Here is a 57,671-nt window from a genome sequence, read left to right as displayed (position 1 = left end):
GTACGAGCACTTGCTCCGGTCCTCCGCCAATCAGGTATCGAGAGCGTCGCGGTCGCCTTTCTCCATTCTTACGCCAATTCCGACCACGAACGGCGCACTGCCGCCGTGCTCAGGGAAGAGTTGCCGGATTTATGGATAACGCTTTCTTCCGAAGTCTGTCCCGAGGTGCGAGAATACGAGCGCACCTCTACGACAGTCGCCAATGCCTACGTTCAGCCGCTGATGGATGGCTATCTCGGGCGGATGGCGCAAGGTCTTGAAGCCGAGCAGTTCTGCGGCGCTATCTATCTCGTGACGTCTGGCGGCGGACTTACTTCCATCGATACCGCGCGGCGCTTCCCGGTTCGCCTTGTCGAGTCCGGGCCCGCCGGTGGCGCCATCTTCGCTGCGCAGACGGCGGCCAGACTGGGAGAGCAGAAGGTGCTCTCATTTGATATGGGTGGCACCACTGCCAAGATTTGTCTGATTGAGAAATTTGAACCGCACTCGTCCCGTGTGTTCGAGGTAGACCGCGCGGCCCGCTTCCTGAAAGGTTCCGGGCTGCCGCTGCGCATTCCCGTCATAGAGATGGTAGAGATCGGGGCAGGTGGCGGTTCGATCGCGCATGTCGACGCCCTGAAACGCGTTACCGTGGGACCGGAGAGCGCATCGTCTGAGCCCGGTCCCGCCTGCTATGGCCGTGGTGGATGCCGCCCTGCCGTCACGGATGCCGATGTGGTCCTCGGCATGATTGATCCGGACACCTTCGCTGGCGGCAGTATTGCGTTGGCACCGGACCGCGCCCGTGAAGCGCTGGCGCGAGACGTTGGCGAACCCCTTGGGCTTTCGCCGGAACTCTCCGCGTATGCGGTACATGAAATGGTCTGCGAGAACATGGCTAGCGCAGCCAGGGTCCATGCTGTCGAGCGAGGCGCTGCCGTTGCCGAACACACCTTGATCGCATTCGGCGGTGCGGCACCACTCCATGCGGCGCGCGTAGCTGAGAAGATCGGCGTATCACGGGTTATCGTGCCACCCAACGCGGGTGTCGGTTCCGCGGTCGGCTTCCTCGCAACGCCGATTTCCTATGAACTTGTGCGCAGCCGACGCGTCTTGCTCGACGAATTCGATAGCCAGGCCGTCTCCGACTTGCTTTCCGAAATGGCGACGGAGGCGCGTGCCCTCGTCGAACACGGCGCGCAAGGTGCGCGTGTGGTTGAAAAGCGCTTGGCCTACATGCGCTATGTCGGCCAAGGGCACGAGATCACAATCGAACTGCCCGAAAGAGCTCTTACTGAGAACGATGTCCCCATGCTGCGGGCCGCATTCGAAGCCGGATATTCGACTTTGTTCGCGCGACCCATTCCGGGAGCCGCCATCGAAATCCTGACTTGGTCTGTCCTCGCGACGACGCCAATTGACCCGCCGCAACGCGCCGCTCCCGCGCAACGCAACGGGGCAGCGAAACCTACGGGTATACGCTCTTTCTTCGATGGTCGGTTGGGTCGGACAATCGAAGTGCCGCTTTATCGTCGAGACCGCATCGCGGCAGGTGCCGTCGTTGCCGGTCCGGCCGTGATCGCAGAGGACGAGACGTCAACTTTTGTTTCCGCCACCTTCGATGCGCACATTGACGGTGCGGGCTGTATCGTCATGGACCGCAAGGCTGCCTAGGAGAGTATGACATGAGCAAATCCAAGGAGGGCGCTGCCCTGATCGATCTGCAAATTATGTGGAACCGTCTGCTCGCAGTCGTCGAGGAGCAAGGCCAAGTTCTGATGCGTACCGCGTTTTCGCCTATCGTACGTGAATGCGGTGATCTGTCGGCCGGCGTGTTTGACCTCAAGGGTCGCATGCTCGCCCAGGCCTTGACGGGCACGCCAGGCCACGTGAACTCAATGGCCGAATCCGTGAAACACTTCATCGCTCACTTCCCGATCGAAAACATGAGGCCGGGAGACGCCTACATTACGAACGATCCCTGGCTCGGCACGGGCCACCTTAACGACTTTGTGGTGACGACCCCGTGTTTCAAGAACGGCAAGCTGGTCGCCTTGTTCTCCTGTACCAGCCATCTGATCGATATCGGCGGGATCGGCTACGGACCGGACGGCACCGATGTGTTCATGGAAGGCCTGTATATCCCGATGCTCAAGCTTATTGACCAGGGCGTTATTAACGAGACGCTGATGGCGATGATCCGAGCCAATACACGCCTGCCTGTCGACACGGAGGGCGACACCTATTCACTTGCTGCGTGCAATGACGTCGGAGCAAAGCGGCTCGTCGAAATGATGGACGAGTTCGGTATCGACACTCTCGATACCTTGGCCGACCACATATGTGATCGTTCGCGCGAGGCAGTGCTTGCCGAAATCGCCAAGTTACCAAAGGGTACCTGGCGCAATACGATGGTGGTCGATGGCTACGAAGCGCCGGTGACCTTCGAAGCCGCCGTCACGGTTTCGGACACAGGAATTCATGTGGACTTCAGTGGCTCCTCATCCGCGTCGAGGTTCGGTATTAACGTCCCGTTGGCCTATGCCACTGCTTATTCCGTGTTTGCGCTCGCCTGCGCCATCGCTCCTAACATTCCCAATAATGCGGGATCACTTGGTCCGCTTACAGTGTGGGCTCCCCCAGGCTCGATTCTTAACGCGCAGAAGCCGATGCCGGTCGCCACCCGCCACGTGCTCGGCATGATGTTGCCGGATGTGGTTTTCGGTTGTCTGCGGCAAGTGATTCCGGAGCGCGTGCCGGCGGAAGGGGCCTCATGCGTCTGGCTCCTCACCCTGCGGGGTAGAACCCATGGCACTTCCGGGAACTACGGCTTCTCTATTTCCGCGACCAATAACGGCGGCACCGGGGCCCGCGCCGACAAGGATGGACTTTCGGCAACTGCTTATCCAAGTGGTGTGCAAGGCACGCCGGTCGAGATTACCGAAGCAGCTACGCCGCTGATCTTCTGGCGAAAGGAATTGCTGCCGGATTCAGGTGGCGCCAGGCGTACGCGGGGTGGTCTCGGACAGGTAATTGAGGTGGAGAGTGGCATCGGCGAGCCGTTCCAGATCCTCGCCGCGTTCGACAGGATCGAGCATCCCGCGAGGGGCCGCGATGGCGGGCTCGACGGCCGCGCAGGATATATCGGCCTGAAATCCGGTGTTCGGCTCAACGGCAAGGGATTCCAAGTCATTCCGCCAGGCGAACGTCTTGTCGTCAACACGCCCGGTGGTGGTGGTATCGGCCCGGCGTCTGCGCGCGACCGGACCAGGGTCCAACAGGACATTGCGGACGAATTGGTGTCGGTTGAAGCAGCCTTTGTGCATTATGCCTACGAGGCCCACGCAAGCTAACGACCCCGGCACCCAGACGATTCGCGCGGTGACTACTCTCGGCCCTTCAGGGTCGAGAGTAGTCACCGGCATCAGCGTCTCCTGCTCCCTTTGCACCGGGGCAAACCAATCTCCGGCGACGGCCGAGATGGTGACGTTCTTGACCTTGCCGGCGGTCGGCCGGTGCGTGACGCAAGAGCCATTGCGGGATCCGGTGACGACGCGCTTTGTTGGCGGCGTTGTGGCGCGACGGCTTGGACGAAAGTTGCCCGACCTGACGGCGAGACAATCGCGATAGTTCGGTAAAACGTCAGTTGGCTGCAAATTCAACACCGTAACCGGATAGCCGAAAACGGGGCCCCGACGGGGGTGGGTCGAAGAGGTGATGGGCCCAAGCCGAGGTCCGGCGTCCACCGGATACACCGCTGCAAGCAGGGACGGTTGACAAGCAGCTCCGGCCACCCTAATCACTCAGCTAACCAATTAATTAATCGCTTAATTAAGGTTCCATTGTGAGCCCTATGGGAAGAGTGCACGCCTGATGTTGGCCAACCAGCGATCGCTGTGTCCCCGCTTGAGTTCATGGTTCCTTGAACCCCAGCCTCAAAGAGGCCGAGAACGGCTTTGTCCAGTAAGGCCGCATTCTTTGCCGCGCACACCGCACGGCGTCGGCATGATCATCACGAGCTGCATTCCGCCGAATGTCGAGGCAAGCGGCCACGGCGTCGAACCGCAGATCCCGCAAAAGGCTGTACGGCACCGTGTGATCACGGATGCGGTGCACGCGTCCCTGTCAGATCCTGCATTTGGGTCCGCTCGCACGTACGCCAGAGTGTATCGCACCCTCAGCAATCGACTCCAAGCGTGCGATCACTCAGGTGATGAGTCTGGCCGCAGTGATCTGATGCTTTACGGCGAGCGACCGCAGCGAGGAGTGCGTTGCTCAAAGCGGATGGATTCGTCGCCCCACGAAAATACGATTGGGTTGGGAGCGTAAGCGATGGGACGTCGACCTGAGATACTGCAAGAGGGGCCCCCGGCCGACGTGGAAAACAGAGGCGTGATACAAGTCGTATCGCGCGCATTCAACATCTTGCGCTGCTTCGAGGATCAAAACATGCGCCTCGGCAATCGGGAAATTGCCGACCGCTGTGGCCTTCCTCGATCGACGGTGTCTCGTCTCACGTTAACCCTGATCCAGATCGGCCAATTGGTCTATCTGCCGCAAGAGCAAAAATATGCTCTGGGCCCCCGTGCCATCGCGCTCAGCGCCTCTTTGATAGCTGCGACAGGGCGGCCTGTGCCAGAGCAACAGCTTCATTAAGAGCGCGCGCGTCCATGTGGCGGGAGATCAGCTCGCGGGTTTTGAATACTTCGAAGATCAGTGCAACGAAGTTGTCGCGCCTGACATGACCAAAATGGAATGGCTTAGTCAGAACCATCATCACTGCTCGGTGTGACAAGAACGTTCGAAACGAAGGGAAAAATATGTCTGAAGCATACATCATCGACGCTGTTCGCACGCCACGGGGCATCGGCAAGCCGGGCAAGGGGGCGCTGTCGCACCTGCATCCGCAGCATTTGGCCGCAACCGTGCTCAAAGCGCTCAAGGAGCGCAACAAGCTCGATACGTCGACCGTAGATGACATCGTCTGGTCGACTTCGACCCAGGAAGGCAAGCAGGGCGGCGATCTCGGACGCATGTCGGCGCTCGCGGCCGGCTACGACATCAATGCCAGCGGCACAACGTTGGATCGCTTCTGCGGCGGCGGCATCACGTCGGTGAACCTCGCGGCGGCCTCGGTGATGTCGGGGATGGAGGACTGCGTCATCGCCGGTGGTACCGAGATGATGAGCTATCAACAGACGCTCGCGGCAGAGCGCTCCAAAGCGGGGCAGCCGGCGCGGATGATGGGTTCGGACAATCCGGCGCTCGACGCCATTCACCCGCAGTCTCACCAGGGCGTGTGTGGCGACGCCATTGCCACGCGCGAGGGGATCAGCCGGGAGGCCTGCGACGCCTTGGCACTGGTCAGCCAGCAGCGCGCCAAGCTGGCCATCGATGAAGGCCGGTTCGCCAAGTCGGTGATCCCCGTCCTCAACGATGACGGCAGCACCGCCCTCGATCGCGAGGAATTTCCGCGCCCCGAGACCACCGCCGATGGACTTGCCTCGCTGAAGCCCAGCTTCGAGCAGCTTGCCGATTTCGATCTCGGCAACGGCGTGACCTTCAAGAAGCAGATTCAGCGCCGCTACCCGGGCCTCGACTGGAAGGGCGTGCATCATGCCGGCAACAGCTCGGGCGTGGTGGACGGCGCTGCCGCGGTTCTGATCACCTCAAAGGAATATGCCGAGAAGCACGGGCTCAAGCCGCGCGGCCGGATCGTGGCCTATGCCAATCAGGGTGACGACCCGACGCTGATGCTGAACGCTCCCGTTCCAGCGGCCAAGAAGGTTCTCGCCAAGGCCGGCCTGACCAAGGACGACATTGACGTCTGGGAGATCAACGAGGCCTTCGCGGTCGTCGCCGAGAAATTCATCCGCGACCTCGAGCTGGACCGTGAGAAGGTCAACATCAATGGCGGCTCCATCGCGCTCGGCCATCCCATCGGCGCGACCGGATCAATCCTGATCGGCACGGCGCTCGACGAGCTTGAGCGCAGCGGTGGACGGTACGGTCTCGTCACTATGTGCGCCGCCGGCGGAATGGCGCCGGCCATCATCATCGAACGCATCTAACCGGAAAAAGGATACTGAAATGAAACTCGATTCATCAGTCGTCGCGGTCGTCACCGGCGGCGCATCCGGCCTCGGCGCAGCCACCTCGCGGGCACTCGCTGCGCAAGGCGTGAAAGTCGCCATCTTCGACTTCAACGAAGAGAGAGGTGAAGCTGTCGCCAAGGAAATCGGCGGCGTGTTCTGCAAGGTCGATGTCACTTCCGACGAGCAGGTCGATGCGGCCTTCGCAAAGGCCCGCACGGCGCACGGCCAGGAGCGCATCCTGGTGAACTGCGCCGGCACCGGCAACGCCGTGAAGACCGCCGGGCGGGATAAGAACACCGGCCAACCCACCCATTTCCCGCTGGACGCCTTCAACCGCATCATTCAGATCAACCTCGTCGGCACCTTCCGCTGCATCGCCAAGTCAGCCCAGGGCATGCTGTCGCTGACACCGCTGGCGGACGGTGAGCGCGGTGCGATCGTCAACACCGCCTCGGTCGCGGCCGAGGACGGCCAGATGGGGCAGGCGGCCTATTCGGCCTCGAAGGCCGGCGTCGTAGGCATGACCCTACCAATCGCGCGTGACCTGATGGCCGAGGGCATCCGCGTCAACACCATCCTGCCGGGTATCTTCAACACGCCGCTGCTGCAGGGCGCTCCGGAGAACGTCAAGGCCGCCCTCAGCGCTTCGGTGCCGTTCCCGAAGCGTCTTGGCCTGCCGGAGGAATATGCGCAGCTGGCGCTGACCATGATCACCAATGGCTACTTCAACGGTGAAGACGTCCGCCTCGATGGTGCGATCCGCATGGCTCCGCGCTAGGCAATTGCGCACGGCAACAGGAGACGAAAACGATGTCCGAAGACACTCCCGTCCTCACTGAAGTCCGCGGCCCCATACTGATCATCACCCTGAACAGGCCGGAAGCCAAGAACGCGGCCAACCTCGCCCTCTCCAAGGGCGTGGCCGCCGCGATCGATCGGCTCGACACCGACGATGCCCTGAGCGTCGGTATCATCACCGGCGCCGGTGGCACGTTTTGCTCGGGCATGGACCTCAAGGGGTTCCTGAAAGGCGAACGGCCGTCGATCCCCGGTCGCGGCTTCGCTGGCCTTACCGAGGCGCCACCGAGGAAGCCGCTGATTGCGGCCGTGGACGGCTTCGCGCTCGCCGGCGGGATGGAAATCGCGTTGTCGTGCGACATGATTGTCGCGAACCGCAATGCCAAGTTCGGGATCCCTGAGGTGAAGCGCGGGCTAGCCGCCGCGGCCGGCGGACTGATCCGTATGCCGCGCCAGATGCCATTCCGTGTGGCCATGGAATTTGCGTTGACGGGCGAGTTCTTTGGCGCGGACCGCGCCTACGAACTCGGCATCATCAACCGCGTGACGGATGGCTCCTCCCTCGACGCCGCGCTTGAGCTTGCGGCGGCGATCGGCGCCAACGGCCCGCTCGCCGTGAGGGCATCCAAGCAGGTGATCGTCGAATCCCGGTTCTGGCCGGAAGACCAGATGTGGAGGAAGCAGCAGGAGATCGTTGCCCACGTCTTCGCATCCGATGATGCCCGCGAGGGTGCGGCCGCCTTTGCAGAGAAGCGCGCGCCGAACTGGAAGGGCAAGTAAGGTATCGATTGCTTCGATCGCTGAGGACACTTCGCCTATACTTGGTCACGAACACGAGATGGACGTGCAAGGCCGTCATCTGGAGTCCAAGTTACTTTGCCGCCTCCTGCGGAGGGGCGCTGATTGCCATCGTACGACAGTATATCGAGAACCAGCCGCGCGCCTCGACCCGGCCCTGAAGGGTCGGGTCGAGGCGCGCAAGAGGGTCAAGCCGGTTTTGTGGAAGGTCTTGGCTAATCAGATTACTGTGTGAATGAGCTCCAGCTCTTCGCATTATCCGCGGTTGGAGCGCTCCGGGCGCGGCCATTCGCCATCAAAGCGTCGAAGCTTGGCGTTATTCGCCCGCATCCGAGGCTTACACTTTCGGAATCCGGAGACCGCCATCTCGGCGGCATTGCGGTGCGACGGCTCGGCCGACGCCAGCAAGACGGGCTCATTGCCGGCCGGTCAGCGTCGGCGAGACGAAGCGAGATAGTTCGGAAAACGTCGGTTGGCTTCGAATCCAACACCGAAATCCGGATAGCCGAATAAACATCAGGTCAGCACTGGCTGGGAAGCAATCCGGTGGTCTTGAATAGGGAACGGCATTGGCGCCCGGTGTGGCGAACAGATATTGGAAAGCTCCAAACTCGGAGGCAAAGGTGGATTCTGAATTTTCGACAAATCAGCAAGGGCTGCAGCAGGCAATCGCGCTGATGGGCGCGCCAGGCGACTATTGCGACCCCGGCCTGGGGACTGATCTGCCGGAGGACGGGATCGGAGCTAGGCAGGCCCTCGATGCTCTTGCCCCTCTCGTCCTCGCCGGCGCCAGCCGGCTTGGCGCGGACACCACCTTTGCCCACATGGATCCCCCAACGCCTTGGGTGACATGGGCCGCCGCGCTCTGGAATGTGTCGCTCAACCAGAATCTCCTCCATCCCGCAACCGCCCCCGTTGCTCGCGATATCGAGCAGCGTGTGATCGCGTGGCTCGCGCCCTATTTCGGTATGTCGGGCGGGCATATGACGTCAGGTTCTACGCTCGCCAACATCACGGCCTTATGGGCGGCGCGAGAGCGCACCCGGATCACCGAAGTCGTCGCGGGAGAAGGCGCGCATCTGTCCATAGCCAAAGCCGCTCATCTCTTGGGCTTGCGCTACCGAACCCTCCCATCAACGGCGTCGGGCGCGATAAATGCAGATGTACCGATCGGTGATCTGCGAGATGCTGCTTTGGTTCTCACGGCAGGGACAACCAGCACCGGCGCGATCGACCCGCTGGACCTGGCAGGTCGAGCGGCGTGGACCCATGTTGACGCAGCCTGGGCCGGTCCTTTGCGCCTGACCACAGCCTTCGCCGATCGGCTCCAAGGTCTGGAGCGCGCCGATTCTGTCGCGGTTTCCGCGCACAAATGGTTGTTCCAACCGAAGGAAGCCGGTCTGATTTTCTTTCGGGACGTCGAGGCATCTCACGCAGCGATCAGCTTCGGCGGCGCTTATCTCGCAGCCCCGAATATCGGCATTCAAGGATCGCATGGCGCCGCGGCGGTCCCGCTGCTTGCGACGCTGATGGCCTGGGGTCGGTCAGGGCTGGCGAGCCGCATCGAATATTGCGTGGCCTTGGCCGCCCGTCTGGCCGAATTCATCGCAGGGAACGAGAAACTCGAACTCCGCGGGCAACCAGAGACGGGGGTCGTCGTATGGCGACCCCGCTCGCCGGTCGACACATTGGAGTTTCACGCGCGACTGCCCAACGGGTTCGCGTCCGTGACCTTCCTGGACAATACGCCATGGCTGCGTAACGTCGCGGCAAACCCCAACGCCGACATCGATAGGCTGGCGGACGCGATAAATGGTGCGCTTGGGTCGACCGGATGAGCGCGCCGGCCGACGATATCGGTCACAGCGATTTGCTTGGGCGATAAAAATTCTCGAATAGGCATCCGATTTCGAGCGCACTTATCTTGGCCGTCGCAATATATTCTAACGTTGGCGCTGTGGCACACCCTTGGACAATGCGCGTAGGCCCGAGCCTTGGGGGCACCGGAATCGAGACTGGTCTCGCCAGCTCCGGCATTCTTCAAACACAATCCGGCGGGTCCAGCGATGAGCAAGGCGTATCTTCAATCCATCTACCGATACCCGGTGAAAGGGTTCGCCGGACGGCGCCTTTCCGGCGCATCCTTATTGCCCGGTGAAGGACTTCCGTTCGATCGTTTCATGGGTGTCACGAATGGATCGGCCGCGATTTCGACGACTGGCTGGTCCCCCTGCCAGGGCTTCGTCCGAATGACGAAGAACGAGGGGCTGCCGCTATTCGGGATCGACTTCCAGGACGATACGCAATCGCTCGTCGTTACTTCTCCACATGGCCGAACGATCGCCGTCGACCTGGCGAGTGCGCTTTCTGTCGAGCACGCAAACACCGAGATCGCCTCGTGGTTTCCCGCAACTGGAGCGCACCCGCCTCAATTGTCACGTCGGCACCGCGATCTCGGCTGGTGGGACTATGACGACGCTGCAATCTCGATCATCAACGTCGAAACGATTGCTGACCTCTCCCGCAAGGCCGGGCGCGAGGTCGACCCTTTGCGGTTTCGGGCCAATTTCTACGTTGCGGGGCTTGCCGCATGGTCTGAGTGGAAGCTGATCGGGCGGCGCGTTCGCATAGGCGACGCGGAATTGGAGGTGATCCGCCCGATCGATCGCTGCAAGGCGACGTCAGTCAATCCGACGACGGGCGAAGTTGATATCAACATGCCGGCGCTCCTTGCCCTGCAGGAGGGGCACATTTTCTGCGGCATGTACGCGCGTGTTGTGAAGTCGGGCCGAGTCCGCGCCGGCGATGCCATCCTCGATCTGGGGTCGGCCGTCGACGCGATTGTCACGGGCGCTGCCAATCCAAATCCGCCGGCGCCTCATGACTGGCCACGCTATGCCGAGGTCGTCAAGCGTGTGGACGAGAGTGCTTCCACCGTTTCCCTTTGGATGAAGGATCCGATCGCAGCGGTGCGGGCGCATCCGAAGCCGGGGCAGCACATTCGCGTGCATTTCGCGGCGGAGGGCAGAGAGCCTGCCTGGCGCTCCTATACGATCTCCGGGGTCGAGAACGACCTTCTGCGCATCAGCGTCAAGAACGAGGGCAGGCCGCAGGGTGTCTCTAGCTATATCCACGACACGGCCACTGTGGGCGGCCATGTGCTGATCTCCGGCCCCTTCGGGCGCTTCCATCTCGCTGAGGACGCGTCGCCGCTGGTGCTGGTCAGCGCCGGCATTGGCATCACGCCCATGACGGCAATTCTTCGCGCCCTTGCCGAAAGCGGCGATGTGGAGCGCAAGGTGGACGTCCTGCACAGCGCTCGCGGGCCCGATGATCTTGCGCTCTGGGATGAGCTTCGCCGTCTCGCCGATGGTCTGCCCAATGTGCGCTGTCGGCTCTACCTGAGCCGCGCGGAGAGCCCGGCTCCTCCGGACGCGCACGCCGGGCGAATCGGGGCCGAGGCGTTCGACGGAATGGCCTTGGAGGACACGGAGATTTTCATTTGCGGTCCTCAGCCGTTCATGAACGACATACAGGTATTTGCGCAAGGCGCCGGCGCGCGGGTGGCAGCGATCCACAGCGAGCGCTTCGCCTCGCCCGCGGGGACTAAACTCGAGCGCAGGCCCGCACCCTTTCCGGGACCGCTTACCGTCCGATTCGAAGGCGCCGAGGCCGAGGCGAGTTGGTCGATCGAAAAAGGCACGCTGCTCGAACTGGCCGAGGATGCGGGGCTTGCGCTGCCGGCCAACTGCCGCGCCGGCGTCTGCGGAGCATGCCGGCAGACGGTCAGGCAGGGCACGGTGTTTCATCTGACCGAACCGCCATTTCCCTTGGCGCCGCAAGAAGTGCTGACGTGCTGCGCGGTACCGACGAGCGATCTCGTCATCGGCGGCTAAAGGCGCCGCGCTGGCGGGATTCCGCATCCAGCGCTAGCGGAAGGGTCTTATCGGCGCCAGCGAGCGTTGCGTCCGCGTAAAAGCCGAGTGAGAAAAAATCTCATTTTATGGCTGAGAATAGCGCAAACTTCTCGCTCTAGATGCAATAGATTCTCTCTTGCCGGAGAAAAGACGGTCGCTGTCGTCGGATGTATCCACAAGGAATGACGTGGCTCTTGGCATACCCATTGTTGATACCCAGGAGCCAACCGTCATGCATTGGCGCTCGAAACTCGTTCATCCCACCGCTCAAGCCCCCTCGGGATTTCGTTCGCTGGTGACGCCGACCTATCGTGGCTCGACAGTTGTGTTCGAGCGGCAGGCCGATGCGGCCGACGATTGGCGGCAGAGCGAGGTCGGCTATACCTACGGCCTCTATGGCAGTCCCACAGTGCTGGAGCTTGGAGCGCGCGTCGCGGAGATCGAGGGTGCGCGCCACAGTTTCGTCGTGCCTGGTGGTCAGGCCGCAATCGCGCTGATCTATTTTGCATTCTGCAAGGCTGGCAGCCATGCGCTTGTACCGGTCACGGCCTACGGCCCGAACCGCGAACTCGCGGACGGTCTTCTCAGTGGTCTCAACATCGAGGTCGAGGCCTATGACCCGTTGATTGGTGCAGAGATATCCAGCCTCATCCGCGAGAACACCGCACTGATTTGGACCGAAAGCCCGGGATCCGTGACGATGGAGGTGCAGGACGTGCCGGCCATTGTGAAAGCGGCCCATGCGCGTGGCGCGCCGGTGGCGCTCGATAACACCTATGCGGCAGGTGTGCTCTTCGATGCCTTTGCGCATGGCGTCGACGTCAGCATGCAGGCGCTGACCAAATATGTCGGAGGTCATAGCGACCTCCTGCTCGGCACGGTGTCGGTCGGAACGCAGAAGGCTTACGAAGCGGTTGGTCCCGCGTCGAAGCAGCTCGGCATGGCCGTCTCTCCCGACGATGCGAGCCTTGCCTTGCGCGGCCTGCAAACGCTCGGCGTGCGGCTGGAGCGGCTCGAAGCATCGACGCTCCAGGTCGCCCGTTGGCTGGCGGAGCAGCCGGACATCGAGGCGGTATTCCATCCGGCGCTGCCTTCGTGCCCGGGCCACAAGTTGTGGCAGCGTGATTTCACGGGATCGGCCAGTGTGTTCTCGATCCTGTTCGGCCGGGAGATTGACCCCAGCCAGGTCGAAGCCTTCGTCGATAATTTGAAGCTCTTCAAAATCGGCTTTAGTTGGGGCGGCGTTACCGCCTTGGCGATCCTCTATCCCAAACTCGACCGGCCCGGGAAGGACTACGGCGGGCGCCTCGTGCGGCTTAACGTCGGCCTGGAAGAGCCGTGCGATCTCATCGCGGATCTTGAGCAAGCCCTCGGCCGAATCCAGCAGCGCGACGAAGTCGCCGCCTAACTCTCATCCAGGACCGTCGCGCCGACCCGTGACGTCACATTTTCCCGAGGCAACAGCAACGGGCGCTGCCCGCTGTCGCCTAACGCTCGTTTTTTTGCCGCGCTGGCTAAGGCCAGCGCGTATCGATGGAAAGATACAATGACAAACACGCAGTATTGGCGCGGGATCGTCGAAATGATTGCCGCGCAATTGATCTTCGGAACCGCCGGTTGGCTCGTCGTCGCGTCCGGTGTGCCTGTGCTCGACGTTATTTTCTGGCGTTGCCTGCTCGGGGCGATCACGCTTCTCGTCGCCTGCTGGGCGTTGGGATTGTTGCGCCGAGGTGCGATCTCGCTGCGCCAGGCCGGTATCGCCGCGCTCGCTGGCGTCGTCCTAACAACGGGCTGGCTGTTGTTGTTCGGATCCTTATCGCGAGCGTCGATTTCGATTGCAACCGCTGTCTACCACACCCAGCCCTTTATTCTGGTTGGCCTCGGGGCCCTACTATTCAAAGAAAAAGTCACGTTCGGCCACATGGCGTGGCTGGTCATCGCATTCGTCGGCATGATTTTGATCGTTCAAGGCAAGCCCGGCGGCGACAAGGGCGGCTCCGACTATCTGACCGGTGTTTTAATGTCCTTCGGTGCGGCCTTCTGCTACGCCCTGGTCGCGATCCTGACGATGAAATTGAAAGGGGTTCGTCCCCACCTGATCGCGCTCATTCAGATCACGATCGGGGCGGTGGTGCTCCTGCCGTTCGCCAATTTCGCCAATCCACCGGCAAGCGCGCATGCCTGGACGCTGATCGCGATCTTCGGCGTTGTGGGCACCGGGGTGGTCTACGTGCTCCTCTATAGCGCTTATCAGAAGCTCCAGACGCATGTCATCGGCGCGCTTTCGTTCATCTACCCGGTCGCGGCAATTGTGGTCGACTACATCGCCCTTAATCACCGCCTTCAGCCGCTGCAACTAGTTGGGACTGCAGCGATCCTTCTCGCTGCCTCCGGCATGACGGTTGTCCCGCATATCCTAAAGGGGCTCGGGAAGGAGCCGGCAGAGGAGCCCGCCTCATCGTGAGCGGCGCTCCATCGGCTTAATCCCGGGCGAAGCAATCTAGAAAGTGATAATGGTGACCACATCGACCGTATCCGCATCATCATCGTCCAGCGGCCACCGTAGGGCTCTGCCGGCCCTCGTCCTCGGCGGGGCAGCCATTGGTTGCTCGCCCATCTTCGTCCGTGTCTCCGAAGTGAGCGCCGTCTCGACGGCCTTCTGGCGGCTGGCCCTGGCGCTCATTCCGCTGCTGGTATTGTTCAGCCGTGCCAAGGCGAGCGACACGTCCACGAAGATACCACGTCGGCTGGGCGAATATGTCACCGTGACGCTGCCGGGCGTGTTCCTCGCGGCCGAACTTGCGACCTGGCACATTTCGCTTCACATGACTTCTGTCGCGAACTCGACCTTGCTCGTAAATATGACGCCGATATTCGTGACGTTGTTCAGTTGGCTGGTGCTACGTCAGAAAATAGGCACCACTTTTCTGACCGGGCTCGCCCTGTCAATCGTCGGCATCGTTGTTTTGAAAGGCGGGCCGGCCGCAATCGGGGGCGGAGATTTTAGAGGGGACGCGGTGGCTTTGTCGGCGGCAGCTCTTTATGCCGGCTACATCCTGTTGCTTGGTCGCGCGCGGGAAATCTACGCGACGACCACGATCATGCTTTGGAGCACGACCTCCGCGGCGCTGTGCACGCTGGCGCTCGCCTTGGTCGTCGATCCCACGATCGTGCCGTGGACACTCGCCGGCTGGGTCATCGTGCTTGGTCTTGCCTGGATTAGTCACGCAGGTGGCCAGAGCCTGATTACCTATGCGCTCGCTTGGCTGCCGGCGACGTTCTCATCGCTTACACTTCTGATCCAGCCGGTGGTGGCCGCCATTCTGGCGTGGGCCCTCCTAGCGGAGCCCTTATCGACTGGTCAAATCATTGGAGGAATAGTCGTCATTGCCGGCATCTTTTTGGCGCGGTTGGGTTAGAAAAACGCGGAGCAGACTAGCTCCCCCAAACTGCAAAAAACTGCATGGCGACAAACTCGCACAAATGTGCAAATTTATAATTGTACACATGTGCAACTTGCGCTATTGACGTAGATGGCATGGTAGTGCGCGATGTTTGTCGCGCCCGGCCCGCCTCAATGCCTATTCGCAGCTTGTCCTATAGTTCACGTATGGGAGGCTTGTGTTGGCTGATCGCGTATCGGGGCGCTCCCTTCTGCTTGCCTCCCTAGGTGTCGCGTTCTGTGCTCAGGCTCAATCGGCTGACACTCAGCGGAAGCACGATGTCGGTGTCGGCGATGCCGAAATTAAGCTCGGCAATATCGTGCCCTATAGCGGTCCCGCTTCCGCCTTCGCCAGCGTTGGAAAAGTGCAGGCCGCCTTCTTCCGTATGTTTAACGAATAGGGAGGAATAAACGGGCGCAGGATCAAGTACATTTCGTATGACGACGGATACAATCCAGCCAAGACGGTGGAGCAGGCGCGTAAGCTCGTCGAGAATGACGAAATGTTGGCTATGTTCGCGGTCCTGGGAACAGCTCCGAACGGCGCAACCCAGAAATATCTAAACGCGAGGAAGGTGCCCCATCTCTTCCTCGTCAGCGGCGCAACGCGATGGAATGATCCGAAGCATTTTCCCTGGACCATCGGATATCTGCCCAGTTACCGGGCCGAAGCGAGCATCTACGCAAAATACATTCTAAGTCTGCGGCCGAATGGCGAGATCGCAGTGCTCTACCGAAACAACGACCTCGGGAAAGACTATCTAAGGGGGCTGCACGACGGTCTTGACGGACGAGTCTCCATGGTCGTCGCCGAAGAACCTTACGAGGTAACCCAGCCGACGATTGAGCATCGCCAAGATGAAGTCGTTAGGTGCAGATATCTTCGTCAATTGTTCAACACCGAAGTTTGCGGCGCAGGCGATCAAGAAGGCCTCTGAGCTAAACTGGAGCCCCTCCAATTCGTGTCCAACGTTAGCATCTCAATGGCGCCAATGTGATCCGGCCCGCGGGACTCGAAAATGCGCAAGGTGTCATTTCTGCTGCCTACGTGAAGGACCCAACCGAGCCAAGGTGGGACAGCGATCCGGGAATGATGGCTTATCATCAATTCCTCGCCAAATATCTGCCCGAGGTGAGCCGGGGCGACAGCTCCGCAATGACCGGTTACAACATCGGCCTGACGATGGCGGAGGTCTTGTGCCGTTGTGGTGATGAAATGACCCGCGACAATCTGATGAAGCAGGCTGCAAGCTTAAGAAATCTTGAGCAGGGCAGCCTGCTGCCGGGAATCAAGGTCAATACCGGCCCCGATGGCCATGCCCCTATCGAACAGCTGCAGCTGATGCGGTTCGAAGGTGAACACTGGAGCCTCTTCGGTGAGGTGCTCAGCGGCGAGTTTCAGCGATAACCGGCGTTGCGCTATTTCTTCGCAATCGAAGTGGAAGGCAGGCAAGTATGCTCGAGGATATCAAGGTCGACCGGCAGGATGGTTGGATCGAGGTTGCGATTAATCGACCCGGCAAATTGAACGCGATACGCGAGCAAACCGCGTCGGAAAGTCTCGATGTCATGAATCAAGTCGAGAACGCGGCTGAACTCCGTGGTCCGATCATTACGGGCAGCGAGAAGGCCTTCTGCACCGGCGTCGATACCAGCGAGCAAAAGAACGAGCCTGACCGGGCGTTCGAGCTGTGGCGGCGACGTAAGCGCTCGCGCAAAGTCAACCAGCCCTTTCGCGTGCTGCCGGAATTCACTAAGTCTGTGATCGCCGCGGTCGAAGGCTACGCGCTGGGCGGCGGCTTCGAAATAGCGTTGCTCTGCGATTCATCACCGCGGGTGAGACTGCGCAATTCGGCCTACCGGAGGCGAAACTCGGTCTGATGCCGGGAGGAGCTGGCACCCAGACATTGCCGCGCGTCGTAGGCAAGCCTCTGGCCAAGGACCTGATCTGGACCGGCCGTCGACAAAAGGCGGAGGAGGCGCGCCAGCTCCGCATCGTCAACCATGTAGTTGCCAAGGGGCAGGCGGTCGAGAAGGCGCGTGAATTGCTGCGCGCTATCGGCGAGCAGGGGCGCAGTCGATAATGCTCACCAAGGCTGCGATCGAACGCGGCTACGACACCAGCTTGTCCGAGAGAATGTCTTTGGAGGCGGATGCATTCTTCGCGCTAAGCTTCTCGTAGGACCGTAACGAAGGATTGGCCGCGTTTCGCGAGAAGCGAGCACCGCAGTTCAAAGGAAACTGAGCAGGGCAGAAATCATGGGAAAACGCGACATCGCAATTGTCGGCTACGGCGAAACCAAGGTCGAACTGCGTAGCGGGCGCAGCTCCTACGATTTGGCGGGTGAGGTCTTCGAGCAGATTCTCGATTCCACTGGCGTCGCCAAGAGCGAGATCGACGGCATCTGCGTCTCTGAGACCATGAGCGAGACGTCGAACCCGTTCTGGCCGGTGTTCATGGCTGAAATGCTCGGCCTAGTTCCGACCTGGACACAGGTGAACGGACTTGGCGGAGCTTCGACGATTGCTGGCATCGCGCGCGCAGCCTCGGCAATCCGCGACGGTCTGTGCAAGATCGTGCTGGTGCTGGCTTCCGATGCGCAATCGAGCTATCCGCCGACTGAGCAAGGAGTGCAACGGTGGGAATTTCAGTATCAAACTGGACTGCGCGGGCCGATCGGTGTGTTCGGATTGTTCAGCCAACGGTATCGCCTGCAATACGGCTTGAAGGACGAGGCGCATGCCAAACTCGCCGTGACGCAGCGCAACCACGCGCTGATGAGTCCTAACGCTTGTGCAAAGCTGAAGACGCCGATCACCGAACAGGAGTATCTGAAGTCCAAGTATGTGTCCGAGCCGTTGAGGATGCTTGACAGCGTTATGGTCTGCGACGGCGCCAGCGGCGTGCTCGTGACATCGGCTGAGAATGCGAAGCGTCTCGGCATGAAGAAGATGGTATATCCGACCGGCTACGGCGAGATTACAAACTTCAACGGTGACAAGGCGGTCTCCGACATTACCGAGACCGGCTTCTCGGTGGCAGGTCCCAAGGCGTTGCGGCAGGCAGGGTTGGCGCCGAAGGACATCAAACTCTTCACCCCATACGACGACTTCCTGATCGCGATCCTGATCCAGCTGGAGCAAATCGGGTTTTGCGGTCGCGGCGAGGGTTCGAACTTCATTCTGAACACTGATATGACCTACAAGGGCACTCTGCCCCTGGACACTAGTGGAGGTCGAATCTCCGCCGGCCAGCCTGGTCTTGCTGGCGGTGGCATCAATCTGGTGGAGGCTGTACGTCAGTTTGTTTGGCGAGGCCGGCGGACGTCAGGTCGAGAACGTGAGTAATGCGATGGTTACCGGCATCGGGGTCATTCCATATGCGCGCAACTGGGGCGTATCCAACGTCATGATCCTGGAGAAGTGACATGCGCGAGGCAAAGAAAACACCAAGGCCGCTCCCGCGCCCGGACATCTACATGAATACCAGTCCGTTCTGGGAGGCGGCCAAGCAGCGCAGGCTCATGCTGCAGTATTGCAAGGATAGTAATCGCTACCAATGGTTTCCCCGCCCAGTTAGCATCTACTCGGGTAAGCGCAACCTCGAATGGCGCGAGGCTTCGGGCAAAGGCATCCTTTACACATGGACCAATACGCTGGTGCCATGGCCGGACCATGAGGACCGAGTACCTTACGTCTGTGCCTTGGTCGACCTCCAAGAGGGCGTTCGGATGCTCGTCAATTTGATCAACTGCGATGCGTCGAAATTTCGGGAGGGCCTCCCCGTGCGGCTTGCCTGGGAAAAGCTCAGCGATGATTTCAACGTACCCGTGTTTGAGCCCACGTGACTGCGGTCTGCAAATGTCCGCTGACAAGCGCAAATTCGCATGTAAGATGCACCGTAGAGGCAGACACACGGATTCGGCTTGGCACGCACTAAAAAGAGACCTTCGCTCGGCAGCGAGGAATCCTCCCGTCCGAAGACGCTGCAACGGCGCAAGGAGTTGCTTGGGGTCGTCTACGAGGCGGTGTCGGAATCGGGCGTCGATGGCATCACCATGCGACAGATTGCGGAAGCTGCCGGCATCAGCACGGGAACGATCAACTACCATTTCAAGAACAAGCATAATCTCCTAATCCTCGCGCTCGAGGCCGCCTACGAGCTGCCGGAGGACTGGAAGGTCTATGAGGGCTCGCCGTTTTCGCAGCTGCAGCAGCTGGCGATGGGATACGTATTCCGATCGTCGCGTGACCGGTTCTGGCGCTTCTGGATCAACTATACCGCCCACAGCACGCGGGACGAAGAGATGCGTCAGCATCAGAATACCCGGTACGAGCGGCAGCTGCGGTTTTGGGGCGAACTCCTGAAAAAGGCCGTTTTGTCCGGCGAAGTTAATCCTGATATTGATCCCGAAGCCGAGGCGAACGAACTCCTGCTGATCGCCCAAGGCCTTGTGATCCGCCAGATCCAGTCACCAACTCTCACCACCCGCGCGGAGGCGAGAGCGATCCTGACGGGCCGCTTCGAACGCCTCGCCGCCAAGAGCGCACGAAAACCGGCTCGATCTCCAGCGACTGGCCATTAACGCCCGATTCTCGCAAATCGGTCCAGTCTCGCGCGGTCCTCCGCACGAGAACGCATAGCTGTCTTCTCAAACAACAAAAATCGCACACTTGTGCGATACAGGAAAATATGCGCACATCTGTGCGCAATTTTGCTTCCGAGACAATTGCGCGCCACCGATGCGCCGCCGAAGCTTGGAAAATGGGTGGACAAGTGATTGCGAGAGCTTCTCGTCGAGAGCTGGATGGTCATCGCGACGCGATGAGCGGGGGCGATGCAACGTCCTTGTTGGAGAGGCTTCCTGATCGGTTCAGTCAGGTCGTGTACGGCAGGGCTTTGAGAGATCCATACGGCTTGGCTTTGCGCTCTGGAACGCGGTCCTTGAGTTACGGCCAGTTATGGCACGCTACGCAGGATGCCGTCGCGAAACTACAAGCCTTGGACGTCCGTGCCGGAGATCGCGTTCTTCTCGTCGCAGAGAACGGGCTTCAAATTGTGCCGCTCGTGCTGGCATCAACAAACTCGACGCCTGGGCTGTGCCGGTCAACGCGCGAATGTCAGTTCGCGAAGTCGGAACCATTCGTCTCTTCAGCACTTGCCGGCGTGCATTTTACTGCATCCACGATTCTGAGGCTGCAATTTTACACGCCTCGGCCGACGATATTGACCGAGATATTTCAATATTGGGTCGCGTCGCCGTCAGCAAACTCGACAAGACGACAAAAGCTGAACCCGTATTTCCCGACAAGACCCGGCAGACCGCCGTTTTGGTCTTCATCTCAGGGACAACCGGCGGACCGAAGGGCGTCATGGTCAGCCATCAGGCATTACTGTACACGGGCGCCAACATGGCTGAGCTACGCAAAGTCACCAGTGACGATGCGTTTTACAACGCATCACCGCTCAGTCACGCAATCGGCTTGGGTACAGTCCTGATGACAGCATTCTGGGCTGGCGCCAGTGTCGAGTTGGTAACGCGATTTACACCGCAACATTTCGTCGAGGCTCTGAGGGATGAGCGCATCACTGCGGTCACGGCGGTTCCAACCCTGTTCTCCCGCATTCTAGAATATGCGGATCGGGAGCGGTTGTCCCTTCGTTCGCGTAGGCCGCCTTTCGTAGCCACTGCTTGCGCTCCCCTCAATCTGGCACTCAAAGCGCAGGTCGAAGAGGCGTTCGGTGTCGGAATGGGCAATTCCCATGGTATGACCGAATGCAATCCCATTGCCCGATCAGCAGGGCGCGTCGAGACGAACGAGGTTGGCGAGCTCCAGCCGGGCGTCGTAGTTCGGCTCCTTGGCGAGGACGGCAACGATGTCTCTGCTGAAGAAAAGGGAGAGCTTTGGGTAAGAAGTCCTTCCCTCATGCTCGGGTACTACCGTAACGAGGTCGCGGCGCAGGCAGCCTTGCGGGAAGGCGGCTGGCTCGCTACCGGCGATATCGCGCGGATTGGTCCAGACGGTCAGCTCTTTATCATCGGCCGCCTGAGGGATCTCATCATCTGTAGTGGCTTCAACGTTTATCCTGCGGAAGTCGGGTCGATAACCTCTCAGTATCCTGGAATTGCGCAGGCGGCGGTAGTTGGCCACGAGGTGTCCGGCAATGAAGAGGTGGTTGCCCTTGTGCAGCCTAAGAGGGCACGTCTCGTTTACAAGGGCAGCGGTGAGATCGGCGGGCTCGTTGCAGGAGTGGGTCAGCGTATCCTTGGTGGCGTTTCAAAACATTTGATCTGGCGTTTCTTCGTTGCGCTGCGAAAGGAATTCGAAGCACCGATCAGCGGAAAGACGGAGTAGGGGCATTGAAAGACTCTCACCGAGTTGAAGTCGAAGCGGGTGTGGCACTCGAGGTCGAAGCTGCACCACCATCCGAAAATCCCGTCCTCGTCCTGAGCAATTCTCTTGGGGCGAACCTGGGGATGTGGGATGAAGTCATTGCGGGTATGTCAGCCGACGTGCGTATCCTCCGGTATGACAGCCGAGGGCACGGGAAGTCCGATTTGGGTGGGAGGCCGCCTACGATCGAGGAGCTCGGCTGCGACGTTATCGACATTCTGGACGCATTCGAGATTCCACGCGCCGTGTTTTGTGGTGTATCTCTCGGTGGTCTCACTGGGCAATGGCTCGGCGCGATGTTCCCCGAAAGGTTCGATGGGCTAATTCTTGCAAACACGGCGCCTAATTTCCCGCCGGCCAGTATGTGGCAGGACCGGGCGCGAACAGCACGAGACCGCGGCCTACAAGAATTGGTCGGCCCCACTATCGATCGGTGGTTCACCAAAGACTTTCAGGTCCGGCGTCCGGAAAGAGTGGCTGAGATTGCGGATGCGTTTATTGAGACGTCTGCGGAAGGCTATGCTCGTTGCTGCGACATCCTGGCAACGACAGATCTCATACAAATTCTGCCTAAGATCTCAATACCCGTCCGCGTGATCTGCGGCGAGTACGATCCCTCAACACCCCCAGTGCGCGCATCGGAGATTGTCGCCGCGATTCCAAACGCCGACCTGGTAACACTCGATTCCGCGCACATTTCCGCAATCGAAACCTGCGAGGGATTTTCTATCGCCGTACGCGAATTCATAGAGCGCGTTACAAGTGTGCCTCGCCAACCGCATCGGGAAAAACTCAATGGCCAAAGGAATTAGTGCGGGTCGCCCCTTGGGGTATCCGCGTTCCTATTTGGCCAATCCGGGTGCTTAGTCGACGATGGTCGGCCCGCCGTTGCAACTTACCGCCGAGCGCGGTCGCTGATTGAGGATTCCAGCTTATGTCAATAACGATGACCGGCGAAGTGCAGCTTCCGTCATCCCGCGAAGTGGTCTGGGCAAGGCTCAACGATCCGGCCGTCTTGCGGGCCTGTATCCCGGGTTGCGAGGAATTGAATATGACAGAAGACAATACCTTTGAGGCCGTTGCCAGAATGAAGGTAGGTCCGATTTCCGCGCGCTTCAAAGGCAGGGTGGCTCTGTGCGACCTAGATCCGCCAAACAGTTACAAGATTTCTGGCGCGGGGCAGGGCGGCCTCGCGGGATTTGCCAAAGGCGATGCGACCGTTGCATTGTTCGACAGGGACGGCGGAACGCTCCTGAGCTACAACATAGAAGCCCAGATTGGCGGCAAGCTCGCGCAGCTGGGGCAACGCCTGATCAATGGCACTGCCAAGAAATTGGCCGACGAATTCTTCGCAAAACTGACAGAAGCGATGAAGTGAACTTGGTGTGTGAACGGACGAATTGAGCGGTGCGATGACCAGTCATCGCCGCTGCTCCTGGCTTAGGATGCCCCAACAGCGTCCTACGCCGTATCCTTGAGGCTTCTCAACTTCTCATTGTCTAGCCAGCAGGCATGCACGCCGAACGGCACACGCTGAGGTAGATGGAGCCTCGCGCATTCGGTCATCGATTTTGCATCAATGATAATCAGTTCGGCTTTGCTATCCGCCATCAGAAGTTCAAGGAGATAGCCGTCGTCTTCGCCCTTGCAGTTCGTTCGCGGGACGAAAAGGGCTTCACCGCCAGAGTACTCGCCATAATCGAAATAGAAGACTTCTTTTTCTTTTTCGAGGTCGTACTTGAGCACGCCTTTGCCCATGTAACCCTCTCGCTCTTCGTCCAGGAGATAAGCGTAGCGGCTCTTTTTGCTCACATATTGGAGGTTCAGACTTGGGCGTTCGTAGCCGTGCTCAAGAAGGACTCGCTCCTCGATGACCGTGCCAGTCCCAACGTCGAGCACCCACTTCGTAAGCTTTGCCGGAGGTTCTAGAGGCGTGTGAATCGGGACTTCTGAGGGGTACGTGTGAAATTTGGGCGAGAACAGCACGATCTGCTTCCTGCCATCCGGTCCGGTCTGCTCCCAACCGTTGACAACATGCCAAATAACAGCGGCCGTATTGGTGTCGAACCAGCGCACACTATCGCCAGGCTGCGGGTCGCGCGGGATCAATCCCCAGCGCATCTTGTAGTTCGGATCAAAATTGTAGGCACTCTTGGTATTTCCGGCGAGAGCTGCTCTTGAATACCGCATCGAAATGTCCGGGAATACGACATAGTTTTCCGTCAGGATGCAGTCGTGAACCCAGGCCATGCTGCCTGTTTCGTCCGTCTGCTGGTAGATGGTCTGACACTTCGTGGGCTTGCCTCCGCTCAGGCGCCCCAACACGATCCGGTTTGTAAGTCGATCGTTGCTCACGCTGTAAAAGTCCCCTGTCTCCGGATCCACGCGGGGGTGAGCCGAGAAAGGTCCATCCCAGGCGCCATCCCAAGTCTCGAGATGGCCAGAGCCGTCGAGCAACAGGCGCCCATCGCGCACGCGATGGAGCAATCGGAAAGCGTAGCCCGTTTCCTGCAGACAATAGAGATGGCCGGCATAATACTGAATGGAGGTCGACGCCGGTGACGATTCCAGCGGAGAAAAATTCGGAATGAGGCCGTTTCGCTTCTTCTCTTCGACCAGCCTTAGTTTTTCTAAACCCTGGCGGCCGGCGCCCGCCATATCGGAGAAGTTGAGATACACCTCACGTTTCATCTTTTCTTCGAATTGGAAGCGGGGCGTCCGGATATACGTATTCGAATAGATTGCGCTCCCGTTGCGGATTTGTACCTCGTGCAACATGCCGGCACCATTAAATGCGTGCATCCAGATATGCGTCTTCTCAAACTGCATATTCGTGCCATTGCGCAGATAGACACCCTCGAGATCGGCGGGAATTGTACCGGTAACTCGCACGGGGACCTGCGACAGTTCCGCATTGACAGGCTGATAACCTCGAACGTTGTAGACCGATGTCTTGTTGTGATTTCCAGCATCTAGGGCTGCGGCGATGCGATCGTCTTTTTCGCCGAGCACCTGGTCGTATTCGCTCCCGATTGGCATCCGAAAACTTCTCCCTTCCGGCCGCACAGCCATTAACCCGCGGTCTAGATAGTACCAAATGGCACCATCTTGCAAGCGGGACGTTCGTTGCGTACAAAGGGTCCCGTGATATCTAGTGCGGCAACGGCCTTGGTGCCGCAGCTGGAAGTTTGTTCCATTGAAGGATATCCGCTGATGCGTGGGAAGATCGTCTCAGAAGCTGCCGAGCGGCGGCGGGAGCCTTCGCTTTTCGACCGCCACAAGACGGAGACAGCAAAACCCGAGCTTAGTTGGATGGGCTTAAGGCTGTCGGTCGTCAGCAACCTCTTCAGCGCGGCCTATTATGCCGAACTGTTGTTTCGGTATGAGTTGCTGAGGGACGAGGCGGCTTCAATTGTCTATGTGGCCTGTCGCGAATGCCGGACGAGCCAGGATATCGTGCGCCACACCGGCCGTCCAAAAAACACGGTCGCGCGCGCCGTTCGCAATCTCGAGCAGCGCGGTTTTGTCGTGCGGAGCGAAGATCTCCACGATAGCCGCGCTTCCAGGATTAAGCTCACCGAGCGGGGGCGCGACATGTTCAGGAAGATCGAACGCGTCGCCGTCCGACATGATCTCCTGGCGTTTGACGGCCTCACCGGCCAGGAACAGGAGACCCTCGCGCGGCTACTCGACAAGCTCACCCGCACGCTTCTTGGATCTCAAAACGACGGGTGATGAGCCAGAGCCGTTACAGAACCGGATGGCGCGATTCTTCGGCGATGGAAAGCAGCCGCGCGCTAAAATTCGGGAGGTTGCCGCGGTCTGTCGGACCAGTCTAATTCCGAGTGCATGCCTCCATTTGCAGACGGGAGATCGGCTGGGGCGCCTCGCTGTCTACGTTCATCTTGAGGGTATCGCCAAAAGAGATGGCGACTATTTCGAGATACGATTATCCAAGCCCCCCGTTTTCTATTACACCGCCACTTGTTCTGAAGCACCTGCAGCAGGCCGCCGTTCATCGGCGAGCCCAAAAGCCGCTGCCAAAAATAAGTCCTGGAGGCCCGATGAGCGATCAATCTCCCAAAGCGGTTATCTCAGCCCGAATCGACAGATTTCTTGCAGACGGGATCCATTATCGCGACCTCATGAAAATTCAGGAGCAAATCGCCTCCTGGGAAGATTGGCCGTCGGTGTGGTCGAACTTCGCCGCCGAAGCCGAGGCGCGTGGTGACGATGCGCTGAGCAGAGGGAATAAGCTCACCGCCTCGTCCGAATATGCCAGGGCGTCGATTTACTATCACTACGCGCAATACCTTTTCTATGACGACATCGAAAAGAAGAAGGCCATCCATGACAAGAAGAACGCAGCGTTTCTGAAGGCCGCTCCTCTTTTCCGTTCCCCTGTTGAGCGGGTGGAAGTGCCATTCGAGGGGATAAATATAGCTGGATATTTCCGCCGTCCGCATGGGGTAAGCAATCCGCCAGTGGTCATTTGCGTCGGAGGGCTCGATACGACGAAGGAGGATTTTCTGAACTTTACGGACCTTTGTATGGACCGAGGTTTGGCTACATTCGCCTATGATGGTCCTGGACAAGGTGAAACGCTATTCCAAATGCGGTTGCGGCCGGATTATGAAAGAACGGTGAGCGCAGCTATCGATTACCTTGAAACCCGCTCCGAAATCGACGCGAGCCGGATTGGTATCATCGGGCGTAGCATGGGTGGTTACTACGCGCCGAAGGCTGCTGCGGTTGAGCCGCGGCTAAAGGCGTTGGTGTGCTGGGGTGTCCTCTACAGCCTGTACAATCTGGCGGAAAAGAAAGGAAGCAGCCGCGACGGATTGCTCTACATCAGCGGCAGCAAGACGATGGAGGAGGCTCTCAAATTCTATGAGTTCATGAACCTGAAGGGGTTTGCGGACAAGATTACCTGTCCCATGATGGTCGTGCATGGCGGGCTGGACATGCAGACGCCGATGGTCAATGCCGATCGGCTGTTGGCAGACGCTAAGGGGGAGGTCGAAACGCTGATTTGGCCGGATGCCGGCCATTGCTGTCATGACCGAGCGCATATAGCCCGGCCTGCGATGGCTGACTTCTTCGTACGAACCCTATAATACGGATCGGGTCGCGGACATGCTTGGGGAAGCAATTCACCGTAAGGAGGATCAAAGGCTCCTCACCGGTCAGGGGCGGTTCGTAGAGGATGTGTCCCTCCCGGGCATGGCGTACGTGGCCTTTGTTCGCAGCCCTCATGCCCACGCTCATGTACGAAATGTGCATACCGAGCGGGCGTTTGCGTCTGCCGGCGTCGTGGCGGTGATAAAGCATGACACATGGAAGGAGTATGCGATCAGTCTGCCCTCAATTGGAGGCATACAGAGTACGTCCAATCCTTATGGCGATAAGACGAGTGGTCCTCCACATCCAATTCTGGGTACGCATATCACGCATGTCGGGGAACCGATCGCGGCTGTTATTGCTGATACGCCTTACGCTGCGGCAGATGCGGCGGAGTTGGTGGACATCGATTATGAGGTGTTGCCGGTCGTTACATGGGAAAGCGCGGTTGATCCCGACGCGACGCAGGTGCATGGCGGGCACGACAACATCGTGGCACGCATGCAATACGCCGTGGGCGACGTTGAGCGGGCGTTCGAAATCGCGCATCGCGTTATAGAAAAGACATTTGAGACTCAAAGTCTGAAATCGATGGCGATCGAATGCCGTGGGATTGTCGCGCATTGGGATCGGACGATACCAGTCCTCAATATCTGGTCCACGACCCAGGTGCCTTACTCGATACGAGACAATCTCTGCGCAGCGCTCGCTCTTCCGGCCGATCAAGTCCGCATCATGGCGCGTGACGTCGGTGGCGGCTTCGGACTGAAGGGAGGCCTGAAGCCGGAGGATATGATCGTCGGCATCGCCGCCTTCAAACTGGGGATGCCGCTCCGATGGATCGAAACCCGGCTCGAACACATGATTTCCTCGAATCAATGCGGAAGACAGCGGCATGACGTTCGAGTGGCGGTGGGGCCCGATGGTAGGATTCTGGCGCTTGATCTGAAACTGAAGAAGGAAGTGGGAGCCTATAATCACTACCAGACCATGTTGCCATCGAACACGATCAACCATCTCACTACCCACTACAAGATTCCGGCCCTGAGATTCGAGGCGAGATCGGTGGCCACCAACACCGTTCCATGCAGCCCTTACCGAGGCGCGGGGCGCGTGGAAGCTGTGTTCACGATGGACCGCGTCCTCGATGCGATCGCACGCGAGTTCGAGGAAGATCCCGTTGTTATCCGTCAGCGAAATATCGTCCCGCCGACAGAAATGCCGTATCGGAACGGGTTAATCTATCGCGATGGCAACCCGATTACTTACAAAAATCTGGATTTTCCCCTTCTCTTGGACGCTGCAATCGAGCAAGGCGAATACTGGGAGTGGCGCCGACGTCAACGGGAACTGCGCAAAACTGGGCGCGCCATCGGTATCGGTATTTCAAGCTATGTCGAAGCCGGGGGGATGGGGCCGTCCGAGAAGGCAACCATCAGGATCGATACGCGTGGTAAAGCCACGGTGTTCATTGGGGTCAATTCGCAGGGCCAGGGGCACGAGACCACTCTCGCGCAGATATGCGCAGACACCTTGAGCATGCCCATTGCTGACGTCACAATCGTGGGCGGCGACACGAATGCCCAGGACATCGGCTTTGGGACCGGCGCAAGTCGCGTAGCGATCAACGCGGGGAACGCCATTTACCTGGCCGGCTTGGCTCTCAAGAAAAAGATGTCGAGCTTCGCGGCTCAGGTATTGGACTGCGATGAAAAGGATGTCGAGATCAAGGATGGGACCGTTGGCGTCAAGCGCCCCCGCCAGCAGTTCATGACCTTCGGTGAGTTGGCGGTACGTTCTCTTCGTGATCGCAGGATGCAAGATCTTGATGGTGCCGGCTTGTCGTCGAGCAAAGCATTTTTCCCGCCCACGGTCACATGGTCGAGCGGGGTCAACCTAGTTGTTATCGAGATTGAGCGCGACACGGGGCGCGTCAAGATACTGAAGTATGTTTTCGTGCATGACACCGGCAAGCCTCTCAACCCGGCTATCGTTGAGGGACAAATTCGTGGCGGCATGGCACAGGGCCTTGGGATCGGATTGGGTGAGCAAATGCTCTACGATTCGGAAGGGCAGCCCCTCTGCGGTTCACTTATGGACTATTACGTGCCACGTGCAGCTGACGTTCCCGACCTCGCCCTTCAACACATCAACTTTCCGACTGACGACAATCCTCTCGGGATCAAGTCAGTGGGTGAAAGCGGACCCAACTCACCACCAGCTGCTTTGGCAGCGGCGGTTGAGGACGCTCTTGACGGTAAGCTGGAAATAACAAGGTTGCCCGTTTCGTGGAGCGAGGTTCTCAAGGTGCTGCGCGCGCAGTCTTGCTCGACCTCTGCTTGCAGCTCGGAGGCGGCGGTCTAGGCATGACGACGCAGGTCGCAGGGAAGTGTGCATTATCACTGTTCGTCAACGGCCGGAATTATGAGGCCGTTGTCGAGTCGCGCCAACTTCTGGTGCATTTTCTGAGAGAGAATCTTCATCTTACCGGAACTCATATTGGATGTGATACAAGTCAGTGTGGAGCATGCACCATTCTGGTGGACGGCCAGGCCGTGAAATCCTGTACGATGTTTGCCGTCCAGGCGGACGGTCGTGCGATCGTGACGATCGAAGGGGTCAGTCAAGCCGGCCTGAACTTCATTCAACAGGCATTTGTGAACAACCACGCTCTGCAATGCGGGTACTGCACTCCCGGTTTTGTCATGGCCGCGCACCAGATCATCGACCGTTACAAAAATCCGACTGAGGAACAAATCAGGGAGCAGCTCGACGGCAACATATGCCGTTGTACGGGCTACGCCAGCATTGTGCGAGCGATCGCAGAGGCCGCAAAGCTCCAGGCCGAACACGAGTAGAGTGCCGACATGTATCCAGCTAGTTTTGAGTATCATCGGCCAAACGATCTCAGCGCAGCCCTGCGGCTGATCGAAACCCTCGGAGAAGACGCCAAGTGCCTGGCGGGAGGCCACAGCCTAATCCCAGCCATGAAGCTTCGCCTTGTCCAACCTGCGCATCTGATCGATCTAGGCAAGGTCGAGGCCCTGCGCGGGATATCGCTTGAAGGGGACGAACTTGTCATTGGCGCGATGACCACGCATTGGCAGGTGGAATCGTCCCGCATTGTTCAGCAGGAGCTGCCCTCGCTCGCGGGCGCAGCTTCGGTGATTGCCGATCCGCAAGTTCGAAATCGCGGGACGATCGGTGGTTCGCTGGCTTATGCCGATCCGGCGGCGGACTATCCAGCGAATATGCTCGCTCTGGATTGGACCATGGTATGCACGAGCCTTGCGGGGACTCGCCACATTCCGGCAGACGAGTGGTTTATCTCGCTCCTCACAACGTCTTTGCGGCCGAACGAGATTCTGACGCAGATCAGAATACCTCTTCCGAAGGGGCGCACCGCAGCACGGTATGTCAAAGTGCCACATCCGGCCTCACGTCTCGCGATGGTTGGGGTGGCGGTGCTGGTGACTGTTGGCGAAAATCGCTCGTGCACATTGATCCGCATTGGAATTACAGGTCCGTGCGAAACCGCACAACGTGGCTTCGCAGCGGAAGCCGCGCTCAAGGGGACGGCGCTAACTCACATGGAAATCGACGCCGCCGCTCGAGCGTTGTCCGACTCCTTGGATATACAAGGGGATCTTATTCTCGATGAAGAGGCCAAGCGGCATTTGTGCGCGCTGACCGTTGCGCGGGCCGTCCGTGAAGCGGCAGCCCTCGCTTGCGCATAATAGCAGGCAATAATTCCTCAATGGAGTAAGAAACAGGCGCATGAAGAATCTGGTAGGTAAAGTTGCCTTCGTAACAGGCGCCGCGAATGGCATCGGATTTGCGTTGGCGCGGCGTTTTGCCTCCGAGGGAATGAACGTGGCACTCGCCGACGTGAACACGGAGGACCTTTCCCAAGCGTGCAGCTCACTCGAGGGGCACGGTGCAGCGGTGATTGGGGTCCCATGTGACGTGACCAGCGAGGGCTCTGTTCGTAAGGCAGTTGACGAGACGATCGACAGGTTCGGGCACATCCATGTATTGTGTAACAATGCGGGGGTATCTCGGGCGGGTCTCGTCGAGGAAATCCCGTATGCCGATTGGGAATGGGTTCTTGGTGTCAATTTGATGGGCACCATCCACGGTCTTCGTTGCGCGTTGCCCCACATGAAAGCCCATCGTCAGGGCGGGCATATTGTTAATACGGCCTCCATGGCTGGACTGATCGGGAGCGCCTATTCGGGCCCGTACTGCGCGTCGAAGTTTGCCGTTGTCGGGCTATCCGAGGTGCTCAAAGAGGAACTTGAGGCCGCCGAAATTGGTGTGACGGTCGTTTGCCCGTCCTGGGTGCGTACGAAAATCCTGACCGCCGGCCGCAATCGGCCCGAGCGGTTCGGTGGGCCCCTTTCCCCAAATGCCGTCGGGAGAGGGTCGCGAGTCGTTAACGAGGTGGAGAATGGTCTTGATCCAGGACAAATCGCGGATTTGGTTTTGGACGCCATCAATAGGAACCAGCTCTACGTGCTTACTCATGCCAATCGCGTCGAAGACTTCCGGCAACGAGTGTCGTCAATACTGCAATGTACGTGATGAACGATCGGCAGAGGTGGCAGCTCCTCGAAGGGGTCTCCGATTGCCGGCAGCAACCATGTAGATCGGGCGCGCGACATTGAAAAAAAGGGTTATTCGGCGAAGCAGGGTAGAATTCTCGGAGGATCGGCGATCGCATTGGATCCTCCGGCAGAGAAGCCCTCGCCAAATGCGCGATCATCGTCCGCGGTCTCAATTCGCGCGATCCAGTTCCTCTCGTGCACGAGTTGCATCAATAACGCCTTACACAATCCATGGATCAGTTCAGCTGCCCTTGAAAGCGGACGATCTGTTGGGGTAGCAAGATATACGTCGCGCCAGATCTCCGGGTCGGTCACGTTCCGGGCGGTCAGCCGACCCAGTTTTTGTTCATCATTAGTGGCCGCCCCCGGTAGAAAGCAGAACCCCACGCCTTGTTCGACCAATGCTTTCATGGGTGTGTAAGCGTCAATTTCCATTACGACGTTGAGCCGGCATTGGCTCTTGCTGGCCAGGTCTTCCAATAGATCACGCAAGCCATGGCCTCTGTTCGGCACCACCAGCGGGAGTTCGCATGCTTGCCGAAACGCTATCCTCGCATCGTCTGGGGCCAATTCAGCGAGTTTCTTGTTATTGCGACCGACGAGACAGATCTCTTCGGAAAGGACGCGATCGAACTTGAGATTCCGATCCCAAGTCCTGCGGTAAAGTACGGCAATATCTACTTTCGCTTCCGCCAGCCAGTCGAAGAAAAAGCCGCTCATCGGTTCGACGATGCTAAGCTTTATGTTCGGGTACGCTAATTTGCTTTCTCTGAGCAGCCTGGCGCTAAGGAGAGAACTGGCCGTCGTAGGAATTCCGACGCGCACCTCTCCATGCGGTTCGACGTCCTCTCCGCGCACGAAATCTCGAATGGCTTCGAATTGATCGAGCAGCACCTTCGCCTTTGTTAGAAGACGTTGGCCCGCCTCCGTCGGCAGAACGCCCTTCCGGCTACGAAGAAGTAGGGGGGTGCCAAACTCTTCTTCCAAATTCTTCACGTGTTGCGTCAATGCCGGCTGAACAATGTGCACCCGCTCAGCCGCCTTTGAAAGCGACCCTAGCTCCACAATGGCAACGAAGTATTCCAACTGTCGCAGGTTCATTGGATGCCTGGTCCATCTAACCGGTTACCGAAAGTCGACGTGGACTCCTTGCGATGCGCCGTGCAGCGCCAAGCTAAGGCGCTAATATTCCGCCGCAACAGCAGTCGTCGGACCAATGCGTTTCGACCGGACGGACGTTCGTCTTACCTCCGGCGCTCCGGTCACCTATCGATCCATTGAACCACATCACCGACATTCGCGCGGCTCGTCCGATAGCTGTTCGCCGGATGCTCTAGGTCCGGATACCCGAACGAAATGCCGCATACGACGCGCCGATCCTCCTGCAGGCTGAGCTCGCGCCGCAGGACACTAGGAAACCGCGCGATCGCCGCTTGCGCGACTGTTCCGAGCCCGCATGCGGTTGCCGCAAGCATGAAGTTGCCTACGTAGGCACCGCAATCGACGGCGCCGTAGGTGCCAAGTGCCTCATCGGTGGTGATTACGGCCAGATGGGGAGCTCCAAAGAACCGGTAATTCTCAAGCATTTGTTCGTGATATCTAACTTTGTCACCCCGAGCGATTCCAAGCGCGTTGTAGAGCTGAAAACCGCTCTCACGTCGACGATCCAGATATACGCCCAAATATTCGCGGGGCGGCGGGAAGTCCCACTTGTCGGCATGATTGGATGCGGCGGCGCGATACAGCGAATCGCGCAGACGCTCGGTCCCATCTCCTCGCGTGATCGCGATCTGCCACGGCTGGCTGTTGCACCATGATGCGGTGGACTGCGCGAGCCGCAAGACCCTGACGATGACGTCCTCAGGTACTGCTGTAGAGCGGAAGGCCCGGCAGCTCAGACGATTCGAGACCAGACTTTCGAGTTGCTCAAGATCGGAATAGACCTCCGGCGCGGGCGCTGCAATCGTCTTCATAAACTTCAGTCCTATATTCGTTGGTTGGCTAGTGAGCGTCGGCAAATGCAGCCGAGGGCAGAACGCCGGACGCCTCTCCGGCGGCGACGCGTCGACCATTCTGGTTGTCCACATGAATAGCGAGCGTGACCTTAACGGTTGAATCGGAAAGGCTCTCAGCCGCAATAACCTCGCCGCCCACGGTCAGGAGATCGTCGCGGAACAGCATGTTCGTGAACGCAACATCTATGCCCCCTGAGGTGTTCGCCCATTCGGGCCCGAAATACTGCGTACACAGCTTTATGAGGTAGCCAAATGACATCAGTCCCTGCGGGACGGCGCGCGGAAAACCAACCTTCTCGGCCAGAGAATCGTGAGTGTGGAATGATTCGTGCGGCAATGAATACAGGCGCGCGTTCGCGAGCGTCACGCGAACGTCGAACTGCGTCGGGGATTTACCCTTGAGTGCTTCGTCGACCCTTGTATTCTTGCTGGCGTCATCCCCAGACGACGTCGCGTCGGCCGTCTTTGCAACTGGGCGGTCATTACCTAACGGGGCGCGGGAGCGGATCATGCACGTGTGTGAGTATTCAGCGAGCTTTTCGCCCTCCGCATTGCAATAACTCGCCTGAATGACGATGTAATCCTTGTTCCGCTTCTCATATTTTTGCACGACGTCCGCTACCGCATGCACAGGCTCGTCAAGCCGTAGTGCACGGAAGAAAATTGCTCTCGTGCGAGTGTGGAGATAAGGCCTCTCAATGAGAGCCGGGAATCTGCCGAACAGTTGGTTGAAATGTCCGGACGCCGTGCGGTCCTGAATGTAAAACCCTTGCGGCCACCAAAGATAGTTGGACAACAACGCGGGGTGAGCCCGACGATCGCTACCGTCGCCAAGAATCCAGCCAGACTCGTCCTCTAAAGCATAAGCAAACTTTTTCGTGGAAGCCTCTGTTGGAATGTAGGTGGCTTGGCCTATCCGTAGCGGCACTTCGAGGTCTTCGAACGTCAATTCGCTATCGGGAATCGTCGCGATATTCATTTGTCGGTTGCTCCGGACGCGTGGTTTGAAATGCCGTGACCCGGCCATTTGCTGACCAGCGAAACACATTTCGCACGCTCGTGCAAGAATAATTGCACGACCGTGCGACAATGATGGGAGGCGGCGTGTGGTCCCAGAAAATTCCTATCCCACAACCACGCCTGGGCTAGAAAAGCTATTTACGGGAGTTATGATGGATTTCTTACTTCAGAAGGAATGGAATTGACCGTGCAAAAGAAACCAGCCACTCCGCCCAAGGCAAATCTCTCCGGAGCGGAAGCCAGCCGACGCCTGAAAACACTGAAGCGTCGCAGCGAATTGCTTACTACCGTATACGAGTGCGTCGCGAACCGCGGAATCGACGGATTAAGCATGCGCCAGCTTGCGAGTGCAGCTCAATTGAGCACCGGGACCATCAATTATCATTTCGAGAACAAGTACAATCTGCTTCTGGCCTCGCTGGTGGCTGCCTACGAGTTGCCCGATGACTGGGAGCAATATAAGGGGTCTCCCCTTGCCCAACTGCGCCGACTGGTGATGGGCTACGTCTTCAAGACCTCGCGTCACCGCTTTTGGTTTTTCTGGATCAATTATACAGCGCAAGGGACCCGCGACGAAGGTATGCGTCGACATCAGGAGGAGCGATATACCCGGCAGGCGCGCTTTTGGGCTTCCTTGCTGCGTGACGGAATTGAAGCTGGGGAATTGAGGGCTGACATCGACCCTGACGAGACCGCGCAAAGGCTCCTTTATCTGGCTCATGGCGCTGTGATCCGCCAGATCCAGTTTGCTGGCGTCGATGCACGAGAGGAAGCGCAGCGAATCCTGGAGGGCTTCCTCGAAGATCTTATCGTAGAACGATCGAGCAAGCGCCTAAGCCGAACCCGGAAGGTGTCCTGACGGGGTCTTTTTCCAATTTGCAGGCCGGCGTTGATGTGTACCGTTAGGCTGCGAGAGGCTCCAAAGCGGGGAGCGCCTCGCCATGGCCTCCACCGGAACCCGGCCGTGTTCCATTCCACTGCTAGTGTTGTCTCCTAGGAGTTGTTGTCGCGCAGAGCGATGCGCTTCCCGCGACTCTTTGGCCGTTGCACGATCGTGCGAAAATCGTCTATCTGTCTATTGCACGGTCGTGCGAAACGGTATAAGCCACATCGCACGGTCGTGCGATATTGGCGAGCGCAGAAAATCATCGGCCGTCGGCGAAAAATAAGTGTCGGGAGGAGGGCGTATGAAAACCAAACTGGTTTGCGCGGGGGCTTTCGCTTGGTCGGTGGCCGTGGGTTCTACCGCGTTTGCGGCCGAAAAGGTTGTGTTGGCACTTAGCGTTCCTCCCGGCGTTCAGTACGCGGATGTTTTGTTTGGCCGCGACCTAGGGTTTTTCACTGAAGAAGGATTGGACCTCGAGCTGATTTCCTTCGCGGGCGGCGGTGTTTCAGTGCCGCAGGTGGCCAACAAGTCAGTCCAGTTCGCTTCCGTGGCGCCCGGCATCGTCATTACGGCGGTGGCAAAGGGGGAGCCGTTCCCGGTGCGGTTCGTTTATAATTATTGGCGCACCTACACGAACGATTTCGCCGTTCTCAGCGAGGGTCCGATCAAAGCGCTGGCCGACTTGAAGGGAAGGAAACTGGGTGTGTCCAGCTTGGCCAGTAGCGTCAACAGCGTCGCCAGGGCGGCCCTGGCCGCGGCCGGCATCACCTGGCAGAAAGACATCGAAGTGCGGCCCGTCGGCTTCGGCGCGGCAGCTTGGAAACAGCTGGAGACGAAGCAGGTCGACGCTATCAATTTATCGTTTTCAGAAGATCAGAGGATGCGCCAGATTGGCATGAACATCCGACAAATTCCATTTCCTGAGGGCTACCAGAGCATCTTTACGCAGGCATTGCTGACGCACATCGATACTATCAGAGATCGCCCTGATCTCGTTGCCAAGATGGGACGGGCGATGGCGAAGTCGACGGTTGCATGCGCGGCTGCCCGCGAGGCATGTGTACGCGCGTTCTGGAAATTCGATCCGACCAGTCGCCCTGCGTCTGACAAGGAGGCCGCCTGGGTTCGTGAGTCCGTCGAGATCCAGGAGGTGAACTATGCCGCGGTCGGAAATTTCGGCGGTAGCAAGGCGACATGGGGGTCTTTCAACGCTGGCGCACTCAAGATCTACATCGACGCGATGAAGGCCAACGGTGCGATCGAGCGATCGGATATTGGCGAAGATGAGTTCCTGACCAATCAATTCGTATCGGAATTCAACAAGTTCAACACCAGCGCCGTCGCTGCACGTGCGCAGGCTGCCCAGGCAGCTGCCACCGGTACGAGGAAATAAGTGCCCGACATGTCTCACTCCGGAGAGCATACTGTGTCCCAACAGGCGGCGGCATCGTTAAGCGTTGAGGCCGTGAATCTGACATACCAGACGGCACGCGGTCCGCTTGAGGCTTTGAAGGGGCTTTCTCTGGACGTTGCGCCAGGCGAATTTGTTTCGCTGCTTGGCCCCTCCGGCTGCGGCAAGTCGACCTTGCTGAAGCTGGTCACTGGACTGATTTCGCCCACCAGCGGCACGATCAGGCTCGCCGGCAATCCAGTCCGCGGGCCACGCCGCGAAGTTGGCATTGTGTTCCAGCAGCCGACTTTGCTCCCGTGGAAGACGGTGCTCGAGAACATTCTGGTACCTATTCGCGCGATGGGGATCGACGCTGGCAAAAAGCGGATGGTCGCGCTCAGCTTGCTCGAAACAATGAATCTCGCTGCTTTCGCGCACCATTACCCGTCCGAACTGTCCGGCGGCATGCAGCAACGTGTTGGCATCGCCCGAGGGCTCATTCACGATCCGACAGTTCTGCTGATGGACGAGCCTTTTGCTGCGCTTGATGCCTTGACGCGTGAGTCAATGACGGACGAGCTACAACGAATCTGGATGGCGACCAAGAAGTCGGTTCTTTTTATTACTCATTCGATATCAGAATCCATCTATCTAGCGGACAGAATCGTCGTGCTCTCGGCGCGGCCGGGGCACGCATTATACAATCTGGCGGTCGATCTTCCTCGACCTCGCACCATCGATACGATGTCTGATCCGCGGTTCTCGTCGCTTGCAAAGCAGCTTCGAGAGATTTTCCATGAAATGCGACAGGCCTGAACAGTGAGATTTGTGCCTACGATAGATCGCGCTCTTCGACAATTGGCCCCGTTTGCCTCGCTCGCGCTCATTGTCCTCATCTGGCATCAGATATCTGCCATGGCGGTGGTCCCGCGCACGCTTCTGCCATCGCCGGCGCAGGCGGCGGTCTCACTCTACCGGTTGATCGTTAGCGGCGAAATATGGTCGCCATTCTTCGATACGCTAACAGGTGCGTTAGCGGGATATGTCACCGGCTCTCTCTTGGCCATCGTTACCGCTGCGTGGCTTGCAAACTCAAAGTGGGCCGAACGGTTCTTAATGATGTACGTTTCAGCGTTCCAGGCGATTCCGAAGGTTGCACTTGCCCCGTTGATCTTTATCTGGTGCGGATTTGGTCTGCTGAGCGCGTCCGTTTTGGTCGCTATGTCGTGCTTTTATCCCGTGTTCGCTAACGCCTTCGTGGGCTTCCGCGCCGCCGATCCAAACCTAATTGCGATGTATCGCGTGTTCAGCGCCAACACACTACGAATATTTCTGTCTGTCCAGTTGCCGGCTGCGGCCAGCCTCATATTCGTCGGCCTTGAGTTAGGTATTGTATTCTCTCTCATCGCCGAGATCGTGATGGAGTTCATCTCTGGGCGGCCAGGGCTCGGCAATCTGATCCAAGAATCCTCTTCCACATTGGAAGCCGCTCGAGCCTACGGCGCGCTCGCCGTGCTGGTCGTCTTAGGGATTAGTGCCTCTGCTGTCGTTAGGCTTATACGTCGGTATGTCGTGTTCTGGGACAGGCGAACGCATGGCACTGACATGCGAAGAGGGGGGACCGCCTGATGAAAGAGATTGTTGCGACCTCGTTGGCGACACTGATTAGCACGGCTCTCCTCCTGATCGTGTGGATCGTGGTCACAGGGCCAGGCGGCTTGCCGGGAACTATCTTCCCGAGCCCCATTGACGTCTTGCGCGCGCTCTATTCCGGACTGGTGGAGGGATTGTTATGGCCTCACATCCGGTTCACGGTGCAGTCGGCAATGGTTGGGCTTCTGATTGGTGCGTCACTGGGCGTCGCGGCTGGCGCGCTTGTCGTACTCGTTCCGGTCATCGAGCCCTTTGTGTTGCCGATAGTCGTTGGCCTGCAATCGGTCCCAAAGATTGCTGTGACGCCGATCATCATCGCGTGCCTTGGCTTCGGAATGGCTTCGAAGGTGTTCACCGTTGCGCTGTTGTGCTTCTTCCCACTATTTGTGTCGGCCGTTGCTGGGCTACGCGCGACGGACCAATCGCTGCTGGATCTCTATCGGGTGGTATCCGCCTCCAAGATGCATGTCCTCCTTAATGCCAGGATACCGGCCGCAGCCCCATACTTGTTCTCGGGTTTCCAGATTGCGTTCGTGCTGAGCCTTCTTGGTTGTGTCGTGGCCGAGTTTATTGCGTCGTCACGCGGGCTCGGCTTTATCATCAAGGCAAGGTCCAACGATCTCGATATTTCGACGATGTTTGCTGCGATTGTGGTGTTATCTGCGATCGGCGTGGTGGGAACGACGATAGTACGCCTTTTGCAGCGCCGCGTCGTTTTTTGGCTTCCCTGAGGGGAAGTTGCGGCCAAGCCAACGTGTCATGACGGGACCCACGTTGGGCGCCGAGATGGTCCGCCGGGCGGGTCTCGCGAGATGGAAGCCCCCGTCTTTCAACTCGCCGAGGTCTTGCGGTCTTTCAGGGAACCGTGGCGCGCCTGCGGAAAGATTCCGCGCTGCCGTCAAAGGAGGCAGGGGGGCCATCGGGTCATCAAAGCGGTGAAAATTGGTATTCACCGCCCGTATCACAGGCTTACGGGCTTGGATATCAGAAGCTCCGCCCGGCTGGCGGAATTGCGGTGTGGCGGCTTGGCCGGCGCCAACGAGGCGGGCTCATTGCCTGGCCAGTCAGCATTGGCCAAGGCAAGCCACCGGTTGGCTTCGGATCCGATACTGAAATATCCGGATAGCCGAACTAGTAGCAGCATAGGATGCCACGCTTGCGCGTCTGGATCAACGAATAACCGCATCTTCACGAAGCTTGCTGACATCAGCTTCTGAATGGCCGAGTTCGCCGAGAATCTCGTCGGTGTGCTCGCCTAGCATAGGCCCGCGGGCTCGAAGGTTCAGAGAAGTCCCGTCGAACGTTGCGAAAAAATTGAGACACCGCATATCCCCGAAAGTCGGGTCGCTAAATCTCAGAAAAGTTTCATTGTGTATCGCCTGGGGGTCTTCGAACAACTCCTCAAGCGTATTCACGTTTCCCATCGGCACCTCAAGCCGACGGACGCTTTCGAGGAAGTCGTGGGTTGTCATTGCCGCGATGGAATCGGTGAGTTCATCGTGCAGCAGCGAGACATTTTTCATGCGATCGCCCGGCTTTGCGAAGCGCGGGTCTTCGAGCAAATCGTTTCGTCCGACGGTCGCGCAGATTCCACGGAACTGACTGTCCTGGACGATAAAGCCCATGACGTGTCCATCACGTGTTTTGAAAACTCGATATAGATCTCGCAAGGGAGGAGGCGGAACGGTGGCACTCAAAAAGGTATGGTTCTTCATCTCTTCTTGCGAAATGAACGCGGCCCAAGCGTCCAACATTTTGACGACGATCTTCTGACCGTTCCGTTGGTTGCGATCTCGAGACCATAACGCGGCAAGTCCGGACACGGCGGCTGACATCGCGGCAATCTTATCTACAACGGGGTTGCGGACCGGCAGTGGCTCTCCGCCCTTGCCCTGGATGACCATAAAACCAGTGAGCGCTTGGATAACTTGGTCGTAGGCCGGCTGATTTTTGTATGGGCCGTCCTCACCAAAGCCCTTAATGGCGATATATACGAGGCCCGGATTCTCGGATCGCAGATCTTCGTAGCCGAGACCCAACCGCTGTGGGACACCTGGCCGAAAATTTTCGATGAGTACGTCCGCCTTCAAAGCGAGCCGCCGTGCGATCGCCTTTCCTTCTTCCAATTTTAGATCAACAGCAATACTTCGCTTGTTGCGATTGAAGTGTGTGAAATAGGCGCCCATTCCTTCGTGGTGAGGGAATACCTGACGTACCGTATCCCCTTCGATGGCTTCGAGCTTGACAACATCGGCCCCTAGGTCAGCAAAAATCTGACCTGCCATCGGACCCGATACCATCGTCGATAGGTCCAATACTCTGAGCCCGGCACAAGGTCCAACCCGGCCATTGGCTTCAGCCATGCGCAATTCCTTCTATCGTGAGGTCTTTATGTTGCTCAAGCTCATCCACGAGACATGCATCTTGATCCGCATATGTTGAAATCGCACGATCGTGCTAAATTGTCAACTCACTTCCGTTCAATCGACCTTGCTAGCAATGAGTCGATTAGTGACCAACACTGTCGGTCGTGCGGGAGGTGGCCCCTTTCGACAATCGCATATGTAATAAGTGCGCTTGCCGGCCCGTCCCTTATTGAATTTCCTAGCGCTAGCGCGTTGTACTGCAAGCGCGAACCAACGAAGAATGAAAGCGGGACGGCGCAGGATGCTTCACAAGACTTTTGTGACACCGCAGATGCTTGCGATTCTGTTGGATCGTAGCACTGAGGAATTTCTGCAATAAGGTTAGCTGATATGGACGCGACACCGACGGACGGCCCCTTAGGCGGCATTCGCATTGTCGATCTGACCAATGTAATCATGGGGCCATTTGCGACCCATATCATGGCCGATATGGGCGCCGATGTGATCAAGATCGAGAGCGCAGAGGGGGATTCCTTCCGCGGCTATCGTCCTAACAGGCACGAAGGTATGGCCGGCGGCTTTCTGCACCTTAACCGCAACAAACGAAGCGTCGTCCTCGATCTTAAGCAGGGGATCGGAATGGCGGCGTTGAAGAAGCTGCTCGCCACGGCCGACGTGTTCATACACTCACTGCGTCCGAAGGCCATCGAGAAGTTAGCGCTCGGCTACGATGCTGTGCGCGCGATCAAACCTGACATTGTTTATTGCGGCGCCTACGGCTTCGGAGAGACGGGACCGTACCGCGACAAGGCGGCTTATGATGATATCATCCAGGCCGGCTCCGGCCTTGCCGCGCTTCATGTGGCGGCCCGCGGCGAACCCGCTTTTATGCCCACCGTGCTATGCGACAAGCTCGTCGGCCAGGCCGTCGCCTATTCAGTCATCGCCGCACTGTTTCAGCGCGAACGCGGCGGCGGCGGTCAGGCAATCGAAGTGCCAATGTTTGAGACTACTGCGGAATTCGCCTATATCGAACACTTGCTCGGCTTTGCGTTCGAACCGGCGCTTGGACCGACGGGTTACGTCCGTGTCGTCAGCCCACGTCGGAAGCCATTCCGCACTGCTGATGGCTATATTTGCATTCTGCCCTATTCAGATCGGAATTGGCGCGATTTCTTCGACTTCATCGGGAGGCCGGAGTTAAAGATGGAGGCGCGCTTTTATCCCCTGACCGAGCGGGTTGCGCATCTCGAAGAACTCTACGAATTGATCGACGCCGTCGCGTCAACCCATTCGACTTCAAAATGGATGGCGTTCTGCGATGAAGTCAGTATTCCTTGCATGCCGGTACTGAGCCTTGAGCAACTCCCGGACGATGAGCACATGAGAGCCGTAGGGATGTTCGGTCAGGCCGAGCATCCCACCGAGGGCACGTACAAGACCATCCGTGCGCCGGTTTCATTCAGTTCGTCGCCATTCCGCATTCGACGTCACGCGCCGCGGCTGGGCGAAAACACTGCGGAGTTGCTAACGGAGATTGGTATGTCCTCCGCTCCGAATCGGGACGTCAAAACACAGTTCCAAGAAAGCGAGTGAGTGGTGTCCAAAACCTTGGCCTACGAGCAAGATTGCGGCGTAGTCATCCTGGACTTCAACGAGCAGACTGCACGCAACAGTCTGTCGTGCCAGAGTTTGTCAATACTCAGGTCATCTCTCAAAGAACATTCAGCCGGAGGAGTTACACATGCGGGCGTTTAGGTTCGAATCCCTGACCCTGCCGCCCGCGGCGCAGGCGATGCGACGAAAGGTGCGAGCCTTCCTCGACGACGAGCGGGCGCACGCCCGTTACGCAGCGCACCGCACATCGTGGTCAACCTTCGATCCCGAATTTAGTCGCCGCGCAGCGGCCGCTGGTTTTATCGGCATGACCTGGCCCCGCCAGTATGGCGGCGGCGAATATTCCAATCTTGAGCGTTTTGTGGTGACCGAGGAGATGCTGGTCGCGGGCGCGCCTGGCGGTGCGCACTGGATCGCCGATCGGCAATCCGGACCGCAGATTCTCAGACACGGCAGCGAACGCGCGCGGCGGCTCATCTTGCCGCGCATCGCGGCCGGCGAATGCTATTTCGGCATCGGTATGAGTGAGCCGGATTCCGGATCGGATCTAGCAGCCGTTCGTACCAGGGCTCACAAGTGCGAGAACGGTTGGCTGATCAACGGCGCGAAAATCTGGACGTCTAACGCGCACCGAGTGCATTATCTGATTGTGTTGGCGCGCACCGAAGCGCCTGGCCAAGACCGTCATGCCGGCTTGTCGCAATTCATTGTGGAGACGGCGTCGGACGGCATCGAAGTCCGACCGATTTTGAATCTGGCGGGAGGCCACGAATTTAATGAAGTGTTCTTCCGAGATTGCTTCGTGCCGGATGACATGATGATCGGAAGACCGGGCGAAGGCTGGACGCGCGTGACTGGCGAACTGGCGTTCGAGCGCGCCGGTCCAGACCGTTTCATGTCCGATATCAGGTTGTTGATTGAGCTTATCGAGAACGTCGGCCGTGCGCCGAGTGAGCGACAGGCCATCGAGATCGGGCGTTTGGTTGCACATTTTGCGGCGCTGCGGAGGATGTCGTCCTCCGTCGCGGGCCTGCTGGAGCGGGGCGAGAGCCCGGTCACGGAGGCCGCGCTCGTTAAGGATGCCGGCACCGCCTTCGAACGCGAAATTCCGGAGATCGTGCGCAAGCTGTTGCCGGTGGAACCAAGTCTCGATGATGACGACGAATATTCCCAGGCGCTTGCCACTGTTCTGTTACATGCGCCGTCGTTCACGATTCGCGGCGGCACGCCGGAAATCCTGCGGGGGATGATCGCGCGGGGCCTTGGCCTACGATGAGAGGTTACCCGTGATAGAAGAGATGTCCGCAATTGTGTTGGAACAGGCTGACCGGCTGTTCCAACAACACGTCAACAAGAACCTTCTGACGGAAGCTGACGGCGGCAAGTGGCCCGCTCCACTTTGGAAGGCGCTAGAGGACGCCGGTCTCCCGCTGGCCCTGGTGCCGGAAGCTGCTGGCGGCGTTGGTCTTGCGCCCGGCACAGTAGGCAGTCTCATCCGACGCGCCGCCTTTTATTCGGTACCGCTGCCACTGGCGGAAACGATAGTCGCTAATCGGCTTTGGGCGGATGCCGGTGGTGATCCGCTGGACGGCACGGCGACGCTCGCGCCGGTCAATCCACAGGATTGCTTAGTCGCCACGCCAAGTGACGGAGGCGTGGTGCTGCGTGGTACGGCGCATAATGTGCCGTGGGGGATGCAGGCGTCGACCACGCTGCTGTATGCTCGAGACGGAAGCGGCAGGGGGGTCCTTTGCCGGACGCTTCCGGCGAAGGTTCTCCCGAAAAAGACCCGCCGCAACATTGCCTATGAGCCACGGGACGAGATGTGCTTCGACGGTGTGGAGTTGGCTGCGAATAATGTTCGCCTGGCTCCGGACTACCTTGGTACGGATGGGTTATTGGCATTTGGGGCAGCGATCCGCGCTCAGCAGATGATCGGCGGCATGGAACGTTGCATGGACTACGCCTTGGCGTATGCCAACGAACGGGTGCAGTTCGGTCGCGCGATCGGAAAATTTCAGGCCGTTCAGCACATGTTGGCAGTCGCCGCGGGGCATTTTGCGGCCGCATCCGCGGCTGCGGATGCGTTATTCGAATTTGAACGATTGGGCGACGACACCTTATCCGTTGCGATTGCTAAATCCCGGTGCGGTGAAGCTGCAGGACTCGTCGCAGCGGTTTGCCATCAGGTTCACGGCGCGATGGGCTTTACCCAAGAGCACCCCCTGCATTTTGCAACACGCCGCCTGTGGGCATGGCGCGACGAGTGTGGCTCGGAATCATATTGGCAGGCAAGGATCGGCAGCATGATTTGCGCCGCTGGCGGCGAAAGTTTCTGGCCGCTTCTTACAGACGGAGGAATGCCGCCGCGGCCTAACTTGACGGCGCGCGAGTAAGATAACGTGCCGTAAGCTCGCGCAGCGATGTAACGATACTATCCTTCCGTCGTGCTATGTCATCGAGAATGCCAGCTACGGCAACGGTTATGGCTCGGTCGCGCCCGTCGATACCGTCCGGCAGCGGGACAGCGATGGAGCCCGCTCCGGCTGTTACAAGACCGGGTGAGAAGTAATAACCGTCGCGGCGTGTTTGCCGGACGCTTTCGAGTACGTGATCGAATTCGACGCGTGCCTGTCCGGCGGGCGCCTCGGCATTGGTGCGGGTGCATAAGGCTCGTATATCGCTATCGGGGCACTTTGTTAGGAGCGCAAAACCCGTTGCTGACCGAACCACCAGCCGCCGCGTCCCATGCGGGATGTGGAAACGCATCGCCGACCGCGCCTGAAGCACGTGGATATATTGCGAGAAGATTCCATTGCGGGCGGCAACGATGACCGTATCGCCGGTCTTGTGGGAAATCTCCTCCAGCATCCTGATCAGGCTGCCGTTTCTTATCGGCCCCTTGTCTAGCCATGTGCCCAGCAAAGTCACGCGCGGCGATGGAAGGAAGCAACGGCTCTCTGGCAGATAATCCATGTACCCAAGATCAACGAGGCAATTCAGTAGAATCGAGGTGGAAGACTGAGGGAATGAAAGCCGTTCGGCGATCTCCGAGACCCGTGCCTCCCTTTGGATTTCATCAAAGAACTCGAGAATCCGGAGTACCCGTCCTGCCGACTTGACGGAACCCATGGCCGGCGGGCCATAGCTCGTCGCTTGGGTAACTTGGTCGTCCTCCGGAGATTTGTTGACGTCTCGCCTCGGCGGTTTCATGCCGAAGAAGAACAGCAAATTGGTGTCGGATGCAACGGTGGAGACAGCCCTCTGGCACGACGGGAGCTCCAGGTCCAACTGGGACGGCCGCGCTTCGCATCGTAATCTTGTGCGCTCTTCCGGGCGCCTTAGACTGTAGGCTAGCGAAGGTTGAGAGGCTTACTTGAGCAGGATTTCGTGTAGTGGAATTTCGCTCTCTCCCGTGCCATCCGCAAGAAGGGTTGGCTCTTCCGTCGCTCAAGATACAGGAATAGGGTTCGCGTCATGCGTACCAGAACATCACGCGTCTTTGAGGCAGCACATTTCTATTGCGCTGGATCGGGTGTGGATCCGTCGCCACTTTGAAGGAAGGATTAGCTCAAATGTCATCGGCTGCAACGACGCAAGATCGGCCGGCCTTTTTCGACATCAGCGCCCGAGTAGCGGAGCACGGAAGGCTGCGACCAAGCGGCGAGGCGGTTGTTTTCGAGGGCCAAAGGATCAACTGGCGCACGCTGAACGCTCGAGCAAATCGGCTTGCGAATCTGCTCTTGTCGCGAGGCCTTGAGCCGAACAAGGACAAGGTTGCCATCCTTGCCTCACCTAGCGCAGCCTATGTTGAGATCTTTCTGGGCGTGCTGCGCGCGGGCTGCTGCTTAGTGCCCTTGTCGCCTATGGCTTCCACAGATCAGCTCATCAACATGATTCGCGATGCCGGCGCAAAAGCATTGTTCATCTCAAGCGATTATCGGAGTCTCGCCGGAGTATTCCCCAACGACCTTGCACCGATGGCATTGGGTAAGGCCGTTGCTATTGATTTTGCGGCCACAGATTGGGCGTCCTACGAAGAACTGATGAACAAGGCCTCCGACAAGCCCGTAGACGTGCCTATTACGCCAGAGATGGATTTTAACATCATTTACTCGTCAGGCACCACGAGTGAGCCGAAGGGGATCGTTCATGACCATGCCGCGCGAACGGCAAACCTCGATCTTATGGCTTCTCTCGGCTACGGCCACGGTTGTCGTACCCTGTTGGCAACCCCGTTGTACTCCAATTTGACCATTGCCGCCTTTCTTCCCACAATGGGCCTTGGCGGGACGATCGTGCTTATGCGCAAGTTTGATACGGTGGCCTACCTCGACTTGGCCGAAAGCGAGCACATCACCCACACCATGCTGGTACCTGTCCAGTATGAGCGGTTGCTAGCGGATACTAGTTTTTCTGGGCGGGACCTTTCCTCCTTCCAACTCAAGAGTTGCACGTCAGCCCCGCTTCGCACCACGATTAAGCGCGAGATCGTAGAGCGTTGGCCGGGAAAGCTGCTTGAAATCTACGGCATGACAGAGGGCGGTGGCCTTTGCATGCTCGATGCCACGGCCAATAGAGATAAGCTCGACACGGTCGGAAAGCCTGCTTTCGGTGCGGAATATAGAATTCTCGATGATGACGGGAATGAGTTGCCGCAGCGCCAGATCGGAGAGATCGCCTGCCGAGGACGCGTCATGATGAAGGGGTATCATAACCGTCCGGCCGCCACGGCGGCCATTATTTGGCGCGATGCGACCGGCAAAGAGTTCTTTAAGACTGGAGACATGGGCTATTTTGACAGTGATGGCTTTTTGCATCTTTCTGATCGTAAGAAAGACATGGTCATCTCAGGTGGTTTCAATATCTACGCCACTGATCTCGAGGAAGTGTTACTATCGCACCCCGACGTAATTGACGCTGCGGTCGTCGCCGTGCCAAGCGCGGAGTGGGGAGAGACTCCCTTTGGTTTTGTTGTCCTCCGAGCCGGGGCTACACCTTCGCGGGATGAGTTGAAGGGCTGGGCGAATTCTCGCTTGGGGAAGGCACAACGCATCTTTGGTATCGATATCCTTGAAAGTTTGCCTCGCAGCGCCATTGGGAAGGTACTGAAGCGCGAACTGCGAGACGCTTACCGCCGTGCGCCCACCTAGTAGTGCGGCGGAGTGATCACCCAGACTACTTTTGTAGGAGCCTTACCCGGATTGCCGCAACGGTGAACATTGGTGCTGCTGAATGAGAAGCTGTCGCCTTCCTCCAGACGGAAGAATTGATTGTTGACCCAGAGATCGAGCGTTCCGGATATAACAATGCCAGCCTCACTGCCGTCGTGGCTGTAATCACCGCTATCAGCGCCCGGCTCGATTGTACTCATCAGCAGCTCGAGCGGGCCGCTGAGGTTCGGCGACAAGAGTTCTTCGATGATGCCAAGTCCGGTGAACGTCAGCCGGCGCCGGTGGGCTTTCCTAACAATCAGATCCCGTTCTTCGGGGGCGCTGTGTGCGTTGCCCTGGAAGAACCAGTTCATGTGGACGCCCAAGACGTCGCTCAGCTTCTTGAGGACACCGATGGGCAGTTTCGACTGATTGCGCTCGATCTGGCTGAGATAGCCAACCGAAATATCGGCTTTCCTGGCGACCTCCTGGAGCGTGAGGTTCTTAAGCTTCCGAAGATCGCGAAGCTGTCCGCCGATCGCTGCTTCCGGATCGATTTGATCAGGGTGAGGCGGCTTTGCGGTCCATTCGTCAGATGACCGCAACGATCTTACAGCCATGACGTCTCGTCCCGAGATTCACTGATGTGAATATTTTGGCTCATTTTCCACATTCGTAAAATCAGTTCCATAAGTGAATTTCCGTCTGTTTTCGACTCAATCCTGAGGATTTTCAAGAAAAATGCATGTCTGGTGACCCTTCTGCCCAGGGTTTCATCGCGAACTGCCGTGAAAATTTACTTCACAAATGTGAAAAATAATGGTGGAATTTCACAAAAGGCGACCGACGTCGTCCTGAAAGTGGGAGCGAACACGTGGCGGAAATGCCGAAACAGGCCCAGGTCGTCATCGTTGGCGGCGGCATCGTGGGATGCAGCGTAGCGTATCACTTGACGCTCAGGGGATGGACCGACGTTGTAGTGCTTGAGCGCAAACAACTGACTTCGGGCACAACTTGGCATGCTGCAGGACTGGTCGGCCAGCTTCGACCGACGTACAACTTGACGCGCCTCGCGCAATATACCGCCGAACTCTATAGTGCATTGGAGCAGGAATCTGGACAAGCCACGGGCTTTCGCCAGATTGGCTCGCTGGCGCTGGCGTCCAACGCGGGACGTTTTGAGGAATTGAAGCGCGGCGCCTCCATGGCGCGATGCTTCGGCCTTGAGGCCGATATCCTGACGCCTCGGCAGGCGAGCGAGCTATGGCCATTAATGGTCGCCGACGATCTCGTCGGCGCAGTGTACTTGCCGAAAGACGGCCAAACCAACCCCATCGACACGACACAAGCTCTCGCAAAAGCGGCCAAACGGCGGGGCGCGCGCATTTTCGAGAACGTCAAGGTCACCGATATCATCATCGACAATGCGCGGGCTAAGGGGGTGCGAACATCGGACGGCGAGATCACGGCCGAATACGTCGTTAATTGCGCCGGCATGTGGGCTCGTCAGCTGGCCGCGTCCGTTGGCGCGACCGTGCCGCTGCATGCGGCGGAGCATTTTTATATCGTGACCGAAGGCGTTCCCGATCTGCCGAAACATTCGCCGGTACTCCGCGACGCCGATGCGTGTACTTACTTCAAAGAAGATGCGGGCAAATTGCTCGTGGGCTGGTTCGAGCCGGTGGCGAAGCCTTGGGGAATGAGCGGAATTCCCGAATCGTTTTCATTCGACACGCTTCCTGACGATTTCGAGCATATTGAGCCGCTACTGGAAGCGGCGATCCGCCGTGTCCCGGCGCTCGCCAGAACTGGCATCCAGCTTTTCTTCAATGGACCGGAGAGCTTCACGCCCGATGACCGTTATTTGCTGGGCGAGACCCCCGAAGTACGGAATCATTTCGTTGCAGCTGGCTTCAATTCGATCGGCATCAGCTCTGCTGGAGGCGCTGGGAAGGTGCTCGCAGACTGGATCATCGATGGTCACCCTCCAATGGATCTATGGGACGTCGATATCCGACGAATGATGCCGTTCCAGCGCAACCACCGCTATTTGAAGGACCGCACGGTCGAGGCACTTGGACTACTCTATGCGATGCATTGGCCATACCGTCAGCCAGAGACAGCCCGCGGTGTCCGTCGCTCCGTGCTGCATGACCGTCTGCTCGCGCAAGGAGCTTGCTTCGGCGAACTCGCGGGATGGGAACGGCCAAATTGGTATGCTCCCACGAGTACCGAAGCTCGCTACGAATATAGCTACGGTCGCCAAAACTGGTTCGAATTTTCTGCCGACGAGCACAAGGCAGTGCGTCAATCCGCTGGGCTATTCGATCAGTCGTCATTCGGGAAATATATCCTGGAAGGTGCAGACGCCGAAACCGTTCTCAACCAGGTTTGCGCCAACAACGTCTCGGTGCCGGTTGGCCAGATCGTTTACACGCAATGGCTAAACCATCGCGGTGGCATCGAGGCTGATCTGACGATTACACGTGTCGGTGAAACGCAATTTCTGATCGTCACGGCTGCCGCTACTCAAACCCGTGATCTGGCTTGGCTCCAGCGGCATATTCCGGACGGCGCGCGTGCAGTCGCGGTCGACGTCACTTCTGGCTATGCTGTGCTCGGCTTGATGGGGCCACGGTCGAGAGATGTACTATCCCGCCTCACCGACGCGGACCTCTCCAACGAGGCCTTTCCATTCGCTACTTCGCAACTCATCGACATCGGCTATGCGCGGGCGCGTGCCAGTCGCATCACCTATGTAGGCGAACTGGGATGGGAGCTCTATATCCCAACAGAATTCGCGCAGGGTGTCTTCGACACAGTGAAGGAGGAGGGTGCGGCCGTCGGGATGCGGCTCGCCGGATATCACGCGATGAATTCCCTCCGAATGGAGAAGGGCTATCGCCATTGGGGCCACGACATCACGGACGAGGACACGCCGCTGGAAGCCGGATTGGGTTTCGCGGTTTCCTGGTCGAAGGCGGGTGGTTTCGTCGGGCGAGATGCACTTCAACGCCAGAAGGATGAAGGGTTGAAGCGTCGACTTGTTCAAATTGCCCTGAGCCACTCCGACAAGCTTATCTACCACAACGAGCCTATCTGGCGGGACGGCGTGTTAATCGGCCGCGTCACCTCGGGCACGTTCGGGCATACCATCGGCAAGCCCCTCGGCATGGGTTACGTCGAAAACCGCGGGGCAAACGTTGATGCGGCGTTCGTTAACGGTGGCGGCTACGAGATCGAAGTTGCCGGAGAGCGGGTACCGGCGGAGGTCTCGCTGCGTCCCTTCTACGATCCGGGCAACAGGCGGGTTAAGGAGCTGAGCGAAGAGCCAGCCCCTGCGCTAGCCGCAGCTTCGTAGGGGCCATCCATGCCGATCCTATCCGCGCGTTACATTATTCCAAGGCTCCGAGCGGCACCATGACACTGAACGAAGCGATAGGAGAACCTCACGTGTCGCCGAATGGCCCGCCGCCGTTTGCCGACCATCGTCTGGAAGCTATTGGCATCGATCGATCCACTAAGCTTTCGCGCGCATCCGGGACGAAACCCGATTTCGTCCTGACGTTCTCATGCAGCGATCGGATCGGTATCGTCCATGCTGTATCGGGCTTTCTGGTCGAATACGGGTGCAACATTTTGGACAGCGCCCAGTTCTCGGATCGATCCACCGGGACATTCTTCATGAGAGTCTCGGTGTCGGCGCAAGAAACGGTTGCGCTGTCGGACCTCCAATCTGATTTTGCCGGGGTCGCTGCCACTTACGGCATGGCGTGGCAACTGCACGACTGCAAAATGAAGCCCCGTCTCCTGATCATGGTGTCGCGGTTTGGTCACTGCATAAACGACCTGCTGTTTCGTTACGCCAGCGGCGCACTCAACGTGGAAATCCCGGCCATCGTATCGAACCATCGCGATTTCTATCGCATGGCTGCTTCACACGACATCCCGTTCCATCATCTTCCGATCACGCCCGACACGAAGTCTGTTCAGGAGGCCAGACTCCTCGAGCTGATCGAGCAAGAGCGCATCGATCTCGTAGTCCTGGCGCGATATATGCAGGTTCTCTCCAACGATCTCTGCAGAACGCTTGAGGGGCGAGTGATTAACATCCATCACTCGTTCCTGCCGAGCTTCAAGGGTGCAAAGCCCTACCACCAGGCCCACACGCGCGGCGTGAAGTTGATCGGCGCAACCGCGCATTACGTGACAGCAGACCTCGACGAAGGCCCGATTATCGAGCAGGACGTTGCCCGTGTGGATCACGCGCTTGAGCCGGACGAACTCGCCGCGATCGGCCGCGATGTGGAAGCCGTCGTCCTGGCGCGGGCCGTCCAGTTTCATGTGGAGCGAAAGGTGCTCCTTAACGGCAATCGTACCCTTGTGTTCCGGTGAGCATGAACATGACCCCGAACATTGAGGGCGGGCAGGTAACTAACGGACCATCGCCGACGACTTCCGCCATCGACCGCAAAGCCGCTGCGGAGGGGGTGCGTCGCAATGTCCGTTCTGCCGTTGCCAATCAAGAAGGGATCCGGCCGGATCTCGCCGTCGTCCTCGCTGGAAAAGCTCTTTCGAGCAGCAATCAGGTGCCCAAAACACCCGGGCACAATGCGAGAGCGTCTGTTGGCGGAAATACGCGAGCGGCTCACGAAACGCGATCTGACGAAGTGCCCGTAAGAGGCACGGGAAAGAACGCGGGCATTGGCATTGCAACTCCAAATCCGGCTGGCGCAAAGGAGGAAAAATGACCGCCACTTTTTCCAGGCGAACTCTCTTAAAACGGACTGCTGGACTGGCAAGTCTCGCCGCTGCGCCCACTCTTGCGGTTCCGGCAATCGCTGCCGCGCCCTCCAAGATTACCAGCTTTCGCTCTACGTCGAAATCCTGGCTATGGGCGCCGGAAGATTTCGCGATCGCCAAAGGCTTTTTCCGCGATGAGAATCTTGAGGTCGCGGTTGTGGCAACCGAGCGAGCACCAAACATCGACGCGCTCCTCAGCCGATCTGCCGACATCGTACTGACACCGCCCGACCAGGCAATGCGTGTGCAGATGAAGGGGCAGCCGGTGCGACTAATCGCCGGCATGGTAAATAAGTATGCCAGCCACATCGTTGTACGAAAATCGGTTCTTGCGGAAAGGAAGGTGACGTTAGACTCGCCCGTAGCGGACCGTGTTGCTGCCCTTAAGGGGCTGAAACTGGCGACAACAGGGGCGGGCGGTGCGCCCGATTCGCTTTTTCGATATTTGTTCGCTGAAAATGGCATCAATCCGGAGACCGATGTTCAGCTGGTTCCTGTAAGAGGTGGCGGGGCCGCGATGCTCGCCGCACTCAAGCAGGGATCGATCGACGGCTTCGGCTTATCCTCTCCGACGTCCGATCTGGCGGTACGGGATTTCGGTGCAGCGTATCTCCTCGATATGTCGACACGACCGCCCCCCTTCTTCGAAGACTTCCTCTACATTGCAGTTGCGACAACAGATCGCATCATCAAGGAGCGGGCGGCCGATTTGAATGCCTACTATCGAGGCCTTGCGCGAGCGCTGAAGACGATCGGCGACCATCCGCAAGTCTACTCCGAATGGGCCGCCGGCTTCTTCTCTGACCTCGACACCAATCTGTTCAAGCAGGCGTTCGCCAATAATTCAAAAATCTATATGTCCGACCCACGGCCGACCGAAGTGCAATTCCGGCGCACTGTGGAATTCATGAATCGCCAGACGATGTCGGGCGTTGACGATCGCATCCCATCGACCTTCGCGTTCAGGGACTGGGCGGACCAGCAATTCGCAGACGCCCATGCGAAGCGAGTCGTCAGATGACAGCGACAATCAAAATCCAGGGTGTGTCGAAAACGTTCGCCACACGAAGCACTATCCGCGAGGTGCTAAGACCGGTTAGTTTAGAAATCGAAGACGGTGAATTCGTCGCTTTCGTGGGACCAAGCGGATGCGGAAAATCAACGCTCTTGAATATGGTCGCCGGTCTGATTCCCACTTCGTCGGGGGAGATCCTGTATTGCGACAAACCCGTCAAAGGCGCCAATACCAATGTCGGCTATATGACCCAAGCCGACAGCCTACTGCCGTGGCGTACGGCAGACGATAATATTCAGCTTCCACTCAAACTTCGCGGCGCTCCGGCGGAGGAGCGTCGTAAGCGCAGCGAAGAGCTGCTCAACGCGGTTGGTCTCGCCGGTTTCGGATCGTCCTTTCCAAACGAACTATCTGGCGGCATGCGAAAACGGGTCGCGCTGGCGCAAGTTCTCGCTTACGATCCCAAGACCATCCTGATGGACGAGCCGTTCGGGGCGCTTGACGCGCAGCTCAAGCTCGTAATGCAGAGCGAACTGGCCAAGCTTCACGATCGCTCCAAGAAGACGATCATTTTCGTGACCCATGATCTTGGCGAGGCGATCGCACTCGCCGATCGCATCGTCATTTTTGGCGCGAGGCCTGGCCGCGTGAAGGCAATAGAGCACATTGATATTCCCCGGCCGCGGGACGTGTTCAAGCTGCGTTTCGATCCTCGCTATCAGGTCATTTACGAGAAATTGTGGGAACTTCTTGCCCCAGAAATCGTGGAGGAGCGGTCATGATGAACGATGTCGTGGAGCCGGCTCAGCCAACCGTCAGCTTTTCGGGTGAATTCAAGTTTCGGGCTCGCATCTTGATTCTGCAATTCGCCGTTGGGATCGGCCTTCTTGCGACCTGGCAGTTTGTCTCGGGTCGATTCATCGATCCATTTTTCATCTCCTCGCCAGTCCAGGTATGGGCTCGCCTCGTTTCATGGGCAGCCAGCGGGATGCTCTCCATTCATCTCGGTTATACGTTGTCCGCGACGGCGATCGGTTTTGTGGTAGGCGCGATTTGCGGATTTGCCTTTGGATTTGCGCTCGGGCGCAATGAGTTGGTTGCTGCCGTGCTCAATCCGTTTATTACCGCGCTCTATTGTTTGCCTAAGATCGCGCTCGCTCCCCTCATCATCATGTGGTTCGGCATCGGGATAGAATCCAAGATCGCGATGAGTGGCATCGTCGTATTCTTTCTGGTTTTTTTGAACACGTACTCGGGTGTGCGCGAAGTGAACCCTATCTTTCTGAATTCCCTGCGCATCATGGGTGGCAAAGAGGCGCAGCTCCTGCGTTATGTCGTTGTGCCTTCGGCCATGTCTTGGGTTTTGGCGGGTTTGAAGGTTTCCGTTCCATATGCGCTCATCGGAACGGTGGTCGGTGAACTCATGTCCTCCAACCGTGGTATCGGCTTCCTTATCGCGCAAGCTTCCGGAATGTTCGACACTCCGGGTGTCTTCGCAGGACTTGTTCTGCTTGCCTCGATCGGAGTGATAGTCAACTCCGGGCTTAATGTGTTCGAATCCTACGCGTTGCGCTGGAAACGCTAATCGATGCGGTGAGTCAGCCTATCACACAGCGCAACCGTCGGTTCAGTGTCGGGCATCCCAAAACGTCAAACGAGAGGGCCTTTATGTCAGGAGATGCTGCTTCGGGCGACGCCATACCGGCTTCGCTTAACCAGGACGAAAGCCCATATAAAGCGTGGCGTCCCGTCATTGCTGCCCGGACCCATGCAGTCTCGACCGGGCACTATTTGGCGACCCAGGCTGCATTTCAGATTCTTGAAGCTGGCGGAAATGCGATCGATGCCGGAGTGGCGGCAGGGCTCATCCTGGGGGTGGTGCATAGCGACCAGGTGAATATCGCCGGCGTCGCTCCGATGATCGTCTGGATTGCCGAGCGCAACGAGCTCGTCACGATCGACGGCGTCGGCGTGTGGCCGGCGGCCGCATCCTGTGAGCTGTTTCAGCGTGATCATGATGGAGCTGTCCCGGAGGGACTGCTGCGTACGGTCGTCCCAGCGGCGCCTGCTGCTTACATCGAGGCGCTAACTCGCTACGGAACGATGTCCTTCAAGGACATCGCGGGCTATGCGGCGCGCTTCGCGCGTGACGGCTTCATTATGTACCCGTTTCTCGCCGAGCAGTTGCAGCTGGTGGCGCGCAAGAATGCTCGATGGCCTTCCAACAGCGCAATTTATCTGCCCGGCGGCCAGTCTCCCCGTGTAGGCGACTTGTTCGTCCAGGCGGATCTGGGCCGCAGCCTCCAGTACATGATCGACGAGGAGCAAGCCGCGTTGGCGAAGGGCTGCGATCGCCAAGGTGGACTTCAGGCCGCTCGGGATGCGTTCTATCGTGGCGACCTGATGCGGGCGATCACGCGATTTCACGCGGAGAACGGTGGCCTTTTGACCGAACGGGACATGGCGGATTACCGCGTCAAGCGCGCGCCCGCGCTGCGGGCGATGCTCGGCGATCTCGACGTCTATTCCTGCGGTTTCTGGAGCCAAGGTCCGGCGTTGCTCCAGACGATCAACGTCCTTTCTGGATTTGATTTGCAGTCGCTTGGGCACAATTCGGCGGCCTATGTGCATCATATAGCCGAGGCGCTGAAGTTGGTGTTCGCCGACCGAGAGAAATTCTTTGGCGACCCTGACGTGATCGATGTGCCGCAGGAGCTCTTGTTGTCGTCTACCTATGCCGACGAACGGCGGCGGCTTATCCGATCGGACCAAGCGTGGCCTCAAATGCCGCCCGCGTTTGGTGGGACGACGGCTGCCAAGACTACGTCCGCTACGGTGTCACATGACGGCCCCTTCGACACATCCTATGTTGCTATCGTTGATGGCAAGGGCAATGCCATATCGATCAATCCAAGTGACGTCTGCAGCGATACCATCGTTATCCCAGGCACCGGACTTGCACCGTCATCACGAGGCTCCCAATCTTGGGTCGATCCGCAACATCCCTCGTCGGTCGCTCCGGGCAAGCGGCCCCGTCTGACGCCGAATCCTGTCATGGCGATGCGACGCGGACACGTGACGATGCCGATCGGGAGCCCGGGCGGTGATAGTCAGGTTCAGGCGGTGCTCCAGGTTCTTCTGAACATGACGCTGTTCGGTATGGATCCTCAAACCGCCATCGAGCAGCCCCGTTTTATTACCTATAGCCATCCGGACTCGTTTGCGCCGCATCCAAGTTTCCCAGGATTACTTTGCCTGGAAGGCCGCTTCCCTTCGTCCGTGGCCGCATCGCTCTCCGGACTGGGGCACAAGATCAATATGTGGCCAGATCGCTTATGGCGGGCGGGGGGTGTTTGTCTCGTGAGGGCCGACCATGATCGTGGCGTGATGGAAGCGGGAGCCGACCCTCGCCGGGCGGCAGCTTACGCGCTTGGCTGGTGATCGCAATGAAGGCCGATGCCACTCGTCAATCCTTCAAGCCGCTTTGGCGCAGCGGCAATCCGCAATTCGGGATATTTGCGCGGCTGACCGCTCCCGAGGTCTACGAGACTTTCACGCTGACATCGCTCGATGTAGTTATAATAGACGTTGAACACGGATCATTCGACCGGCAGAGTTTGAGCCGCTGCATGTTTGCGGCGCTTGCAGGGAGGCTTACGGTCCTGGTTCGCGTGCCTGATTGTAGTCTTCCGGCAATTCAGCACGCTATCAACGTTGGAGCGGACGGCATCATCGTTCCCCATGTCTCCTCTGCCCGAGAGATGGAAACGGTCGCACAATTCATTCGGAGGACGGCAGTCGAACGAGCGCATGCCGGGGCAGGTCGTGCGTCGCGGCAGAGACAGACGCCATGGCCGGATTTCCAGCGCGCGCTGTCGGACAGGCTCATGTTGATAGCCCAGATTGACGAGCCTGCAGGAATAGCTGCCGCGCCGGAGATCATCGCGACAAAGGGCGTCGATGGGGTGTTCCTTGGCCGGATAGGTCTCACGCTTGCGATGGAGGCGGACAATAAATCGAGCGAGGTCGTTGATGCTGCCCTCGAGAACATCTGCCGGCTTTGCATTGCGGGGAATTTGTCCGTTGGGCTTTCGCTCCCCGACGTGCGTGCTGCCGCTTCCTGGCACGCAAAGGGGGTTAACCTCTTCATCGTTGACAGCGACTACGCCATCCTGCGAGCAGGAATCGAGACGCGGATGTCAGATTTCAGAGCGGCGCTGCCGATCGACGCCAAACCGCAGTGCTGACATCGCGTAAATGTCTAGGAACCGATATTGGGTATCATGGAAGCGAGTACGTGAATGGCTAAAGGCGCCTTAGCACTTCTGATCGAGAGTGGGACGGACAATTGGTCTTCCGATCGATGGAAAGAGCGGTTCAGGCTAGCCTGCCCGGGCCGAGATATCGTCTTGAACCCCGCGGATGATATCGCATCCGAGGACGTCCATTACGCTGCCGTTTGGCAACCTGTGCCTGGCGCGCTTGCGAGGTTTCCAAAGTTGCGGGTAATTTTCAATCTCGGTGCGGGAGTTGATTCTCTGCTCGCCGACTCCGATCTGCCCCATGTCCCACTGGTTCGCGTTGTTCTGGGTGACCTAAC

Annotated in this window: 49 protein-coding genes and 3 pseudogenes (2 of these 52 cut by a window edge); 44 read left to right on the top strand and 8 right to left on the bottom strand. The window is 58.5% G+C overall.

All coding sequences use genetic code 11. The features are described 5' to 3' along the window. The 3 genes and pseudogenes from JQ616_RS28565 to JQ616_RS28555 form a co-directional block, all read left to right on the top strand. A protein-coding gene (locus JQ616_RS28565) for a hydantoinase/oxoprolinase family protein (RefSeq protein ID WP_212020392.1) crosses the window boundary here: on the top strand, positions 1–1,653 show its 3' portion. It extends 432 nt beyond the left edge of the window; only the last 1,653 of its 2,085 coding nucleotides appear in the window; the start codon falls outside the window, past its left edge; it ends in the stop codon at positions 1,651–1,653. An 11-nt stretch (positions 1,654–1,664) separates the two neighbouring features. Further along, entirely contained in the window at positions 1,665–3,332 is a 1,668-nt protein-coding gene (locus JQ616_RS28560) for a hydantoinase B/oxoprolinase family protein (RefSeq protein WP_212020390.1), read from the top strand. A 979-nt stretch (positions 3,333–4,311) separates the two neighbouring features. Next, positions 4,312–4,590: pseudogene (locus JQ616_RS28555) on the top strand (helix-turn-helix domain-containing protein); the annotation flags it as partial. Here the strand turns inward: JQ616_RS28555 and JQ616_RS28550 are convergent. Continuing rightward, positions 4,577–4,756: a hypothetical protein gene (locus JQ616_RS28550; RefSeq protein ID WP_212020943.1), complete on the bottom strand. Its 180-nt coding sequence runs from the start codon at positions 4,754–4,756 to the stop codon at positions 4,577–4,579. The pseudogene JQ616_RS28555 and the gene JQ616_RS28550 overlap by 14 nt on opposite strands. Positions 4,757–4,799: 43 nt before the next feature. Between JQ616_RS28550 and JQ616_RS28545 the strand changes: the two genes are divergently transcribed. The 17 genes and pseudogenes from JQ616_RS28545 to JQ616_RS28465 all read left to right on the top strand — a co-directional run bounded on the left by JQ616_RS28545 (position 4,800) and on the right by JQ616_RS28465 (position 22,803). Next, positions 4,800–6,050: an acetyl-CoA C-acetyltransferase gene (locus JQ616_RS28545; protein ID WP_212020386.1), complete on the top strand. Its 1,251-nt coding sequence runs from the start codon at positions 4,800–4,802 to the stop codon at positions 6,048–6,050. Positions 6,051–6,069: 19 nt separating this feature from the next. Continuing rightward, positions 6,070–6,852, top strand: coding sequence for an SDR family NAD(P)-dependent oxidoreductase (locus JQ616_RS28540; protein ID WP_212020384.1), 783 nt, complete (start codon positions 6,070–6,072; stop codon positions 6,850–6,852). A 32-nt stretch (positions 6,853–6,884) separates the two neighbouring features. Next, positions 6,885–7,652: a crotonase/enoyl-CoA hydratase family protein gene (locus JQ616_RS28535; RefSeq protein ID WP_212020382.1), complete on the top strand. Its 768-nt coding sequence runs from the start codon at positions 6,885–6,887 to the stop codon at positions 7,650–7,652. Between the two features lie 8 nt (positions 7,653–7,660). Next, complete coding sequence (locus tag JQ616_RS39830; protein WP_349630053.1) at positions 7,661–7,831, top strand: transposase; 171 nt, start codon at positions 7,661–7,663, stop codon at positions 7,829–7,831. Positions 7,832–8,293: 462 nt separating this feature from the next. Beyond that, positions 8,294–9,508: a pyridoxal phosphate-dependent decarboxylase family protein gene (locus tag JQ616_RS28525; protein WP_212020380.1), complete on the top strand. Its 1,215-nt coding sequence runs from the start codon at positions 8,294–8,296 to the stop codon at positions 9,506–9,508. Positions 9,509–9,736: 228 nt separating this feature from the next. Beyond that, on the top strand, positions 9,737–11,566 hold the full coding sequence (locus tag JQ616_RS28520; RefSeq protein WP_212020378.1) for an MOSC domain-containing protein: 1,830 nt from the start codon (positions 9,737–9,739) through the stop codon (positions 11,564–11,566). Between the two features lie 253 nt (positions 11,567–11,819). Next, positions 11,820–12,995, top strand: a complete 1,176-nt coding sequence (locus JQ616_RS28515) for a cystathionine beta-lyase (protein WP_212020376.1) — start codon at positions 11,820–11,822, stop codon at positions 12,993–12,995. A 138-nt stretch (positions 12,996–13,133) separates the two neighbouring features. Next, on the top strand, positions 13,134–14,051 hold the full coding sequence (locus JQ616_RS28510) for a DMT family transporter (RefSeq protein ID WP_212020374.1): 918 nt from the start codon (positions 13,134–13,136) through the stop codon (positions 14,049–14,051). A gap of 52 nt (positions 14,052–14,103) precedes the next feature. Then, entirely contained in the window at positions 14,104–15,006 is a 903-nt protein-coding gene (locus JQ616_RS28505) for a DMT family transporter (protein WP_433996015.1), read from the top strand. A 205-nt stretch (positions 15,007–15,211) separates the two neighbouring features. Continuing rightward, positions 15,212–16,437, top strand: a pseudogene (locus tag JQ616_RS39920) (ABC transporter substrate-binding protein). A 47-nt stretch (positions 16,438–16,484) separates the two neighbouring features. Then, a pseudogene (locus JQ616_RS28495) lies at positions 16,485–17,113 on the top strand (enoyl-CoA hydratase/isomerase family protein). Positions 17,114–17,288: 175 nt separating this feature from the next. After that, a complete protein-coding gene (locus tag JQ616_RS28490) occupies positions 17,289–18,377 on the top strand; it encodes a thiolase family protein (RefSeq protein ID WP_249137380.1) in 1,089 nt (362 codons plus the stop codon). A gap of 80 nt (positions 18,378–18,457) precedes the next feature. Then, on the top strand, positions 18,458–18,877 hold the full coding sequence (locus JQ616_RS28485) for a Zn-ribbon domain-containing OB-fold protein (RefSeq protein WP_212020370.1): 420 nt from the start codon (positions 18,458–18,460) through the stop codon (positions 18,875–18,877). Between the two features lie 78 nt (positions 18,878–18,955). Continuing rightward, the gene (locus JQ616_RS28480; RefSeq protein WP_212020368.1) at positions 18,956–19,615 is read left to right on the top strand and encodes a TetR/AcrR family transcriptional regulator; all 660 of its coding nucleotides are present in this window, start codon (positions 18,956–18,958) and stop codon (positions 19,613–19,615) included. A 376-nt stretch (positions 19,616–19,991) separates the two neighbouring features. Further along, the gene (locus JQ616_RS28475; protein WP_283812678.1) at positions 19,992–21,386 is read left to right on the top strand and encodes an AMP-binding protein; all 1,395 of its coding nucleotides are present in this window, start codon (positions 19,992–19,994) and stop codon (positions 21,384–21,386) included. 5 nt (positions 21,387–21,391) lie between these two features. Further along, positions 21,392–22,237, top strand: a complete 846-nt coding sequence (gene pcaD, locus JQ616_RS28470) for a 3-oxoadipate enol-lactonase (protein WP_212020364.1) — start codon at positions 21,392–21,394, stop codon at positions 22,235–22,237. Positions 22,238–22,359: 122 nt separating this feature from the next. Continuing rightward, positions 22,360–22,803 carry an SRPBCC family protein gene (locus tag JQ616_RS28465; RefSeq protein ID WP_212020362.1) on the top strand — a complete coding sequence of 148 codons (444 nt, stop codon included), beginning with the start codon at positions 22,360–22,362 and terminating at the stop codon, positions 22,801–22,803. A gap of 83 nt (positions 22,804–22,886) precedes the next feature. Here JQ616_RS28465 and JQ616_RS28460 read toward each other — a convergent pair whose 3' ends face one another. Further along, positions 22,887–24,464 carry a carotenoid oxygenase family protein gene (locus JQ616_RS28460; RefSeq protein ID WP_212020360.1) on the bottom strand — a complete coding sequence of 526 codons (1,578 nt, stop codon included), beginning with the start codon at positions 24,462–24,464 and terminating at the stop codon, positions 22,887–22,889. Positions 24,465–24,638: 174 nt separating this feature from the next. On the opposite strand from JQ616_RS28460, the gene JQ616_RS28455 reads away from it, so the two are divergent. The 6 genes from JQ616_RS28455 to JQ616_RS28430 all read left to right on the top strand — a co-directional run bounded on the left by JQ616_RS28455 (position 24,639) and on the right by JQ616_RS28430 (position 31,130). Further along, positions 24,639–25,160: a MarR family winged helix-turn-helix transcriptional regulator gene (locus JQ616_RS28455; protein WP_212020358.1), complete on the top strand. Its 522-nt coding sequence runs from the start codon at positions 24,639–24,641 to the stop codon at positions 25,158–25,160. Positions 25,161–25,489: 329 nt separating this feature from the next. Then, entirely contained in the window at positions 25,490–26,542 is a 1,053-nt protein-coding gene (locus tag JQ616_RS28450) for an alpha/beta hydrolase family protein (protein WP_212020356.1), read from the top strand. A 19-nt stretch (positions 26,543–26,561) separates the two neighbouring features. After that, the gene (locus JQ616_RS28445) at positions 26,562–28,910 is read left to right on the top strand and encodes a xanthine dehydrogenase family protein molybdopterin-binding subunit (RefSeq protein ID WP_212020354.1); all 2,349 of its coding nucleotides are present in this window, start codon (positions 26,562–26,564) and stop codon (positions 28,908–28,910) included. 2 nt (positions 28,911–28,912) lie between these two features. After that, positions 28,913–29,404: a (2Fe-2S)-binding protein gene (locus tag JQ616_RS28440; RefSeq protein WP_212020352.1), complete on the top strand. Its 492-nt coding sequence runs from the start codon at positions 28,913–28,915 to the stop codon at positions 29,402–29,404. A 9-nt stretch (positions 29,405–29,413) separates the two neighbouring features. Further along, positions 29,414–30,283: an FAD binding domain-containing protein gene (locus tag JQ616_RS28435; RefSeq protein WP_212020350.1), complete on the top strand. Its 870-nt coding sequence runs from the start codon at positions 29,414–29,416 to the stop codon at positions 30,281–30,283. Between the two features lie 40 nt (positions 30,284–30,323). Beyond that, positions 30,324–31,130, top strand: coding sequence for an SDR family NAD(P)-dependent oxidoreductase (locus JQ616_RS28430; RefSeq protein WP_212020348.1), 807 nt, complete (start codon positions 30,324–30,326; stop codon positions 31,128–31,130). A gap of 92 nt (positions 31,131–31,222) precedes the next feature. Here the strand turns inward: JQ616_RS28430 and JQ616_RS28425 are convergent, their stop codons facing one another. From JQ616_RS28425 to JQ616_RS28415, 3 genes are all read right to left on the bottom strand, one after another. Then, a complete protein-coding gene (locus tag JQ616_RS28425; RefSeq protein WP_212020346.1) occupies positions 31,223–32,254 on the bottom strand; it encodes a LysR family transcriptional regulator in 1,032 nt (343 codons plus the stop codon). 161 nt (positions 32,255–32,415) lie between these two features. Then, positions 32,416–33,126: a nitroreductase gene (locus JQ616_RS28420; RefSeq protein WP_212020344.1), complete on the bottom strand. Its 711-nt coding sequence runs from the start codon at positions 33,124–33,126 to the stop codon at positions 32,416–32,418. 28 nt (positions 33,127–33,154) lie between these two features. Further along, complete coding sequence (locus tag JQ616_RS28415) at positions 33,155–34,147, bottom strand: MaoC/PaaZ C-terminal domain-containing protein (RefSeq protein ID WP_212020342.1); 993 nt, start codon at positions 34,145–34,147, stop codon at positions 33,155–33,157. Positions 34,148–34,363: 216 nt separating this feature from the next. Between JQ616_RS28415 and JQ616_RS28410 the strand changes: the two genes are divergently transcribed. The 5 genes from JQ616_RS28410 (at position 34,364) to JQ616_RS28390 (ending at position 38,848) form a co-directional block, all read left to right on the top strand. Then, positions 34,364–35,047, top strand: coding sequence for a TetR/AcrR family transcriptional regulator (locus JQ616_RS28410; protein WP_212020341.1), 684 nt, complete (start codon positions 34,364–34,366; stop codon positions 35,045–35,047). Positions 35,048–35,375: 328 nt separating this feature from the next. Continuing rightward, the gene (locus JQ616_RS28405; protein WP_212020340.1) at positions 35,376–36,467 is read left to right on the top strand and encodes an ABC transporter substrate-binding protein; all 1,092 of its coding nucleotides are present in this window, start codon (positions 35,376–35,378) and stop codon (positions 36,465–36,467) included. 33 nt (positions 36,468–36,500) lie between these two features. Then, positions 36,501–37,280, top strand: a complete 780-nt coding sequence (locus JQ616_RS28400; RefSeq protein ID WP_349630051.1) for an ABC transporter ATP-binding protein — start codon at positions 36,501–36,503, stop codon at positions 37,278–37,280. 99 nt (positions 37,281–37,379) lie between these two features. Beyond that, positions 37,380–38,093, top strand: a complete 714-nt coding sequence (locus tag JQ616_RS28395) for an ABC transporter permease (RefSeq protein WP_212020339.1) — start codon at positions 37,380–37,382, stop codon at positions 38,091–38,093. Continuing rightward, positions 38,093–38,848, top strand: coding sequence for an ABC transporter permease (locus JQ616_RS28390; RefSeq protein WP_212020338.1), 756 nt, complete (start codon positions 38,093–38,095; stop codon positions 38,846–38,848). The genes JQ616_RS28395 and JQ616_RS28390 overlap by 1 nt, the downstream gene beginning before the upstream one ends. Before the next feature lie 438 nt (positions 38,849–39,286). On the opposite strand, the gene JQ616_RS28385 is transcribed toward JQ616_RS28390, so the two are convergent. Continuing rightward, on the bottom strand, positions 39,287–40,480 hold the full coding sequence (locus JQ616_RS28385; protein WP_212020337.1) for a CaiB/BaiF CoA transferase family protein: 1,194 nt from the start codon (positions 40,478–40,480) through the stop codon (positions 39,287–39,289). Between the two features lie 393 nt (positions 40,481–40,873). On the opposite strand from JQ616_RS28385, the gene JQ616_RS28380 reads away from it, so the two are divergent. The 3 genes from JQ616_RS28380 (at position 40,874) to JQ616_RS28370 (ending at position 44,496) form a co-directional block, all read left to right on the top strand. Further along, positions 40,874–42,079, top strand: coding sequence for a CaiB/BaiF CoA transferase family protein (locus tag JQ616_RS28380; RefSeq protein ID WP_249137374.1), 1,206 nt, complete (start codon positions 40,874–40,876; stop codon positions 42,077–42,079). Positions 42,080–42,227: 148 nt separating this feature from the next. Beyond that, positions 42,228–43,376, top strand: coding sequence for an acyl-CoA dehydrogenase family protein (locus JQ616_RS28375; protein ID WP_212020336.1), 1,149 nt, complete (start codon positions 42,228–42,230; stop codon positions 43,374–43,376). Positions 43,377–43,398: 22 nt separating this feature from the next. Beyond that, the gene (locus JQ616_RS28370; RefSeq protein ID WP_212020335.1) at positions 43,399–44,496 is read left to right on the top strand and encodes an acyl-CoA dehydrogenase family protein; all 1,098 of its coding nucleotides are present in this window, start codon (positions 43,399–43,401) and stop codon (positions 44,494–44,496) included. On the opposite strand, the gene JQ616_RS28365 is transcribed toward JQ616_RS28370, so the two are convergent. Beyond that, complete coding sequence (locus JQ616_RS28365) at positions 44,474–45,331, bottom strand: IclR family transcriptional regulator (protein WP_249137372.1); 858 nt, start codon at positions 45,329–45,331, stop codon at positions 44,474–44,476. The two genes, JQ616_RS28370 and JQ616_RS28365, sit on opposite strands and share 23 nt — an antisense overlap. Positions 45,332–45,675: 344 nt before the next feature. On the opposite strand from JQ616_RS28365, the gene JQ616_RS28360 reads away from it, so the two are divergent. Beyond that, the gene (locus JQ616_RS28360) at positions 45,676–47,253 is read left to right on the top strand and encodes a class I adenylate-forming enzyme family protein (protein WP_212020333.1); all 1,578 of its coding nucleotides are present in this window, start codon (positions 45,676–45,678) and stop codon (positions 47,251–47,253) included. Here the strand turns inward: JQ616_RS28360 and JQ616_RS28355 are convergent. Beyond that, the gene (locus JQ616_RS28355; protein WP_212020331.1) at positions 47,250–47,873 is read right to left on the bottom strand and encodes a helix-turn-helix domain-containing protein; all 624 of its coding nucleotides are present in this window, start codon (positions 47,871–47,873) and stop codon (positions 47,250–47,252) included. The genes JQ616_RS28360 and JQ616_RS28355 overlap by 4 nt on opposite strands. Positions 47,874–48,136: 263 nt before the next feature. Here JQ616_RS28355 and JQ616_RS28350 point away from each other — a divergent pair, with 263 nt between their 5' ends. The 9 genes from JQ616_RS28350 to JQ616_RS28310 all read left to right on the top strand — a co-directional run. Beyond that, positions 48,137–50,614: a GcvT family protein gene (locus JQ616_RS28350; protein WP_212020889.1), complete on the top strand. Its 2,478-nt coding sequence runs from the start codon at positions 48,137–48,139 to the stop codon at positions 50,612–50,614. 59 nt (positions 50,615–50,673) lie between these two features. Next, positions 50,674–51,648 carry a formyltetrahydrofolate deformylase gene (gene purU / locus JQ616_RS28345; protein WP_212020329.1) on the top strand — a complete coding sequence of 325 codons (975 nt, stop codon included), beginning with the start codon at positions 50,674–50,676 and terminating at the stop codon, positions 51,646–51,648. A gap of 8 nt (positions 51,649–51,656) precedes the next feature. Continuing rightward, complete coding sequence (locus JQ616_RS28340; protein WP_212020327.1) at positions 51,657–52,004, top strand: hypothetical protein; 348 nt, start codon at positions 51,657–51,659, stop codon at positions 52,002–52,004. Next, entirely contained in the window at positions 52,001–53,077 is a 1,077-nt protein-coding gene (locus JQ616_RS28335; RefSeq protein WP_212020325.1) for an ABC transporter substrate-binding protein, read from the top strand. The genes JQ616_RS28340 and JQ616_RS28335 overlap by 4 nt, the downstream gene beginning before the upstream one ends. Beyond that, positions 53,074–53,853 (top strand): ABC transporter ATP-binding protein, encoded by a 780-nt coding sequence (locus tag JQ616_RS28330; RefSeq protein ID WP_212020323.1) that lies wholly within the window; start codon positions 53,074–53,076, stop codon positions 53,851–53,853. Before JQ616_RS28335 ends, JQ616_RS28330 begins: the two co-directional genes overlap by 4 nt. Continuing rightward, the gene (locus JQ616_RS28325) at positions 53,850–54,656 is read left to right on the top strand and encodes an ABC transporter permease (RefSeq protein WP_212020320.1); all 807 of its coding nucleotides are present in this window, start codon (positions 53,850–53,852) and stop codon (positions 54,654–54,656) included. The genes JQ616_RS28330 and JQ616_RS28325 overlap by 4 nt, the downstream gene beginning before the upstream one ends. 83 nt (positions 54,657–54,739) lie before the next feature. After that, positions 54,740–56,512 carry a gamma-glutamyltransferase family protein gene (locus JQ616_RS28320; protein ID WP_212020317.1) on the top strand — a complete coding sequence of 591 codons (1,773 nt, stop codon included), beginning with the start codon at positions 54,740–54,742 and terminating at the stop codon, positions 56,510–56,512. 5 nt (positions 56,513–56,517) lie between these two features. Then, positions 56,518–57,318 carry an HpcH/HpaI aldolase family protein gene (locus JQ616_RS28315; protein ID WP_212020315.1) on the top strand — a complete coding sequence of 267 codons (801 nt, stop codon included), beginning with the start codon at positions 56,518–56,520 and terminating at the stop codon, positions 57,316–57,318. Positions 57,319–57,372: 54 nt separating this feature from the next. Next, positions 57,373–57,671 carry the 5' portion of a 2-hydroxyacid dehydrogenase gene (locus tag JQ616_RS28310; protein WP_212020312.1) on the top strand. It continues 667 nt past the right edge of the window, so 299 of the gene's 966 nt are visible here — the first part of the coding sequence; the start codon lies at positions 57,373–57,375; its stop codon lies beyond the right edge, outside the window.

The sequence above is a fragment of the Bradyrhizobium tropiciagri genome (genome assembly GCF_018130545.1).
GTDB classification, from domain to species: Bacteria; Pseudomonadota; Alphaproteobacteria; order Rhizobiales; family Xanthobacteraceae; genus Bradyrhizobium; species Bradyrhizobium tropiciagri_A.
The sequence above is the reverse complement of the archived record's forward strand: the minus strand, read 5'-3'. Positions and strand labels throughout refer to the sequence as shown.

Coding starts and splice junctions, on each gene's coding strand:
- JQ616_RS28560 (WP_212020390.1), top strand. CDS start 1,665: ATGAGCAAATCCAAGGAGGGCGCTGCCCTGATCGATCTGCAAATTATG.
- JQ616_RS28550 (WP_212020943.1), bottom strand. CDS start 4,756: ATGATGGTTCTGACTAAGCCATTCCATTTTGGTCATGTCAGGCGCGAC.
- JQ616_RS28545 (WP_212020386.1), top strand. CDS start 4,800: ATGTCTGAAGCATACATCATCGACGCTGTTCGCACGCCACGGGGCATC.
- JQ616_RS28540 (WP_212020384.1), top strand. CDS start 6,070: ATGAAACTCGATTCATCAGTCGTCGCGGTCGTCACCGGCGGCGCATCC.
- JQ616_RS28535 (WP_212020382.1), top strand. CDS start 6,885: ATGTCCGAAGACACTCCCGTCCTCACTGAAGTCCGCGGCCCCATACTG.
- JQ616_RS28520 (WP_212020378.1), top strand. CDS start 9,737: ATGAGCAAGGCGTATCTTCAATCCATCTACCGATACCCGGTGAAAGGG.
- JQ616_RS28515 (WP_212020376.1), top strand. CDS start 11,820: ATGCATTGGCGCTCGAAACTCGTTCATCCCACCGCTCAAGCCCCCTCG.
- JQ616_RS28510 (WP_212020374.1), top strand. CDS start 13,134: ATGACAAACACGCAGTATTGGCGCGGGATCGTCGAAATGATTGCCGCG.
- JQ616_RS28490 (WP_249137380.1), top strand. CDS start 17,289: ATGGGAAAACGCGACATCGCAATTGTCGGCTACGGCGAAACCAAGGTC.
- JQ616_RS28485 (WP_212020370.1), top strand. CDS start 18,458: ATGCGCGAGGCAAAGAAAACACCAAGGCCGCTCCCGCGCCCGGACATC.
- JQ616_RS28475 (WP_283812678.1), top strand. CDS start 19,992: ATGGCACGCTACGCAGGATGCCGTCGCGAAACTACAAGCCTTGGACGT.
- JQ616_RS28465 (WP_212020362.1), top strand. CDS start 22,360: ATGTCAATAACGATGACCGGCGAAGTGCAGCTTCCGTCATCCCGCGAA.
- JQ616_RS28460 (WP_212020360.1), bottom strand. CDS start 24,464: ATGCCAATCGGGAGCGAATACGACCAGGTGCTCGGCGAAAAAGACGAT.
- JQ616_RS28455 (WP_212020358.1), top strand. CDS start 24,639: ATGCGTGGGAAGATCGTCTCAGAAGCTGCCGAGCGGCGGCGGGAGCCT.
- JQ616_RS28450 (WP_212020356.1), top strand. CDS start 25,490: ATGAGCGATCAATCTCCCAAAGCGGTTATCTCAGCCCGAATCGACAGA.
- JQ616_RS28445 (WP_212020354.1), top strand. CDS start 26,562: ATGCTTGGGGAAGCAATTCACCGTAAGGAGGATCAAAGGCTCCTCACC.
- JQ616_RS28440 (WP_212020352.1), top strand. CDS start 28,913: ATGACGACGCAGGTCGCAGGGAAGTGTGCATTATCACTGTTCGTCAAC.
- JQ616_RS28435 (WP_212020350.1), top strand. CDS start 29,414: ATGTATCCAGCTAGTTTTGAGTATCATCGGCCAAACGATCTCAGCGCA.
- JQ616_RS28430 (WP_212020348.1), top strand. CDS start 30,324: ATGAAGAATCTGGTAGGTAAAGTTGCCTTCGTAACAGGCGCCGCGAAT.
- JQ616_RS28425 (WP_212020346.1), bottom strand. CDS start 32,254: ATGAACCTGCGACAGTTGGAATACTTCGTTGCCATTGTGGAGCTAGGG.
- JQ616_RS28420 (WP_212020344.1), bottom strand. CDS start 33,126: ATGAAGACGATTGCAGCGCCCGCGCCGGAGGTCTATTCCGATCTTGAG.
- JQ616_RS28415 (WP_212020342.1), bottom strand. CDS start 34,147: ATGAATATCGCGACGATTCCCGATAGCGAATTGACGTTCGAAGACCTC.
- JQ616_RS28410 (WP_212020341.1), top strand. CDS start 34,364: ATGGAATTGACCGTGCAAAAGAAACCAGCCACTCCGCCCAAGGCAAAT.
- JQ616_RS28405 (WP_212020340.1), top strand. CDS start 35,376: ATGAAAACCAAACTGGTTTGCGCGGGGGCTTTCGCTTGGTCGGTGGCC.
- JQ616_RS28395 (WP_212020339.1), top strand. CDS start 37,380: ATGGCGGTGGTCCCGCGCACGCTTCTGCCATCGCCGGCGCAGGCGGCG.
- JQ616_RS28390 (WP_212020338.1), top strand. CDS start 38,093: ATGAAAGAGATTGTTGCGACCTCGTTGGCGACACTGATTAGCACGGCT.
- JQ616_RS28385 (WP_212020337.1), bottom strand. CDS start 40,480: ATGGCTGAAGCCAATGGCCGGGTTGGACCTTGTGCCGGGCTCAGAGTA.
- JQ616_RS28380 (WP_249137374.1), top strand. CDS start 40,874: ATGGACGCGACACCGACGGACGGCCCCTTAGGCGGCATTCGCATTGTC.
- JQ616_RS28375 (WP_212020336.1), top strand. CDS start 42,228: ATGCGGGCGTTTAGGTTCGAATCCCTGACCCTGCCGCCCGCGGCGCAG.
- JQ616_RS28370 (WP_212020335.1), top strand. CDS start 43,399: ATGTCCGCAATTGTGTTGGAACAGGCTGACCGGCTGTTCCAACAACAC.
- JQ616_RS28360 (WP_212020333.1), top strand. CDS start 45,676: ATGTCATCGGCTGCAACGACGCAAGATCGGCCGGCCTTTTTCGACATC.
- JQ616_RS28355 (WP_212020331.1), bottom strand. CDS start 47,873: ATGGCTGTAAGATCGTTGCGGTCATCTGACGAATGGACCGCAAAGCCG.
- JQ616_RS28350 (WP_212020889.1), top strand. CDS start 48,137: ATGCCGAAACAGGCCCAGGTCGTCATCGTTGGCGGCGGCATCGTGGGA.
- purU (WP_212020329.1), top strand. CDS start 50,674: ATGACACTGAACGAAGCGATAGGAGAACCTCACGTGTCGCCGAATGGC.
- JQ616_RS28340 (WP_212020327.1), top strand. CDS start 51,657: ATGACCCCGAACATTGAGGGCGGGCAGGTAACTAACGGACCATCGCCG.
- JQ616_RS28335 (WP_212020325.1), top strand. CDS start 52,001: ATGACCGCCACTTTTTCCAGGCGAACTCTCTTAAAACGGACTGCTGGA.
- JQ616_RS28330 (WP_212020323.1), top strand. CDS start 53,074: ATGACAGCGACAATCAAAATCCAGGGTGTGTCGAAAACGTTCGCCACA.
- JQ616_RS28325 (WP_212020320.1), top strand. CDS start 53,850: ATGATGAACGATGTCGTGGAGCCGGCTCAGCCAACCGTCAGCTTTTCG.
- JQ616_RS28320 (WP_212020317.1), top strand. CDS start 54,740: ATGTCAGGAGATGCTGCTTCGGGCGACGCCATACCGGCTTCGCTTAAC.
- JQ616_RS28315 (WP_212020315.1), top strand. CDS start 56,518: ATGAAGGCCGATGCCACTCGTCAATCCTTCAAGCCGCTTTGGCGCAGC.